Origin of the sequence: Cellulomonas sp. A375-1, from assembly GCF_001040865.1 — a bacterium.
Lineage (GTDB): Bacteria > Actinomycetota > Actinomycetes > Actinomycetales > Cellulomonadaceae > Cellulomonas > Cellulomonas gelida.
This window is the reverse complement of sequence record NZ_LFKW01000009.1, coordinates 22,042-78,779: the sequence shown is the minus strand read 5'-3', so window position 1 is coordinate 78,779 and position 56,738 is coordinate 22,042. Positions and strand designations below refer to the sequence as shown.

General features: G+C 72.7%; 51 protein-coding genes (1 of these 51 running past the window's edge). 25 read left to right on the top strand and 26 right to left on the bottom strand.

The features are described 5' to 3' along the window. Window positions 1-611, bottom strand: partial view of an ABC transporter permease gene (locus CWIS_RS01050; RefSeq protein WP_048341386.1) — the 5' portion only. Its footprint begins 199 nt before the window's first position; only the first 611 of its 810 coding nucleotides appear in the window; its start codon is at window positions 609-611; its stop codon lies off the left edge, out of view. Window positions 612-703: 92 nt separating this feature from the next. After that, complete coding sequence (locus CWIS_RS01045; RefSeq protein ID WP_048341356.1) at window positions 704-1,708, bottom strand: ABC transporter substrate-binding protein; 1,005 nt, start codon at window positions 1,706-1,708, stop codon at window positions 704-706. Window positions 1,709-1,896: 188 nt separating this feature from the next. Here CWIS_RS01045 and CWIS_RS01040 point away from each other — a divergent pair, with 188 nt between their 5' ends. From CWIS_RS01040 to CWIS_RS01020, 5 genes are all read left to right on the top strand, one after another. Then, entirely contained in the window at window positions 1,897-2,802 is a 906-nt protein-coding gene (locus tag CWIS_RS01040; protein WP_048341355.1) for a PaaX family transcriptional regulator C-terminal domain-containing protein, read from the top strand. A 157-nt stretch (window positions 2,803-2,959) separates the two neighbouring features. Beyond that, window positions 2,960-4,666 carry an AMP-binding protein gene (locus CWIS_RS01035; RefSeq protein WP_048341354.1) on the top strand — a complete coding sequence of 569 codons (1,707 nt, stop codon included), beginning with the start codon at window positions 2,960-2,962 and terminating at the stop codon, window positions 4,664-4,666. After that, complete coding sequence (locus CWIS_RS01030) at window positions 4,663-5,853, top strand: thiolase family protein (protein WP_048341353.1); 1,191 nt, start codon at window positions 4,663-4,665, stop codon at window positions 5,851-5,853. Before CWIS_RS01035 ends, CWIS_RS01030 begins: the two co-directional genes overlap by 4 nt. 167 nt (window positions 5,854-6,020) lie before the next feature. Further along, window positions 6,021-6,455 carry a MaoC family dehydratase gene (locus CWIS_RS01025; protein ID WP_048341385.1) on the top strand — a complete coding sequence of 145 codons (435 nt, stop codon included), beginning with the start codon at window positions 6,021-6,023 and terminating at the stop codon, window positions 6,453-6,455. A 2-nt stretch (window positions 6,456-6,457) separates the two neighbouring features. Continuing rightward, window positions 6,458-7,369: an SDR family NAD(P)-dependent oxidoreductase gene (locus CWIS_RS01020; RefSeq protein WP_197080739.1), complete on the top strand. Its 912-nt coding sequence runs from the start codon at window positions 6,458-6,460 to the stop codon at window positions 7,367-7,369. A gap of 28 nt (window positions 7,370-7,397) precedes the next feature. Here CWIS_RS01020 and CWIS_RS01015 read toward each other — a convergent pair whose 3' ends face one another. Continuing rightward, window positions 7,398-8,369, bottom strand: a complete 972-nt coding sequence (locus CWIS_RS01015) for a PaaX family transcriptional regulator C-terminal domain-containing protein (protein ID WP_048341351.1) — start codon at window positions 8,367-8,369, stop codon at window positions 7,398-7,400. Window positions 8,370-8,479: 110 nt separating this feature from the next. Here CWIS_RS01015 and CWIS_RS01010 point away from each other — a divergent pair, with 110 nt between their 5' ends. Genes CWIS_RS01010 through CWIS_RS01000 form a run of 3 tightly spaced genes read left to right on the top strand, consistent with a single transcriptional unit; the run spans window position 8,480 to window position 12,656 of the window. Beyond that, entirely contained in the window at window positions 8,480-9,337 is an 858-nt protein-coding gene (locus CWIS_RS01010) for a fumarylacetoacetate hydrolase family protein (RefSeq protein WP_048341350.1), read from the top strand. Further along, window positions 9,334-11,427: an acetate--CoA ligase family protein gene (locus CWIS_RS01005; protein ID WP_231583625.1), complete on the top strand. Its 2,094-nt coding sequence runs from the start codon at window positions 9,334-9,336 to the stop codon at window positions 11,425-11,427. Before CWIS_RS01010 ends, CWIS_RS01005 begins: the two co-directional genes overlap by 4 nt. Continuing rightward, the gene (locus CWIS_RS01000) at window positions 11,424-12,656 is read left to right on the top strand and encodes an FAD-dependent oxidoreductase (protein ID WP_048341349.1); all 1,233 of its coding nucleotides are present in this window, start codon (window positions 11,424-11,426) and stop codon (window positions 12,654-12,656) included. Before CWIS_RS01005 ends, CWIS_RS01000 begins: the two co-directional genes overlap by 4 nt. Before the next feature lie 133 nt (window positions 12,657-12,789). On the opposite strand, the gene CWIS_RS00995 is transcribed toward CWIS_RS01000, so the two are convergent. Together CWIS_RS00995 and CWIS_RS00990 are read right to left on the bottom strand one after the other, a co-directional pair. Next, window positions 12,790-14,712: an endo-1,4-beta-xylanase gene (locus CWIS_RS00995; protein ID WP_082156117.1), complete on the bottom strand. Its 1,923-nt coding sequence runs from the start codon at window positions 14,710-14,712 to the stop codon at window positions 12,790-12,792. 342 nt (window positions 14,713-15,054) lie between these two features. Continuing rightward, a complete protein-coding gene (locus CWIS_RS00990) occupies window positions 15,055-15,861 on the bottom strand; it encodes a Nif3-like dinuclear metal center hexameric protein (RefSeq protein WP_048341383.1) in 807 nt (268 codons plus the stop codon). A gap of 124 nt (window positions 15,862-15,985) precedes the next feature. Between CWIS_RS00990 and CWIS_RS19745 the strand changes: the two genes are divergently transcribed. Further along, window positions 15,986-16,915, top strand: a complete 930-nt coding sequence (locus CWIS_RS19745; protein WP_048341347.1) for a cold-shock protein — start codon at window positions 15,986-15,988, stop codon at window positions 16,913-16,915. A gap of 39 nt (window positions 16,916-16,954) precedes the next feature. Here CWIS_RS19745 and CWIS_RS00980 read toward each other — a convergent pair whose 3' ends face one another. From CWIS_RS00980 to CWIS_RS00955, 7 genes are all read right to left on the bottom strand, one after another. Further along, window positions 16,955-17,782, bottom strand: a complete 828-nt coding sequence (locus CWIS_RS00980) for an alpha/beta hydrolase (RefSeq protein ID WP_048341346.1) — start codon at window positions 17,780-17,782, stop codon at window positions 16,955-16,957. Between the two features lie 67 nt (window positions 17,783-17,849). Then, window positions 17,850-17,993, bottom strand: a complete 144-nt coding sequence (locus CWIS_RS18215; RefSeq protein WP_156186504.1) for a hypothetical protein — start codon at window positions 17,991-17,993, stop codon at window positions 17,850-17,852. 286 nt (window positions 17,994-18,279) lie between these two features. Beyond that, complete coding sequence (locus CWIS_RS00975) at window positions 18,280-19,506, bottom strand: cytochrome P450 (RefSeq protein ID WP_048341345.1); 1,227 nt, start codon at window positions 19,504-19,506, stop codon at window positions 18,280-18,282. 31 nt (window positions 19,507-19,537) lie between these two features. Next, a complete protein-coding gene (locus tag CWIS_RS00970; protein ID WP_048341344.1) occupies window positions 19,538-20,734 on the bottom strand; it encodes a VOC family protein in 1,197 nt (398 codons plus the stop codon). A 48-nt stretch (window positions 20,735-20,782) separates the two neighbouring features. Further along, a complete protein-coding gene (locus tag CWIS_RS00965; protein WP_048341343.1) occupies window positions 20,783-21,448 on the bottom strand; it encodes an SDR family oxidoreductase in 666 nt (221 codons plus the stop codon). 45 nt (window positions 21,449-21,493) lie between these two features. Beyond that, on the bottom strand, window positions 21,494-22,039 hold the full coding sequence (locus tag CWIS_RS00960; protein WP_048341342.1) for an AAA family ATPase: 546 nt from the start codon (window positions 22,037-22,039) through the stop codon (window positions 21,494-21,496). An 84-nt stretch (window positions 22,040-22,123) separates the two neighbouring features. Further along, window positions 22,124-23,161 (bottom strand): DUF5692 family protein, encoded by a 1,038-nt coding sequence (locus tag CWIS_RS00955; RefSeq protein ID WP_231583624.1) that lies wholly within the window; start codon window positions 23,159-23,161, stop codon window positions 22,124-22,126. Between the two features lie 190 nt (window positions 23,162-23,351). Between CWIS_RS00955 and CWIS_RS00950 the strand changes: the two genes are divergently transcribed. After that, window positions 23,352-23,930: a TetR-like C-terminal domain-containing protein gene (locus tag CWIS_RS00950; RefSeq protein WP_231583623.1), complete on the top strand. Its 579-nt coding sequence runs from the start codon at window positions 23,352-23,354 to the stop codon at window positions 23,928-23,930. A gap of 137 nt (window positions 23,931-24,067) precedes the next feature. Beyond that, window positions 24,068-24,646, top strand: coding sequence for a GNAT family N-acetyltransferase (locus CWIS_RS00945; RefSeq protein WP_048341381.1), 579 nt, complete (start codon window positions 24,068-24,070; stop codon window positions 24,644-24,646). A 51-nt stretch (window positions 24,647-24,697) separates the two neighbouring features. Here CWIS_RS00945 and CWIS_RS00940 read toward each other — a convergent pair whose 3' ends face one another. Then, a complete protein-coding gene (locus tag CWIS_RS00940; RefSeq protein ID WP_048341340.1) occupies window positions 24,698-25,438 on the bottom strand; it encodes a YqjF family protein in 741 nt (246 codons plus the stop codon). A 199-nt stretch (window positions 25,439-25,637) separates the two neighbouring features. On the opposite strand from CWIS_RS00940, the gene CWIS_RS00935 reads away from it, so the two are divergent. The 3 genes from CWIS_RS00935 (at window position 25,638) to CWIS_RS00925 (ending at window position 30,849) form a co-directional block, all read left to right on the top strand. Further along, entirely contained in the window at window positions 25,638-26,213 is a 576-nt protein-coding gene (locus tag CWIS_RS00935; RefSeq protein ID WP_048341339.1) for a hypothetical protein, read from the top strand. 283 nt (window positions 26,214-26,496) lie between these two features. After that, window positions 26,497-30,333, top strand: coding sequence for an alpha/beta fold hydrolase (locus tag CWIS_RS17355; protein WP_053071480.1), 3,837 nt, complete (start codon window positions 26,497-26,499; stop codon window positions 30,331-30,333). Beyond that, window positions 30,334-30,849, top strand: a complete 516-nt coding sequence (locus tag CWIS_RS00925) for a hypothetical protein (protein ID WP_048341338.1) — start codon at window positions 30,334-30,336, stop codon at window positions 30,847-30,849. Window positions 30,850-30,895: 46 nt separating this feature from the next. Here the strand turns inward: CWIS_RS00925 and CWIS_RS00920 are convergent, their stop codons facing one another. The 3 genes from CWIS_RS00920 to CWIS_RS00910 all read right to left on the bottom strand — a co-directional run bounded on the left by CWIS_RS00920 (window position 30,896) and on the right by CWIS_RS00910 (window position 33,592). Continuing rightward, the gene (locus CWIS_RS00920; RefSeq protein WP_053071479.1) at window positions 30,896-31,468 is read right to left on the bottom strand and encodes a GNAT family N-acetyltransferase; all 573 of its coding nucleotides are present in this window, start codon (window positions 31,466-31,468) and stop codon (window positions 30,896-30,898) included. A gap of 74 nt (window positions 31,469-31,542) precedes the next feature. Beyond that, window positions 31,543-32,121, bottom strand: a complete 579-nt coding sequence (locus CWIS_RS00915; protein WP_048341337.1) for a dihydrofolate reductase family protein — start codon at window positions 32,119-32,121, stop codon at window positions 31,543-31,545. Between the two features lie 106 nt (window positions 32,122-32,227). Next, complete coding sequence (locus CWIS_RS00910; RefSeq protein WP_048341336.1) at window positions 32,228-33,592, bottom strand: cellulose binding domain-containing protein; 1,365 nt, start codon at window positions 33,590-33,592, stop codon at window positions 32,228-32,230. Between the two features lie 192 nt (window positions 33,593-33,784). Here CWIS_RS00910 and CWIS_RS00905 point away from each other — a divergent pair, with 192 nt between their 5' ends. Beyond that, the gene (locus CWIS_RS00905; RefSeq protein WP_048341335.1) at window positions 33,785-34,126 is read left to right on the top strand and encodes a YciI family protein; all 342 of its coding nucleotides are present in this window, start codon (window positions 33,785-33,787) and stop codon (window positions 34,124-34,126) included. A gap of 27 nt (window positions 34,127-34,153) precedes the next feature. Here CWIS_RS00905 and CWIS_RS00900 read toward each other — a convergent pair whose 3' ends face one another. Then, window positions 34,154-34,633, bottom strand: a complete 480-nt coding sequence (locus CWIS_RS00900) for a MarR family winged helix-turn-helix transcriptional regulator (protein WP_048341334.1) — start codon at window positions 34,631-34,633, stop codon at window positions 34,154-34,156. 112 nt (window positions 34,634-34,745) lie between these two features. Here CWIS_RS00900 and CWIS_RS00895 point away from each other — a divergent pair, with 112 nt between their 5' ends. The 3 genes from CWIS_RS00895 to CWIS_RS00890 all read left to right on the top strand — a co-directional run bounded on the left by CWIS_RS00895 (window position 34,746) and on the right by CWIS_RS00890 (window position 36,348). After that, on the top strand, window positions 34,746-35,339 hold the full coding sequence (locus CWIS_RS00895) for an isochorismatase family protein (protein WP_048341333.1): 594 nt from the start codon (window positions 34,746-34,748) through the stop codon (window positions 35,337-35,339). A 423-nt stretch (window positions 35,340-35,762) separates the two neighbouring features. Continuing rightward, complete coding sequence (locus CWIS_RS18550) at window positions 35,763-35,927, top strand: hypothetical protein (protein ID WP_170210943.1); 165 nt, start codon at window positions 35,763-35,765, stop codon at window positions 35,925-35,927. A 49-nt stretch (window positions 35,928-35,976) separates the two neighbouring features. After that, window positions 35,977-36,348 (top strand): rhodanese-like domain-containing protein, encoded by a 372-nt coding sequence (locus CWIS_RS00890; RefSeq protein ID WP_048341378.1) that lies wholly within the window; start codon window positions 35,977-35,979, stop codon window positions 36,346-36,348. Between the two features lie 39 nt (window positions 36,349-36,387). Here CWIS_RS00890 and CWIS_RS00885 read toward each other — a convergent pair whose 3' ends face one another. Next, window positions 36,388-38,016 carry a ricin-type beta-trefoil lectin domain protein gene (locus CWIS_RS00885; RefSeq protein ID WP_231583622.1) on the bottom strand — a complete coding sequence of 543 codons (1,629 nt, stop codon included), beginning with the start codon at window positions 38,014-38,016 and terminating at the stop codon, window positions 36,388-36,390. 354 nt (window positions 38,017-38,370) lie between these two features. On the opposite strand from CWIS_RS00885, the gene CWIS_RS00880 reads away from it, so the two are divergent. Both CWIS_RS00880 and CWIS_RS00875 read left to right on the top strand, forming a co-directional pair. Continuing rightward, the gene (locus CWIS_RS00880) at window positions 38,371-39,240 is read left to right on the top strand and encodes an AraC family transcriptional regulator (RefSeq protein ID WP_048341332.1); all 870 of its coding nucleotides are present in this window, start codon (window positions 38,371-38,373) and stop codon (window positions 39,238-39,240) included. Window positions 39,241-39,310: 70 nt separating this feature from the next. Next, window positions 39,311-39,826, top strand: a complete 516-nt coding sequence (locus CWIS_RS00875) for a GNAT family N-acetyltransferase (RefSeq protein WP_048341331.1) — start codon at window positions 39,311-39,313, stop codon at window positions 39,824-39,826. A gap of 138 nt (window positions 39,827-39,964) precedes the next feature. Here the strand turns inward: CWIS_RS00875 and CWIS_RS00870 are convergent, their stop codons facing one another. Then, window positions 39,965-41,101: an epoxide hydrolase family protein gene (locus CWIS_RS00870; RefSeq protein ID WP_048341330.1), complete on the bottom strand. Its 1,137-nt coding sequence runs from the start codon at window positions 41,099-41,101 to the stop codon at window positions 39,965-39,967. A gap of 64 nt (window positions 41,102-41,165) precedes the next feature. Here CWIS_RS00870 and CWIS_RS00865 point away from each other — a divergent pair, with 64 nt between their 5' ends. After that, window positions 41,166-42,128, top strand: a complete 963-nt coding sequence (locus tag CWIS_RS00865) for a YafY family protein (protein ID WP_048341329.1) — start codon at window positions 41,166-41,168, stop codon at window positions 42,126-42,128. Between the two features lie 114 nt (window positions 42,129-42,242). Here the strand turns inward: CWIS_RS00865 and CWIS_RS00860 are convergent, their stop codons facing one another. Continuing rightward, on the bottom strand, window positions 42,243-44,015 hold the full coding sequence (locus CWIS_RS00860) for a hypothetical protein (protein WP_048341328.1): 1,773 nt from the start codon (window positions 44,013-44,015) through the stop codon (window positions 42,243-42,245). A gap of 324 nt (window positions 44,016-44,339) precedes the next feature. Then, a complete protein-coding gene (locus CWIS_RS00855; protein ID WP_231583621.1) occupies window positions 44,340-45,449 on the bottom strand; it encodes an RICIN domain-containing protein in 1,110 nt (369 codons plus the stop codon). 286 nt (window positions 45,450-45,735) lie between these two features. Between CWIS_RS00855 and CWIS_RS00850 the strand changes: the two genes are divergently transcribed. Beyond that, window positions 45,736-47,469, top strand: coding sequence for a cellulose binding domain-containing protein (locus CWIS_RS00850; protein WP_082156116.1), 1,734 nt, complete (start codon window positions 45,736-45,738; stop codon window positions 47,467-47,469). 171 nt (window positions 47,470-47,640) lie between these two features. Here CWIS_RS00850 and CWIS_RS00845 read toward each other — a convergent pair whose 3' ends face one another. Then, window positions 47,641-48,522 carry an alpha/beta fold hydrolase gene (locus CWIS_RS00845; RefSeq protein WP_048341326.1) on the bottom strand — a complete coding sequence of 294 codons (882 nt, stop codon included), beginning with the start codon at window positions 48,520-48,522 and terminating at the stop codon, window positions 47,641-47,643. 88 nt (window positions 48,523-48,610) lie between these two features. On the opposite strand from CWIS_RS00845, the gene CWIS_RS00840 reads away from it, so the two are divergent. Both CWIS_RS00840 and pdxH read left to right on the top strand, forming a co-directional pair. Beyond that, on the top strand, window positions 48,611-49,096 hold the full coding sequence (locus tag CWIS_RS00840; RefSeq protein WP_048341325.1) for a MarR family winged helix-turn-helix transcriptional regulator: 486 nt from the start codon (window positions 48,611-48,613) through the stop codon (window positions 49,094-49,096). Window positions 49,097-49,111: 15 nt separating this feature from the next. Then, complete coding sequence (gene pdxH / locus CWIS_RS00835) at window positions 49,112-49,780, top strand: pyridoxamine 5'-phosphate oxidase (protein WP_231583620.1); 669 nt, start codon at window positions 49,112-49,114, stop codon at window positions 49,778-49,780. 252 nt (window positions 49,781-50,032) lie between these two features. Here pdxH and CWIS_RS00825 read toward each other — a convergent pair whose 3' ends face one another. The 4 genes from CWIS_RS00825 to CWIS_RS00805 form a co-directional block, all read right to left on the bottom strand. Beyond that, complete coding sequence (locus tag CWIS_RS00825) at window positions 50,033-50,560, bottom strand: hypothetical protein (protein WP_048341322.1); 528 nt, start codon at window positions 50,558-50,560, stop codon at window positions 50,033-50,035. A gap of 700 nt (window positions 50,561-51,260) precedes the next feature. Next, window positions 51,261-52,472 carry an McrC family protein gene (locus CWIS_RS00820; protein WP_048341375.1) on the bottom strand — a complete coding sequence of 404 codons (1,212 nt, stop codon included), beginning with the start codon at window positions 52,470-52,472 and terminating at the stop codon, window positions 51,261-51,263. Beyond that, complete coding sequence (locus CWIS_RS17350) at window positions 52,444-55,707, bottom strand: McrB family protein (protein ID WP_082156114.1); 3,264 nt, start codon at window positions 55,705-55,707, stop codon at window positions 52,444-52,446. Before CWIS_RS17350 ends, CWIS_RS00820 begins: the two co-directional genes overlap by 29 nt. 18 nt (window positions 55,708-55,725) lie before the next feature. Beyond that, window positions 55,726-56,217, bottom strand: a complete 492-nt coding sequence (locus CWIS_RS00805) for a hypothetical protein (RefSeq protein ID WP_156186503.1) — start codon at window positions 56,215-56,217, stop codon at window positions 55,726-55,728. Between the two features lie 373 nt (window positions 56,218-56,590). Here CWIS_RS00805 and CWIS_RS19795 point away from each other — a divergent pair. Further along, on the top strand, window positions 56,591-56,738 hold a 148-nt coding region (locus tag CWIS_RS19795), incomplete at its 3' end, for a nuclease-related domain-containing protein (protein ID WP_369796443.1).

Below are 56,738 nucleotides of genomic sequence, written 5' to 3'. Positions count from 1 at the left end.
ATGGTCAGGACCAGCGCGATCGACGCCGCGAGCCGGAAGCCCGTGATGACGTACGGCAGCGCGGTGGGGAAGACGACGTGGCGCAGCCGCGCGAGGCGCCCGAGCCCGAAGCTGCGCGCGGTGTCGTCGGCGACGGTGTCGACGTCCCCCACGCCGTACAGCACCTGGATGAACACCTGCCAGAACGGCGCGTAGACGACGATCACGAGCGCGGCCTCGCGGGACAGGCCGGCCACGAGGACCGCGAGCGGGATGATCGCGACCGACGGGATGGGCCGCAGGAACTCGACCGTGCTGTGCGTCGCGCGGCGCAGGAACGGCACCAGGCCGATCACGGTCCCCGCGACCACCGCCGCGACGACCGCGATCGCGAGCCCGATCGCCCAGGTGACCACCGTGTCGCCGAGCGCCGACCAGAACGTCGGCTCGCCGAGCTCGGTGACCAGGCGCGCGGCGGTCGTGGAGAACCGCGGCAGGTACGCGGGGTTGACCAGCTCGGCGCGTGCCACGAGCTCCCAGGTGGCGGCGAAGCCGACGATCCCGAGGAACCCGAGCAGCGCGGCGCGGCCGGATCGGGGCGCCGCCGAGCGGCGACCCCCCGCGCCGGCCACGGCGCGCTCGTCGGGGCCGGCCCCGTGTCCGGCCCGGGCCGGGGAGGCTGCGCCCCCGAGGTCCGGGCCGGTCACCGTGTCGGCCGCCTGCTTCACTCGACGATGAGGGTGTCGAGGTCCGGGGCCTTCTCGAAGTACGTGTACTTGACCGCGAGGTCGGACAGGCCCTGCAGGACGCTGACGTCGAGCTCGGTCGAGAAGGTCGGGAAGCGGAGGTTCGCCGCGGCCGGCTCGGGCAGCTTCATCTCGTCGACCAGCGACTGACGCACGGCGGCGTCGTTGTCCTTGGCCCACGCGAACGCCTCGGTCATGGCGTCGCGCACGGCGTCGACGAGCTCCGGGTCGTCGGACACGGTCTTGCCCGTGGTCTGCACGACGAGCGTGGGCAGGCCCGGCAGGACCGCCTGGTACGGGTCGACGACCCGCGCGCCGCCCGCGCCGACGATGATCGAGACGAACGGCTCGGGCACCCATGCGGCGTCGATGTTGCCCGCGTCGAGCTGGGCCTGGGCGTCGGGGAATGCGACCTCGACGAACTGGATCGAGTCCGGGTCGCCGCCGTCGGCCTCGACCGCCGCCCGGATCGTGAGGTCACCGGCCGCGCCGATCGAGTTGACCGAGACCTTCTTGCCCGCGAGGTCGGCGGGCTTGGTGATGGCGCTGCCGGCACCGACGACCACCGAGTTGATGTCGTCGCCCTCGGTGAGGCTCTGCGCGTAGTTGGCGATGATCTTGACGTCCAGCCCCTGCAGGCTGGCCCGCATCGCGCCGAACGGCTGGCCGATCGAGAAGTCGATGTCGCCGTTGAGCAGCGCCGGCATCGCCTGCGCGCCGCCCTGGATCGGCTGGACGGTCACGTCGAGCCCGTGCTCGGTGAAGATGCCGGCCTTGACGGCCGCCCACAGCGGGGCGGTCTCGCTGATGGTCAGCGCGCCGATCGTGACGGGTGTCGGGGTCGCGTCGCCGTCGTCGGTCGCCGCCGCCCCGGGGGCGGCCGAGGTGTTCGCCGGGGAGGGCGTGTCGGACGACGAGCACGCGGCGAGCCCGAGGGACAGCGTCGCGACGAGCGCCGCCACGAGAGCGGGACGTCGGTTCATGGGGTCCTCAATTCTCCGTTGAATCGCGGGTGACTGGCGGGCAGCTCCGCACGCCGTCGGGACCGACCAGCGCTCGGACCATGCATGACACTCGTCCAGCAATCGTGCAGTCGAATGTCACGCATGTCAATGAGCGTGCGCGCCCCCGATGCCGACATGTGACCTGACGCCGTGCGAGAATCGCGCGCATGTCGACGCCGTCCCAGGGCGCGCTCGGACCGGGCGGTGCCACGGTCCGGCGGCGGCCGGAGCAGCTGCTGCTGGCGTTCATGGGCGAGCTCATGGTGGCCGGCGGCGCGGGCCCGCTGCCCGCCTCGGTGCTCATCGCCGTCCTCGGCGAGCTGGGCGTCGGCGAGGCCGCGACGCGCGCGGCGCTGACCCGCATGGCGACCCGACGCCTGCTCGCCTCCGAGCGCGTGGGGCGCACCGTCACCTACCGCCTGACGCCCGAGAGCGAGCGCGTGCTCGGGGAGGCCCGCGACCGCGTGTTCGACGCCGACCCGTTCGCGCCGCGGGGCACCGGCTGGACGCTCGTGACCTTCTCGGTCCCCGAGAGCCGCCGCGACGTGCGGCACCGCGTGCGGGCCCAGCTCGCCTGGGCGGGGTTCGGGCTGCTGCGTGACGGGCTGTGGATCGCGCCCGGCGAGGTCGACGTCGCCTCGGCGCTCGGCGGCGTGCGCGACGACGATCGGCACGACGAGCAGCGGCACGACGAAGGGCGACACGACAGCGGGGCGGGGGACCGCGGCGACGACGACGAGCTCGAGCTCCTCGCGTTCCGCGCCCATGAGGTCCCGGGGTTCTCGGCGGCGCGCAGCGTCCGGACCGCGTGGCGGCTCGACGCGATGCGTGCGCGGCACGAGGAGTTCCAGCACCGCTGGGCGGGCGCCGCGCCCGACGCCGACCGCGCGCTGTGCGACCTGACCGCGCTCGTCGCCGACTGGCTCGACCTGCTGCGCGCGGTGCCGCGCCTGCCGCCCGAGCACCTGGCCGACGACTGGCCCGCCGCGCGCTCGGTCGCCGCGTTCGGCCGCCTCCACACGGCCCTCGCCGAGCCGGCCCGCGCCGAGCTCGGCCGACGCCTCGCGCCCTGACCCGAGGGCGCCAGCAGCGGCGCGAGACCCGGGCAATCATTCGACATCTCGTTGACGATCGTCACGAGAATGGTTGACGTCCGCGGTCGCGGCGGGCACGATCGCTAGGTCAGCAGCCGTCGCGCCCGAGCGCGGCCCGCCCACGAGGATGTGAGCAGTGGCAGACGTCCCGTCGTCGTCCGGTGACCTCGATCGCGCCAACTACGCAACGATCTGGGACGCCGTGGCGCGTGCCGTGCCGGACCGCGTCGCCGTGCGGGCGCAGGGCACGACGCTCACGTACGCCGAGTTCGAGGAGCGCGCCGCACGACTGGCCTCGACGTTCGTCGCGCGCGGCCTCGGCGCGGAGTCGACCGTCGCGATCTTCATGTACAACCGGGTCGAGTACCTGATCACGCTGTACGCGGCGTACAAGATCGGCGCGATCCCGGTCAACATCAACTTCCGCTACCAGGGCACCGAGCTCGCCGAGCTGCTGGAGATGTCGCGGCCGTCGGCGCTCGTGCACCCGAGCAGCCTCGCCCCGGCCGTGCGCGACGCCGCGCAGCGGGTCGCACTGCCCGCGCTCGTCCTCGTCGTGCCCGACGGCCCGCCGCGGGACGCGCCCGACGAGGAGGTCGAGATCCCCGGCGCGGCCCCGTTCGACTCCGCGCTCGAGGCCGACCCCCTCCCCCCGCAGGAGCAGGGCCCGGAGCACAAGATCTTCATGTTCACCGGCGGCACCACGGGCCGGCCCAAGGCGGTCGAGTGGACGCACGGCAACCTGTTCGACAGCCAGCAGTTCTCGATCTACGGCTCGCTGCCCGTCGACCTGCCGACCTCGCTCGACGAGGTCACCCGCATCGCCGCACGCGACGACCTGCCGCGCACGGTCTGCCTGCCGCTGCCGCCGATGATGCACGCGACCGCGCTGTTCAACGTCATGAACGCGATCGTGCTGGGCGGCACCGTCGTGTTCCTGCCCGCCGCGCGCTTCGACCCGCGCGCGGCCGTGCGGGCCATCGCGGAGCACAGGGTCACGCGCCTCGTCGTGGCGGGCAATGCGATCGTCGGACCCCTCGTGGACGTCCTGGACTCGCCCGAGGGCGCCGACGTGGACATCTCCGGGCTGGGCACCGTGCTCAGCTCCGGGATGGTGTGGTCCGACGACCTCAAGCGACGGCTCCTCGCGCACGCGCCCCGCGCGACGCTCATCGACATCGTCGGGGCGAGCGAGGGCGGCCCGTTCGCGTACGGCGTGGTGCGCGGGCCCGACGACCTGCCGTGCCGACCGCGCCTCGCGCCCGGCGCCGTGGTCCTGTCGCCACAGCTCACCCCGGTCGAGGAGGTCGGCGAGACGGGCATGCTCGCCTACCGCGGCGCGATGCCGCTGGGCTACCACGACGACCCGTCGCGCACCGCCGAGACCTACCCCGTGATCGACGGCGTGCGGTACGTCATGCCGGGCGACTGGGTGCGCGTGCTCGGTGACGGCTACGTCGAGCTGCTCGGCCGCGGGTCGGGCGTCGTGAACACCGGCGGCGAGAAGGTGTTCCCCGGCGAGGTCGAGAAGGTGCTGCTCGCGCTGCCGGGAGTCGTCGACGCCGTGGTCCTGGGCCTGCCGGACCCGCGCTGGGGCGAGGTCGTCACGGCCGTCGTCGTCACCGCGCCTGGCGCCGGGGTCACGCCCGAGCAGGTGCAGGACGAGGTCGGCCGGCACCTGGCGGGATACAAGAAGCCGCGTCGCGTCCACGTCGTCGACGAGCTCCAGCGCAGCCCCAGCGGCAAGGTCGACATGCACCGGCTGCGCCGCCGCATCACCGAGCTCGAGGCCCCCGCCGCCGACGCGAGCGGCGCGCCCGACCCTGCCGAGAGGACCCGATGAAGTTCACCGACGCCTACATCCCGTTCGGGATGAGCTGGACCTCGCCGTTCGCCAAGTGGCAGGGGCCGCTCGCCGAGCTCAACAGCCTGGACGTCGCGGTCGACGTCACCGGCCGTGCGCTCGCAGACCGCGGGCTGCCGCCCGAGGAGATCACCGAGTGGACGCTGGGGTGCACGGTCCCGCAGCAGCACGGCTTCTACGGCGTCACCGGCCTCTCGCGCCGCCTGGGTGCCGGTGAGCACGGCGGGCCGTGGATCTCCCGCGCGTGCGCGACCTCGGCCGCGGTGATCGAGCACCTCGCGACGCAGGTGCAGCTCGGCGCGCACGCGACGACGATCGGCGTCATCACCGACCGCACCAGCAACGGCCCGCTCATGCTGTGGAGCAGCGCCCGGGGCCCCGGCGGCGCACCCGTGAGCGAGCACTGGGTGCTCGATCCGATGAAGCTCGACCCGACGACCGGCCAGAGCATGAACGACACGGCCGAGAACACCGCGCGGGCCGCGGGCTACACGCGTGAGCAGGTCGACGAGGTCGCGCTGCTGCGCTACGAGCAGTACCGCAGCACGCTGGCCGACGACCGCGCGATCCAGCGCGCCTACATGGTGCCTGTGCGCATCCCGGGCCGCCGCGAGGACGACTGGCTCGAGGCGGACCACGGCGTCTTCCCGACGACGGCCGAGGGCCTGGCCCGGCTGCGTCCCGTGGCGCCCGACGGCGTGGTGACGTTCGGCGCGCAGACGCACCCGGCGGACGGGTGTGCCGGCGTGGTCGTCGCGCACGGTGCCCGGGCGCGCGAGCTGGGGCGGGACGGGGTCACCGCGCAGATCCTGGCGACCGGCTTCGCGCGCGCCGAGCCCGCGTACATGCCGCGGGCGCCCGTCCCGGCCGCGCTGCGCGCGCTCGCCGACGCGGGCGTCGAGGTCGCCGACCTGGACGTGGTGACCACGCACAACCCGTTCGCGGTGAACGACCTGTGGTTCGCCGAGCAGACCGGCTACCCGCTCGAGCGGATGAACCCGTACGGGTCGTCGCTGGTCTACGGCCACCCGCAGGGTCCCACCGGCGCCCGCGCCGTCACCGAGCTCGTGCACGCGCTGCATGCGCGCGGGGGCGGGACCGGCCTGTTCACCGGCTGCGCCGCGGGTGACTCAGCCGGGGCCGTCGTCGTCCGCGTGGACGGCTGACCGCCTTCCCCCTGTTCTGACCTGTCCTGCACGGCCCTGTTCCTGTCCCGGCCCGACGACGAGAGCGAGCACACCTCATGTCCTCCGACAACGCCGCCGCACCCACGGCGACCCCGACCGACGAGGCGCCGCCCGACGAGGCGACGCCGGTCCTGACCACCGTCGCCATGAGCGACCTGCCGTCGCTCGTCGGGACGACGTTCGGACCGTCGTCCTGGCGCACTGTCACCCAGGAGCAGGTCGACCGGTTCGCGGACCTCACGGGTGACCACAACCCGATCCACGTCGACCCCGCGTACGCGGCGGGCACGCCGTTCGGCGGGACGATCGTGCACGGCTACTTCACGCTGGCCCTCGTCGTGCCGCTCATGGCCGAGGTGATCGAGGTGACCGGGGTGGGCACAGGGGTCAACTACGGGCTCGACCGGCTGCGCTTCCCGGCGCCCGTGCGGGTCGGGTCGCGCATCCGCGTGACCTCGACGCTGTCGGACGTGACCGAGGTGGCCGGCGGGTACCAGGCGGTCTTCGAGAACACGTTCGAGGCCGAGGGGCTGGCCAAGCCCGCCGCGGTCGCCGTCATGATCGTGAGGTACTACGCATGAGCATCGACCTGACCGGGAAGTCCGCGGTCGTCACCGGGAGCGGCCAGGGGCTGGGCCGCGCGTACGCCCGCGCGCTGGCCGCGGCCGGGGCCGGGGTCGTCGTCAACGACGTGAACCCCGACTCCGCGCAGGAGACCGTCGACGCGATCGTCGCCGACGGTGGGATGGCCGTCGCGGTCGTCGCGCCCGTGGGCCCCACCGAGACCGCCGACCAGCTCGTCGCCACGGCCGTCGAGGCGTTCGGGCGCCTCGACGTCCTGGTCACCAACGCGGGCGTGCTGCGCGACCGCGTGCTGTGGAAGACGTCCGACGAGGACTTCGACCTCGTCGTGCAGACGCACCTGCGCGGCACCTTCACCACGGCGCGGGCCGCCGCGGTCCACATGCGCGAACGGGGTGAGGGCGGCCGGATCGTGCTCGTCGGCTCGCCCGCGGGGCAGCACGGGAACTTCGGCCAGACGAGCTACGCCGCCGCGAAGGCCGGGATCGTCGCGATGGCCCGCACCTGGTCGCTCGAGCTCGCGCGCGCAGGCATCACCGTCAACGCCGTCGTGCCGACCGCGATCACCGCGATGACCGCGACCATCCCGGTGTACGCCGAGGTCGCGGCGGCGTACGACCGCGGCGAGCCGCTGCCGCGCGTGGTGCGCCAGGAGCACGCGCTCGGCGGGCCGCAGGACGTCGCGCCGCTCGTCGTGTGGCTCGCGTCCGACGCGTCCGCGGGCGTGACCGGGCAGGCGATCGGGATCGGCGGCGACAAGCTCTCGCTCTACTCCGTCCCGCAGGAGCTGGGCGTGACGTTCCGCGAGGGCGGGTGGGACGCCGACGCGATCGCCGAGGCGTGGCAGGACACGTTCTCCTCGCTCCAGCAGCCGAGCGGGATCACGCTGCCGCCGCTCGACGCCCCGGCCTGACGGCTCGGTACCTCACCGCCTGACGGGCTCAGCGGCCCGCCGGGGCCGCGGTCCGTGCGAGGCCGCTCGGGGCCGGCGGCGCGGGTCGCGGTCCGGGCGGGTCGGACAGCACGGAGAACTGGACGACACGGTCGGTCAGCTCGGGCGCGTACGCGCCGATCACCTGCCGCACGCGTACCGACGCGGGCGCGCCGAGCTGCTCGTACGTGTCCAGGAACAGGTCGCGGGCCTGGTCGCGCGGCCAGTCGGCCGGCAGGAGCGGACGCGGCAGGTCCGGGTCGATGCCCGGGAACGCGCGCCAGCCGTCCATGAGCGCGGTGCGCTTGACGAGCGCGTCGACCGGGGAGATCGCGCCCTTGCCGAGCGCGGCGTGCGTGGGCTCCCACGTCGTGACGAACGTGCGGTACAGCTCGGCGAGACCGCCGAGGTCCCACGCGCTCTGGGGCTCGACGGTCGCGTCGGGCAGGTCCGGGGAGGTCGCGACGAACGCCGTGGCACGCGTGACCCCGAGGTCCCCGAGCTCGGCGAGCGCCTGGTCGTGGCGCGGGTGCGGTGAGATCCACAGCGCGTCGTAGAGCGGCGCGAACCCGAGCCAGCGCAGCCGTGTGCGCAGCTGCTCGCGCGCCGAGCGGTTGGTCTCCGGGACCGAGAAGGCCACGAGGCTCCAGTGCCCGTCCCACGCGGCCTGGTTCCCCGCGCCGAACGCGACGATGCGCTCGGCGCCGCGGCGCATGACGGACTGCGCGCGGGGGGTCATCGCGTAGAACGTGTTCCGGCCGCTGCGGGTCGAGACGAGCAGGCCGTGCTTGACCATGCGGCTGAGCGCGGCGCGCGCGGCGACGTCGCTCACGCCGAAGTCCGCGAGGAGGTCGACGAGAGCGGCCGAGGGCAGCGGGTCGGTCTGTCCCCACCAGTAGTCGCCGAGCAGGGTCAGGAGCAGGCTCGGCGGTGAGCCCTGCCGGGTGCGCGGTGTGCGGCTGCCCTCGCTGGTCCGCGCCACGGGCTGCTCCCCTCTCGTCGGTCGCCGCCCCCGGCGGCAATGCTTGACACATTCTACGTCGGCCGCAGATAGTGATGTCACGTTCTAGCGAGCTCGGGGGAGCGATAGCGATGAGGCTAGCCAGCACCGTCGACGCACGCCTGCACGTCCTCCTGGCCGACGGCTCGGTCGACGTGACCGACGCGCTCGGCCTGACGCCCGGCCCGGGCGGGCCCCTGCTGGCGTTCCTCGACCGCGGCGGCTCGCTCGCCGAGCTCCGTGCCCTCGACCTCGACGCGCTGCCGACGCAGCCGTTCGACGAGCGCCGGCTCGCGGCGCCGATCGCGCGCCCCGGCAAGGTGGTCGGTGCGCCCGTCAACTACCTCGACCACAAGGCCGAGATGGGCGAGCAGCGCACCATCGCGGACTACGGGGTCTTCCTCAAGGCGAGCTCGTCGGTCATCGGACCCGGCGACCACATCCGGCTGCCGTACCTGGACGTGCGCACCGACCACGAGGGCGAGCTCGGCGTGGTGATCGGACGCACCGCCAGCCGCGTCCCGGCCGAACGCGCCCTGGAGCACGTCTTCGGCTACGCGCCGGTCCTCGACATCACGGTCCGGTCGGGCGAGGACCGGTCGACGCGCAAGTCCTTCGACACGTTCACGCCGCTGGGTCCGTGGGTGACGACGGCCGACGAGGTCGGCGACCCCGGCGCGCTCGAGCTGCGCTGCTGGGTGGACGGCGAGCTGCGCCAGTCCGCGAGCACGGCCGACCTCATCTACGACGTCGCCGAGCTGATCGCCTACACGAGCCATGTCATGACGCTGCACCCCGGGGACGTCATCGCGACCGGGACCCCCGCCGGCGTCGGGCCGATCGCCGCGGGGCAACGGGTCGGGGTCGAGATCGAGGGGCTGGGGCGGCTCGACGTCTGCGTCACCGACGAGGGCGCGATCGCGTACGCCGACCGGCCGGGTCCTCGGTGACGGCGGTCCCGCCGGCCGCCGGTGCCGTGGCGCACGCGCGCACGGCGCACCCGCTGGAGGTGATGTTCCGGCCGACGAGCATCGCCGTGGTCGGTGCCTCCGCGCAGCCCGGCAAGGCCGGGCACGCGATGGTCCAGGCGCTGCGTCACTTCCCCGGCACGCTCCACCCGGTCAACCCGCGCGGCGGGCACGTGCTCGGCCACCCGGTGCTGACGACCCTGCGCGAGTCGTCCGGCGTGGACCTCGCCGTGCTCGTGGTCCCGCCCGAGGCCGTGCCCGCGGCGCTCGAGGACGCGCGCGACGCCGGGGTGCGCGCGGCGGTCGTGTGCGCGGGCGGGTTCGCGGAGTCCGGACCCGACGGCGCGCGCATCCAGGAGCGCGTGGCGCGCGTGGCGCAGGAGGCCGGCATCCGGCTCCTGGGCCCCAACACGTCGGGCTTCATGAACCCGGTCGACCGGACGACCGCCAACTTCATGCCCGCCGTGGCGGACCTGCCGGCCGGCTCGGTGAGCGTCGTGGCGCAGTCCGGCGGGGTGAACCTCGCCCTGGCGTTCATGCTCGCGCGCGCCGGGGTCGGTCTGCGGCTCGGCGCCGGGCTCGGCAACGCGATCGACGTCGACTTCCCCGAGCTGCTGGACCTGCTCGCGGACGACGAGGCGACCACCGCGGTGGGCCTGCACGTCGAGGGCGTGACCGACGGACCCGCGCTCGTCGCCGCGCTGCGCCGGACCACGGCGCGCAAGCCCGTCGTGGCGTTCAAGGTCGGGCGGTCCGACGTCTCGGAGTTCGCGCGATCGCACACCGGCGCGATGACGGGCTCGTACGAGGTGACGCGCGCCGCGCTGCAGCAGGCCGGGGCGGTGGTGGTGGACAGCCTCGAGGAGCTGGTCGCCGCGCTCGCCGCGCTGCGCGCGGTGCGGCTGCCCGCGGCCGAGCGCATCGGGGTCGGCCTGCTCACCGGGCAGGCGGGTCCGGGCCTCGTCGTGACTGACGCGCTCGGCGCGCGCGGGATCGACCTCCCGCCCCTGGCCGACGCCACGCAGCAGCGCATCGCCGAGCTGCTGCCGCCGCTGACGTTCCAGCGCAACCCGGTGGACACCGGCCGGCCCTCGCCGACGTTCGGTGACGTGCTCGGCGCGGTCGCCTCCGACCCGGCGATCGACGTCGTCGGCGTGTACGCGCTCGACGAGCCGGGCGCGCTCGACCCGGTCGCCGCGCTCGGACCGGCCGCGGGCCGCGTGCTGTTCGCGACCGGGGGACCGCCGGACGCGCTCGCCGCACGGCGCCTGGGGCTCGACGCCGCGGGCATCCCGATGCTCGCCGGTCCGGGGGACCTCGCGACCGCCCTCGCGGCGGTCGTCACCGACGCCCGCCTGCGCGCGGTCGTCGACGTGCCGCCCGTCGCCGCGACGCGGACGCTCGGGCGCACGCTCGACGAGCACGAGGCCAAGACACTCGTCGAGGCGTACGGCCTGCGCACGCCCGCGCGTCGCGTCGCCGACGACCGGGCGCAGGCCCACGCGGCGCTCGCGGACCTCGGGCGCGGCGGGGGTCGCGTCGTCGTGAAGGTGCTCGACGCGGACGTGCTGCACAAGTCTGACGTCGGCGGGGTGCACGTCGGCGTGAGCGACGCCGCCGCGCTCGACCGCGCGCTCGACGCGATCGACGCCATCCCCCGCGCAGGTCACCCGCGGCGCTACCTGCTCGAGCAGCTCGCGGCGCCCGGCGCCGAGCTCATCGTCGGCGCGGTGCGCGACCCGGTCTTCGGCCCCGTGGTGCTGCTCGGGCTGGGCGGCGTGGCGGCCGAGCTCGGCGGGGCGGCGGCCTTGCGGCTCGCGCCGCTGTCGGAGGCCCGCGCGCGCGAGATGGTCGCCGCGCTCCCGCCCACGGTCCTGCACGGCTTCCGTGGCACGCCGCCGGTCGGCGTCGACGCCCTCGTCGACGTCCTGCGCGCGGTCGGCGACCTGATCAGCGACCACGGCGACGTCGCCGAGGTGGACCTGAACCCGGTCCGGATCACGGCCGAGGGGCCCGTCGTCCTCGACGCCCTCGTCGTCGTGACACCCCCGAGAGGAGACACGCGTCCGTGAGTGCACACCCCCTCGGCTCGGGCGGCACCCGAGACGTCCTGGTCGTCGGCGCCGGCCCGGTCGGGCTGACCGCCGCGTTGGCGCTGCGTGCGTACGGGCTGCCGGTCACGGTGCTCGAGGCCGGGCCGGACGGCCGGCAGCGTCCCGGGAGCCGGGCGATCTTCACGCACAGCCAGACCCTGCAGATCCTCGACCGGATCTCCCCCGGGCTGGGCGCCGAGCTCTACGAGCACGGCGTCTACTGGAACACCCAGCGCACGTTCTACGGCGGCAAGGAGGTCTACGCCAAGACCTACCCGGACCCGCCCGCGGGGGTGTACCCGCACTTCACGAGCCTGCCGCAGGTCCAGATCGAGGCGTACCTGTACGCGCGCGCGGTGGCCGCCGGGGTCCGGTTCGCGTGGGAGCAGGAGGTCGAGCAGATCACCACCGACGACGACGGGGTCACCGTGACCACGGCCGCAGGGGCCCGCTGGGACGCGGGTTACGTCGTCGGCGCGGACGGGTCGCGCTCGGCGGTGCGCAAGCAGATCGGTGCGCGCATGGAGGGCGGGAAGGACGACGGCTGGTACGTCGTCGTCGACGTGGCCGAGCTCGACGAGCCGACGCTGCCGCGCGAGCGGCACTTCCACTACGCGCACCCGGCGGTCGGCGGTCGCAACGTGCTGATCGTGCCGTTCGCCGGTGGGTACCGCGTGGACCTGCAGCTCGTGGACGGCGACGACCCCGACGAGCTCGCGTCGCCGCAGGGCGTGCGCACGTGGCTCGACGCCGTCCTGCCGCCGGGCTACGCGCAGCGCACGACGTGGGTCTCGACGTACCAGTTCCTGCAGCTCGTGGCGCACGACTTCGCCGACCCGCACCGCCGCGTGCTCCTGGCCGGGGAGGCCGCGCACCTGTTCGCGCCGTTCGGCGCGCGTGGCCTCAACTCGGGCGTCCCCGACGCGGAGGCGGCGGCGATCGCGATCGCGGCGGCGTCCCGGGCCTCGGGGCCGGCGGCCCGCACGCCGGTCGAGGCGTTCGCGCTCGCTCGTCGGTCCGCGGCGCTGTTCAACCGCGACGCGGCCGGTGAGGCGCTCGCGCACCTGCGCCCCGACGCCGCGACGGCCGCGAAGGTCCGCGACGCCGCCGAGCGCGCGCCGGCCGACGAGGCCGCGTCGGTCTGGCTCGAGAAGGCACCGTACGGCCCGCGCGGCGTCCACCGCGCGGAGACGCCCTACCGCTACTGACCCACCCGCTGCACGCACCCACCTGGTGCAGACCCCACCTGCGTCGCGGCCGACCGCAGCAAGCCCGACGCAGCGAGGCCCCGCGGGAGCACGGCGTGCGCTCCCGCGGGGCCTCGTGGGCGTCAGCCGACCGTCACGGCCTGGGGTGCGGCGGCTTCGGCGGGGTGGGCTTCGGGTGGTGCGGCTTGTGCAGCTGGAGCTGGCTGATCGCGCGCTCCAGGTCCGCGTTCGCCTTGTTCACCTTGGCCTGCGGGCCGCCCTTGGCGAGCACGGCCTTCGCCTGACCCAGTGCCTTCTTCACCGCGGCCGCGCTCTTCGGCGTGTACGCGCGCAGGTCGATCGCCTTCGCCTCGGCGACCGTGGCCGCAAGAGTCGAGGTGTCGGTGATCTGCCCGCGGATGCCCAGCCAGCGCTCCGGGTCGGCGACGGCAACGGCGGACAGCTTCTCCGAGAAGTCGCTGTTGAAGATCTGCGGGTTGTGCGTCGACCGCCAGCTCAGCTGGTCCGTCAGCCCCCAGAACGTCACCCGGTCGAGGTGCGTCGAGTACTTCTTGTAGACGGCGAAGTACTCGGCGAACCGCTGGGCCTGGATCTTCTCCAGCTCGGCGCGGTTGGTGATCTTGCCGACCCAGTACGTGAACCCGTCACGCGAGATCCGGTCCTTGACCGACGGGTCGGTCAGGTCGCGGTACTGGGAGCGGTCGTCGCCCTCGGGCTGGCCGTTCCACGCCTCCCAGACCTGGGTGTCCAGCTCGCTGATGTCGGCCGTCAGGCCCGCATCGATGATCAGCTGCAGCGAGCGCTCGACGGACGCGTGGTCCGAGCACGCCCCGGGCTGCCACTCCTCGGCCGCGTCGTTGACGACCTTGCGCAGCTGGGTGTGGTCGGAGCACGCGAACGCCGGCGTCTGGTTGATGTAGTTGTGCGACTGCAGTCCGATGCTCTCGATGAGCGGCCGCTTGTCCCGGGGGTGCTCGGCGGCGTAGCGGGCGTTGAGGTCCTTGGCCATCGTGACGATCGCCTCGCCCTTGCCCTCGGACTGGAAGACGTTGAAGTCGTTGTAGACGAGGCGCTGCTCGGGGCCGTACTTGCGGGCGAAGACGAACGCGTCGTAGAGGAAGTCCGCGGGGCTCTGGCCCGCCGCGGTGTCGGCGCCGTTGGCGTACGCCGCGTACCAGTTCGACCAGCCGCCGTTCGGGCCGCCGCGCAGGAAGTCGCGCCAGTCCTGCGTCGCGGGGTCGAACTCGTCGAGCCCGTCGACGAACGCCTCGTTGACGACGTCCCAGGAGACGGTGCGGCCCTTGAAGTGCGTCAGCACCTCCTTGATGTAGCGCTCCATGTTGGCGCGCGCCAGCTCACGGGTGCCGCCCGTGGGACCGCTGTTGAGGCGGGCCGGGGACTGCCCGTGCCAGACGAGCACGTGGCCGTGGACCTTCTTGTGCTTGGCGAGCGTCTGGTCGACGAACGCGTCAGCGGCCGCGAAGGTGAACGTGAACGCGCCCGTCACGGGGTCGATGTTGGCGTTCGGCAGCAGCTGGTCCGGCTTCATGGCGTTCTCGGCCGTCATCGCGCTGTAGTGCCGCTCGACGGTTGCCAGGTTGGGCGACCCGGCCGCGTAGGTCTGCGGGCCCGAGTAGATGTTGCCGACGTCGAAGTAGTCGCGGTAGACGTCCTTGAGCGGCTTGATCGCGTGCCGGAAGCTCGTCGTGAGGACGACGTCGCTCGCCGGCATCGTGAACGAGTCGACCCGGGCGCCGATCCAGTCGAGGTCGGTGGACGTCCACCCACCCCACACGTGCCCCTTCTTCGGCGTCGCGGTGAGCTGGACGGTCTCGCCCGGCTCGTAGCTGCCGGCGCCGGTGACGGTCCCGCCGTGCCCGGACACGGTGATCCGGACGTCGAACCCGTCGTCGGCGACCGCGCTCTGTGCGGGCAGGGCGACACCGGCCGCCACCAGGAAGCCCGCGACCGCGGCTCCCGCCCACCGTGCCGGACGCCACCGTCCCTGCGTCGTCGCTGGTCCGTCGCCATGTCGTCGTGTGACAAGCCCTGTCATCGACCCGTTCCTCTCGCTGGCACCGCCCGAGCCGGGGGTGGCGATCGCAGGCGACCGGTGACGCTCAGCCCACCTCGCCCGGCACTCGGCTGATATCCCTCGGTGTGCGGCCGAGACTTTCGACGACGAGAGCCTGTGTCACCAGCCGCACGAGCACGACCGGGCGCATCTCCATCGATGCAGGAGCGTCACCCTCGACGCAGCGGACCTAGGCCGTACGGGTGACACGCTAGGTATCGCCAGGGGGAGCGTCAAGGCGAGATGTCACCCGAACGCGTCGCGGAGCCGACCGCTCACGGCCCGCCGCGGCGACCTGTAGTTGCGCGTGACGGAGCGCAAGAACTAGCGCGTGACGGTCCGGAACGGGTCGGAGGTCGCGACGAGCTCGACCGGGACCTCGGGCAGGACCTCGCGAAGCGAGCGGGCGTACTCGGCCATCCCCTCCTGCTCGGAGGGCACGTGCCCCACGACGACGACGCCCGCGCACAGCCCCGCGGTGACCGCGTCGGCGGCGTACTCGCCGGTCTCCCACTCGTGCGCCTCGCCGATGACGATCGCGTCGACGTCGGCGCGGGCGATCAGGGCCCGGTTGTGCACGAACCCCTGGAACCCCGGCTGCAGCCCCACGGCCGAGACGGCCGCGTCCGGGTCGCCGACGTAGCGCAGCGCGCGCGCACCGAGCGCGTCGGCGACGTGTGCGGCGAGCGCGCCGAGCGTCGTCGGCGGCAGGTCGTAGACCTCGTGGTCACCGGCGCGCGCGTGCTCGAGCCAGCCGAGGGCGCGCGCGACGCCCGTCTGGATCCCGTCCGGCTCGCGGTCGTGCCACGCGTCGTGCTGGTGCAGCACCACGAGCCCGTGCTCGGCCACGAACGCGGCCTTCGCCGCGAACACCGGGTCGCCCGCGGACGCCAGCGCCTCGTCGGATGCGCCGTGGTGGTCGAAGTACAGCGGCTCGTGCGTGACGACGAGGTCCAGCCCCCGCGCGGCGGCGCGCCGCAGGACGTCGAGCGTCGCCATCATCGTCACGGCGATGCCGTGGATCGGGGCGTCCGGGTCGCCGGCGAGGAAGCCGTCGACCGTCGTCGGCCGTGGCGGCACCCCCACGTGCGCGCTGATCCGCTCCGCCACCTGCCGCGCCGTCACCGTCACGCCCGTCACCCTAGTGACCCGGGTCGAGGCCCGACGACCAACGACGAGCGCACCCCACGTCTCGCGACGCGGTCCAGCCGGGGGACACTGGTGGCAGCAACAACTGCTTCGACAAGGAGTCACCGTGCCCCAGGGAACTGTCCGATGGTTCGACGCCGAGCGGGGGTTCGGCTTCCTCGCACCCGAGGACGGCGCCGACGACCTGTTCGTGCACGCGTCCGAGATCCTCGGCGACGACCGCGTGCTCCGCGAGGGGCAGGAGGTCGAGTTCGAGATCGGCGAGGGTGACCGCGGCCCGCAGGCCCGCCGGGTCCGCGTCACGAGCGACCACGCGGCCGACGCGACCCTGGGCCTGCTCGGCACCGTGTCCTGGTACGAGCCGGCCAAGGGGTACGGCTTCGTCATGCCGGACACCGGCGGCGCGGAGATCTTCCTGCACAGCTCCGCGATCGTCGGGGGCGGTGTCGTCACCGAGGGCCAGCGCGTCGCGTTCCTCGTCGTCGACGGCGAGAAGGGTCCGCAGGCCGACCACCTGCTCCCGCTCGGCGCGGACACGAGCCGTCCGGCCGACGACGGTGCGGACGGCACCGTGAGCTGGTACGACGACGAGAAGGGCTTCGGGTTCATCGCACCCGAGCGCGGCGGCGACGACGTGTTCGTCCACGTGAAGGCGCTCGGCGGTGGGCTCTCCGAGCTCGTCGAAGGTGATCGCGTGACCTTCGACGTCGTCGAGAGCGACCGCGGGCCGCAGGCGCGCAACGTCCAGCTCGTGGGCGCTCCGGCCCGCCGAGGCGCTCCCGCACCGTTCGCGCGCGGTCGCTCGGAGCGGCCGCGGTCGTCCGGCGCCCCCGCGCGCGGCGGCCAGGGCGTGGTCGCGCGCTACGACGCGGACCGCGGCTTCGGCTTCATCACCCCCGACGCGGGCGGCGACGACCTCTTCGTGCACGTGTCGGTCGTGCGCGGCGACGACGTCCTGCAGGAGGGCGACCGCGTCCGCTACCAGGTGCGCCAGAGCGACCGCGGCCCGCAGGCCGACGGCGTCGAGCTGATCTGACGCGGGCGGACGTCACTGAGACACCAGTGAGGCGTCCGCTCAGGGGTGTGCGAGGAAGAAGTCGGCGATCTGCTGGCGGACGTCGCTCGTCACCGTGTGCGCGCCGAACAGCTCGTCGACCTGGCGTCGTGCCTCCGTGAGGAACGGGCCGGTGAAGGACGGACCGGGCGTCACCACGGTCCAGTCGATCGCGTTCCCGCGGCCGAGCGGCACCGAGCAGGCGTCCAGCTGGCCGCCCGCGGCGAGCTGCGCCACGGCGTCGGCCGAGTCGGTGGGGCTCACGCCCGAGGTCGGGTCGGCGATGCGCTCGAAGGCCTGGGGGAGCATGCCGGCGGGTTCGTTGACGTAGTACGCCCAGTCGACCCCGCTCGCCGCGATCGCGGCCCAGTTGGTGATCAGCCCCGGGTCGGTGGGCGGGACGCGCCGGTCGTTGCGGCCGAGCACCCACATCGTCGGCGGGGGGAGCGGCGCGGTGCTCGAGAAGGTGGCCTCGAGGCCCCGCGCGCTGAGGAGGGCGAGCGCCTTGGCGGGGATGACCGTGGCGGCGAGGCTCGCGAACACTCCCCCTGAGGAGAAGCCGAGGTAGTAGACGTCGCCGCCCGCGAAACCGAGGTCGGCAATCGTCGTGCTCACGTTCTGGAGATCGAGGTTGTCCTCGAGGACCTCGGTCATGTCGTAGCTGCCGCTCGGGCCCTCGCTCTGCACGGCCGCCACCGCGAACCCGGCGTCGACGAGCGCCTCGACGAGCAGCCGGTCCTCCATGAACGTGAACCACACGCTCCCGCCCCCGCCGCCGTCGAACAGGACGACGAGCCCGCGGGCGCCGGCCGGGTGGTGGAACCGCACCGTCGTCGTCCCGACGGGCATGGTGCTCAACGTCCACGCGAAGGTCGGCGCGGCGTTGTCCTCTCGATGCCAGCACACGACTCGGGCCTCAGGGGATGAAGTTCTGCTGGACGCTCACGGCACCGGGCGTGAACTCCAGGACCGTCTCCGGCGAGTGGAGCCTGACCTGGGCCTTCAGCTCGTTCACGCCGTCGGCGTCCACGACGAGCAACGAGCGGTTGAGGACCGTCATCTGCCCGGTCTTCCCGCCCCGATGTCCGTGAGGCTCAGGGTGGGGGTGCTGATGGTGGGCATGTCCGTGCTCCCTGCGTCGACCGTCGGGAGCGCTCTGCCCCCTGCCGTCGGAGATCGGTGCCACAACCGTGGGGCCGCAGACCGGCGTCAGGGTCAAAGAGGGCGCGCGCCTACGGCGTGATACCCCGCGGAGCTCGCTTCGCCCGGTCCCGGCGCTCGAAGCGGCGGCTCACGACGGCACCACCTCCTGCGCCGGGCCCTCGGCAGCAGGTGGTGCAGCGTCTTCACAGGAGAGCGAGTGGGGCCGATGCCCAGCCGCCCGCCGGTGGGCGTTCGCGCTCGCGGGGACGGTCCGGGTCCGGGTGGACCGCGCTCGTCGCGGCGAGGACCGCGCGGGTGAGCGCGCGCAGCTCGAGGGTCGCGAGCGGGCGTCCCGGGCAGACGTGCTTGCCGATGCCCCACACGAGGTTGTACGGCGCGTGGGCCTCGGGGTCGAACGCGTCGGCGGGGCCGAAGACGCGCGGGTCCCGGTTGGCCGCGGTCCAGTTCACGAGCACCTGGTCGCCCGCGGCGACGGACCGGCCGGCGATCGTGACGGGCTGCGTGGCGATGCGGCGGTTGCTCACGAACGGGTCGTCCAGGCGCAGGATCTCGTCGAGCACGTGGTCCAGCTCGCGGTCGGGCACCCCGGCACGCAGCCGCGCCTGCAGGTCCGGGTGGTCGGCGAGGTAGGTGAGGACGACGCCCGCGCACAGGGCCATCGACCCGAGGTCGCCACCGGTCCAGTTCCGCAGGATCGAGACGATCTCGTCGTCGGTCAGCGGTCGCCCGTCGACGCGGTCGCGCACGAGCTCGGTCGTGACGTCGGGCGGGGCGTCCTCGCCTCGTCGTGCGGCGGTCAGCGTCGTGATGATCGTCGTGAAGTGCTGCGCGACGGCGGCGGTGCGCCCACGGTCGCGCGACCGGGTGGCGAGCCGGTTCTCTTCGACCCAGCCCAGCAGCTCCTCCTCGAGCTCGTCCGGCCAGCCCAGCCAGGCGCTCTGCGCACGCACCGCGAACCGCGCCCCGAGCGCCACCGCGTCGACCGGGCCAGGCACGTCGATCGTCGCGACGAGCTCGGTCGCGACGTCCCGCACCACCGGTTCGAGGTCACGCATGCGCTCGGGCGTGAAGTACCGGTCGACGACCGCGCGGAAGGCGCTGTGCTCGGCGCCGTCCATGCCGTTGGGCACCTGGAGGTGGCGCGACACGGCGTTCGAGAACGTGGTGTGGTCCAGCACGGTCGCCATGACATCGGCGTGCGAGAACACCGTCCACGCTCCGTCCGGCCCGCGTGCGACCGGGCAGTGGGTCCGCAACGCGTCGTAGGCGGCGAGCGGGTCGCGGCGCACGCGCGGGCCGCGCGGGTTCCAGTCGGCGCGCGGCGTGCGTCCGTCGTCGGGCTGCGGCGCCCGGCCGCCCCCGAGGTGGTCGTCGGCAGACAGCTCGTCACTCGGGGTGTGCTCGGTCACGAGCCCATCGTGCTCCTGTCCAGGGGTCGGCTCAGCCTGCGACGACGACCAGCTCGTTGCCCTCGGGGTCCGCGAGGCGCCACCGCGTGCCGGTCTCGTCCAGCAGCCGTCCGCCTGCGGCGACGATCGCGGCCACCCGTGCGGCGGCGAGGTCCGCCGGGACCGCGAGCTCGAGGAGGATGCGGTTGCGCTGGCGTCGGCGCTCGGTGTCCTCGACGTCGATGTCCTGGAACATCACGACCGCGTTCAGCCGGCGCGGGTCGACGAGGTCCGTGAGGTTCGTGCGTCGGTCGTGCACGTACCCGAGCGCGGCGGCCCAGAACGCACGCACCGCGGCGACGTCCGCGGCGTCGAGGGCGAGCTGGACGAACCGCGGCACGGCGAGGTCCGCCGTGGCGCCGATCTCGCGCGCCGCGGTCTGCAGCCGGGCGGCGAGGTCGGCGAAGTCCAGGTCGAGCCCGTGCGCCTCGGCGTCCCCCTGGTCCTTGCCGGTGTCCAGGACGACGAACCCGGGGCGCAGGTCGATGAGCAGCGGGAACCCCGCCGCGTCCGCGAGCGCGGCCGCCGCCCCGGCCAGGTCGCGCTGCTGAGCGGACGAGGGCACGCGGTACGCAGCCACTGCGCTGAACACCGTCTGCCAGTCGGACGTCGCCTCCGACGGCTCGTCGGACTCGTCGAGCGGCCCGCCCGGCACGAGGTCGACCTCGTTGCCGTCGGCGTCGGCGTGGCACACCCCGTACGGGCCCGAGGCCTCGCCCAGACCGGCGTGCTCGACGGCGTCGGACGGCCGCACCACGTCGACGTGGATGCGGTTGCGCAGCGGTCGCTCCTCGCTCGACTCCCGGATGGCGAACGCCGGGTCGCGGCGCAACGGGTCGACCAGCCGGTCGCCCACCTCCGTGACGTCGCCCAGCGCGCCGCGCCAGAACGGCCGCAGCGCGGACGGGTCCGGGGACTCGAGCACCACGTTCAGCGCCTGCAGAACAGCGGGGTCGGCGACCAGCCCCAGTGCGCGCGCTTCGTCGCAGATGGCCCCCGCGAGGCCGGCTGCCTCCTCGTCGGACTCGAGCCGCACCCGCACGCCCGACGCGCGCACGTCGACCGCGGCGCCGGGCGCGACCTGCGTGACGCGTGCGGCCAGCGCCGCGCCCTCGGTGAGCGAACGCGCCTCGAACCACGCTGTCGTCAGGCCGTCGACGACCCGCCAGTCCCCGCCCAGATCGGTCATATCGGCACAGTAGGACGGCCCACCGACACCCGCCCGGCCGAGCCGCGCTCAGAAGCGCGCGGAGAACGCCCCGTCGGTCTGCAGGAGCTGCCCGGACACCCACCGTCCCTGGGGCGAGACCAGGAACGAGACGACCGCCGCGATGTCCGCGGGCGTGCCGAGCCGCCCCAGCGGGTGCGCGGCCGTCAGCGCGGTGCGCGTCTCGTCGTCCATCCACCCGGTGTCGATCGGGCCGGGGTTGACGACGTTCGCCGAGATCCCCCGCGGCCCCAGCTCGCGTGCCGCGGAGATGACGATGCGGTCCAGCGCGCCCTTCGACGCGCCGTACGGCAGGTTGCCGGTGGTGTGGTCGCTGGTCATCGCGACGACCACGCCGCCGTCGGCCGGTGCCTGACGCGCGAACGCGGCGATGAGCAGCAGGCTCGCCCGCGCGTTGACCGCGACGTGGGTGTCGAAGCTCTCCGCGGTCGTGTCGAGGATCCCGGTGCTCACGTCGTACGCGTGGCTCAGCACGAGCGCGGTGACGGGCCCCCGGTCGCGCGTGACCGCGGCCATCAGCTCGTCGGGACCGTCCGGCGTCGACAAGTCGCACGGGTAGTCCGTGCCGACGAGGTCGCTCGTCGCGACGTCCCACCCGTCGGCCCGCAGGCGCGGCACGATCCCGGCCGCGATGCTGTCGGCGCGAGCGGCGCCGGTGACGAGAGCGAGCGGCATGAGTCCTCCGAGGGTCGGCGTGCCGGGGCAGGCAGAGAGCCAGTCCTACCGACGCACGTCGGCGGGGGCAACGGCATTCACGGTCGCGACGACCTGCTCAGCGACCTGCTGGGGTGTCCGGTCGGTGGTGTCCACCACGTGCGCGGCGTCGTGCAGCCACGTGCGCGCGGCCTCCGCGTACGCGTCGACGTACGCGAGCCGGAACGGCGACGGCCCCATCGCGTGGTCCTCGAGGATCCGCGTGCGCAGCGTCGCGGGGTCCGCGTGCAGGACGACGTGCCGCACCTCGACGCCGTGCCCGGCGAGCCCCTCGCTGATCTCGCGCCAGTACTCCTCGACCAGCACCGTCATCGGCATGACCAACGTGCCGCCCGTGTACTCCAGGACACGCCTCGCGGTGTCGACGACGAGCGGGCGCCACGGCGCCCAGTGCTGGAAGTTGTCGGTCGCCGGCAGCCCCGGCGTGATGTCCATGAGCGTCTCGCCGACCTTCTCCGCGTCGAGGACCCGCGAGCCGGGGATGAGGCGCTGCACGAGCGCGCTCGTCGTGGTCTTGCCCACGCCGTGGGTGCCGTTGAGCCAGACGATCACGGCGACACGCTAGCGGCCGCTCGGCCGCGCCGTCGCCGTCCCGCCGCGCCAGAGGTCGACGCAGCGGGACGGCGGGATGCGCGGTCAGGCCGTGACGAGCGGCTCGTCCTGGGATCCCGTGGGCCTCGTCGTCGGGACCGCGCCGGCCGGCGCACCCGTGGTCGTCGGCAGGGGCGCGTTCGCCTCGAGGACCTCACGGTACGGGCGCAGGTGCGTGAACAGCTCGTCGCGCAGGGGGTTGCGGCGCCGGGTGACGATGACGCGCACCTGGTAGACGGCGACCGCGACGTTCGCCGCGAGCGACAGCGCCGAGACGACGAACAGGGCCGTCTCGTCGTGCGAGGAGTCGACCGCGAACCGCGACGACGAGACGAACGTCGGGAACGCCATCGTGAACATCATCCACAGCGCGAGCGTGTGCGCGCGGTGCTGCAGCCAGGCGCCCTTCTTGAGGAAGAACGCGGGGATCGTGCAGGAGATCAGCAGCGCGCCACCGGCGTAGAAGGAGTGGTCACCGACGCAGTTGTAGACGTAGGCGAAGTTCCACAGGTCGTACGCGATGATCCAGAACCAGAGCATGTCCGGCCAGATCATGTCCTTGGACTTGTCGCGCGAGACGATGATCCCCACCCAGCCGCAGATGGTCAGCGCGTTGAGGATGCCCGCGACGCCGTTCATGTAGTTCCACGCACCGCCGACCATGAACACGCCGTCGTGCATGCCCTGCAGGCCCGCGACCTGGAAGTCGCGGATGACGGCCTCACCGATGTTCACCGCGAGGATCAGCGCCGGGAACAGCAGCATCCAGCGGTTCTTCGACAGCTTGTCGACGTACCGCAGCAGCATGAAACCGAGGCACCCGGCGAGCGCCGAGTACACCTTCACCCAGTGGAACCAGGTGCCGGTCGACGAGCCCTCGCCCGCCGTCGTCGGCCACACGAACACCGTGAGGACCAGCGGCAGCGCGACGAAGAACGCCAGCCCCGCCCACTTCCAGCGGCGGGTCACCTCGTTGAGGGCGATGAGCGCCCCGAGGACGACGAACCACATCACCCAGGACTGCCAGGGGATGGAGTCGAACAGGAACACCGTGACCTCCTCGCGGACGACCCGTGCCCACACGGCTCGGGGTTGCTCGACGGTAGGAAGTCGCCACCCGACCAGGCACTGGACACCGGGCGCGAAGTGTCCAGCGGGGCGGTGCCCGGGCCTCGGCAGGGCGGCAGGCCGGGGCCGCTCGGGGACCTTGGGCCCACGGCGACGGGCGCCGTCGGGCCGTTGCAAGGGTATGAGCGACGACGGGTGCACGGGGGTGCGACGTCCGGACGCGCGCGACGCGCTCGCAGCCGCGCTCAAGGCGCGCCTGCGCTCCGAGCCGCTGGCCAGGGTCACCGTCACGCAGCTCGCTCGGGACTGCGGGCTGACCCGGCAGGCGTTCTACTACCACTTCCACGACGTGCCGGAGCTCGCCACGTGGGTGTTCGAGACCGAGGTCGCCGCGCAGGTGCGCGTCCAGGCTCGGCACGACGCGTGGGCCGACGGACTGGTGCGGCTCCTCGGGTACCTGCGGGCCAACCGGTCGTCGACGACCGCTGTCCTCGACGGTCTGGGGCGTGCAGGGCTCGAGCGCTTCCTGTTCCGGCAGATGCGGCCCGTGACCGAGGCGGTGGTCCGGGAGGTCGGCGGCGGGGGCCCGGTGGACCCGGCCGACCACCGGCTCGTCGTCGACTTCTACACCTCGGCCGTGCTCGCGGTGGTGCTGCGCTGGGTGTCCGAGGGCATGGTGCAGGACCCGTACCGGTTGGTGGGTGACGTCGAGCTCATGCTGCACGGCTCGGTGCAGGAGTCGATCGCGCGGCTGGACGCCCGCGCTCGTCCACCCGCCCGCTGAGCCCGGGCGGACGGCGTCAGCTCCGGCGCAGGAACGTCCCGAGGCCGGTCGGGGGGACGCCGGTGAGCCCCTACGACCGCGCTCGACGACGCGATTTCGCCTCGCCTTCGTGCGTCGTTCCTCGCATGCTGTCGCGCGTGGACACCTACCTGCGGACCGAGCGCGTCACGCTTCGACCGTTCCGCGCCGACGAGGCCGACCTGCTGATCGAGCTCGACAGCGACCCCGCGGTCATGCGGTACCTGTCCGGCGGCGAGCCGACCGCGCCGGAGCTGATCCGCGAGCGCGACCTGCCGAGCATCCTCGCCGGCCACGACCGGTGGGCCGGAGCGTTCGGGTTGTTCGCGGCGCACGAGAACACGAACGGTGCGTTTCTCGGGTGGTTCTGCCTGCGCCCCGAGCGCGAGGGGCCGCTGGACGTCGTCGAGCTCGGGTACCGGCTGCGCCGACCCGCATGGGGCCACGGCTACGCCACCGAGGTCTCGTCGGCCCTGCTCACGAAGGCGTTCACCGAGCTCGACGTCCGCGTCGTCTGGGGCGCGACGATGTCCCTGAACCGCGCGTCGCAGCACGTGATGGAGAAGGTCGGCATGACCGTCACGCAGACGCTGCCGACGCCCGAGGACATGCTGGCGGTCGAGGGCGCCGAGCTCGGGGGCTACCAGTACGAGATCACGAAGGACCAGTGGGAGCAGCGGCTCGCGCGCCAGCGCTGAGGCGATCACCCGACGGCCTGCTCGTCGCTGGGCGAGTCGCCTGGGTGTCGGCTACGCGCGGGCGTCGACGGGAGCGCCGAACTGCGTGCGGACGCCGCGGGAGAACAGGACCGAGTCGGGGGGCCGGACGGCGACTCCCGGGAGCCCGCACGCGGCGAGGAGATGGTCGTCGAGCGTGAGCAGCTCGGCGGCGCGCAGCGGCCAGGGCTCGTGCCGGTTGGGCAGGTAGAGCGTGCGGCCGAACGCCCGCGTGTGCAGCCCCCAGCGCGCGGTGAGGAACTCGGCCTCCGGGTCGCCGGCCGGGAGCGGCTCGCCGGGCCGTACGACGACGTGCGTCGTGGCGTCGCGTGGCCCCGGCCAGCGGCGCCGCGACGTGTAGGTGACGAGTCCGTCGGCTTCCCGCACGCTCATCCGCGACCAGGTGTAGGGCAGGGCGAGCGCCGCACGGGAGCCGAGGACGAACGCCAGCCGGGCCGCCTCGAGCGTCAGGAAGACCACGCCCCGGCGGCCGTGCTCGTCGACGGAGTAGAGGCGCACGTTCGTCTCGGGGAACGTCCCGAGCCACGGGACGCCGGGTCCACGCCCGGCGCCCGCGCCGACCATGCGGAACGGCACGAGACCGACCCAGCTCGTCCCGTCGTGCACGTCCGGCCTCGTGCCGGGCGGCAGGAGCGGCGCGACGACGTCGGCCGCGACGCGCCAGTGCAGGAACGTGAGGTCGCACCACGACTGCCGCAGCACCGGCCGCCCGCGCAGCGGAGGTGGCGTCGCGGTGATCGGCTCGGGCTGCACCCCGCCACTATCCCCCGCCCCCCGACCGACGCGCGCCTCCGCGCCTGCCTGCCCCGGGCCGCTGTGGGTGGACTTCCGCTCGCTGAGCGAGCGGTTCTCCACCCGATGAGCTGCGGTCACGGTGTGCACGGCCGGGGCTGGCGTCGGCTGGGCCGTGAGGTGCGGTCGGGTGCGCGGGCGTTTCGGTACATTTCCGGGCGTGATCCGTTCCCGCCGTGCCCTCGCCCTCGTCGTCGTCCCCGTGCTGCTGCTGGGCGCGTGCGCGAGCGGAGGGGGCGCCGGGTCGACGGAACCGGCGACGGTCGACGACATCGGGTCCCGGGCGACGCCCGCGGGGATCGCACCCGACCTCGTGTACGTCACCGACGTCGAGGGGTTCGACCTCGCGGTGCAGTCCGTCGGGGTCTCCGGCGATGACGGGTTCTCCGCGACCTACACGCGTGAGGTCGACGACCGGCTGGCGATGGTCGCACTCAGGACCGCACGGACCTCGGTCATCGACCCGTCCGTCGTCGTGCCGTGCGACGAGCTGACGGACACGCAGACGACGCTGCTGTGCGGGGTGGTGCGCGGCGAGGCGTTCGTGTCGCTCGAGGGGACCGACGTCGACGCCGCGACCCTGCGCGCTGCCGGTGAGGCCGTCCGCGTCCCGACCGTCGGCGAGCTGCCGCACCTCTTCTCCGAGGTGCGCGTGCCGGACGGGCCGGTCGAGCGCGGCGACCTGCCCGAGGAAGGCGACGGCGCCCCGATCGACCCGGACCACGCCGGCGGCTAGCAGCGCGCCCGCGCGGCGCGCAGGCTCGCGCTCCGCCCAGCCGCGAGCCACGCGGTCCTGACCCGCGCACGGCCCCGATCGTCGAGAAGTCGGCGCGAGCGACCCGTGCCCGAGCCGGTCTCTTCGGTGGGAGATCGTCCCAGTCGCCCTGATCGGCGTGTTTGGGCCACTGGGGTGAACGCGAGCGAAATCGCCTGTCCGTCCCTCTGGCCTGCCCTAACGTCCACAGCGGCTGGGGGGCACCTGCTCGTCGGCGACCACCGGATCCTGCAGGAGGCATTCGATGCGGCGTTCCCGTCACCTGGCTGTCGCGCTCGTCGCGGTCGGCGCGATTCTCGGCAGCGCGCTGCCGGCGACCGCGTCTGGCGGCCCCGCACCCGACGTCTCCGCGACGGGCGAGGCGCCGCCGCCGACCGCGCCCGCCGCGCGTGGCGCGGTGGCGTCGCGCGCCGCCGTCGGGCAGACGACGACGTACACCGACGACGCGGGCCGCACGGTGTTCCGCGTCGACGACGGGTTCGACCTCGACCAGTACCTGTACCGGGGCCCGCTGACGTTCTCGTTCGACATCGACCGCAGCTACGGGCCGGTCGACGAGCACGGCCACCCCGCGCCGGGGAACCTGCTCTACGGCAAGTCGATGCTCCTGACGATGCGCGCATGGGACGTCGACGAGGCCCAGGGTGAGGTCGACGACGTCCGGTTCAACGGCAACCTGCTGGTGCCGGGCCAGCTCAGCGGCGCGAACAACCAGTGGGCGACCGACACGTTCGACGTGTTCGCCAGCTGGCTGCATCTGCCGACGCCCGACAACCCTCGCGGGACCAACACCGTCCAGATCGACGTGGACCGCAACAACGGCGGGTGGGCGGTCGAGATCGACTGGGCCGAGCTGCGGCCGTACGTCCCGCACAGCTCCGTGCGACCGGTCGTCCTGGCGCACGGCATCACCGACAACGGGGCCGGTGCTGCCCGCAGCGGGATGTGGCGGTTCGACGACTACCTGCAGGAGACGGTCCCCGGCCTGCGCAACCGCACGTCGTCGCCGCCGATGACGCTGAACGGCTCGATCGCGGACAACGTGGCGATCCTGGCGGACGCTGTCGACGACCTCGTCGACGATGAGCCCACGAACCAGGTCGACGTCGTCGCGCACTCCATGGGTGGGCTCGACGCGCGGCAGTACGCCTTCGACAACCCGGGCCGGGTCCGCAACCTCGTGATGGTCGGCACCCCGAACGGTGGGGCGGAGCTCGCCGTCGCGCTCTGCGCGCTGCGCATGAACAAGAAGTTCCCGACGAGCGTCGTCGGATGGCTGGCGCGCGACGCCGCGCCGGAGTTCGGCGACTGCGACGGCCCGGACAACGGTCTGTACCAGCTGTTGCCGGCGTACGTCCGCGATGTCTTCAACCGGCAGGTCCCGGACCGGCCGGGTGTGAACTACCAGACCATCGCGGGCCGCAAGGGTGGACCCGGGAGCGTCATCACCGACGGCTTCGGCCCCGGGATCCTGGGTGAGGATGACGGCACGGTGTCCGTCGCGAGCGTCCGGTGGTTGAGCGTCGCGGACGACGAGCACCCGGGGCTCCACTTCTCGGTGCACCCGACGGTCGACCGCGACCACATGGGGCTCATCCACCAGAGGGACGGCAAGGCCCCCCTCTCGTTCGCGCAGACGGCGTGCGAGATCGCCTACTACGAGGTGGACTTCTGCCCGCTCCCGTACACCCTCGACGGGACGGAGACCGCGGACGAGGTCTCCTCGCGTCGGGCCGTGGCTCCCGAGGCCGCTGCGCGCGCGCAGGTTGGTGTCGGTCCAGCCGCCGTGGTCGAGGCCGGGCAGAGCGTCCAGCTCCCGGTGGACGTCGCTGCTGGTGAGCACGCGGGTCTCACTGTCTTCGCCGACGAGGGACTGGACCTGCGGCTCGACGTCGCTGAGCTCGTCGAGGCGGACGTACTCGGCGTCGCCGCCGTCGGCGCGACCTTCGACGGCCCCGCCGTCCTCACGGTGCACAATCCCACCGACGAGCCGCTCCAGGCCGCGTCGCTGCTGACGCTCGCGTCGACGCGCACGCTCGCCCTCTCCGTGCCGACGCTCGTGCGTGCCGGGGAGGCGTTCGACATCGACGCGACGGTCGCGGGCGCGTTCGACGACGAGGTCGTGGAGTACGTCGTCGCGGACGACGAGGGTGAGGTCGTCGTCCGTGGTGAGCTCACGCGGTCCGGCGACGGCGCCTGGGCGACGACGGTGACCCCGCCCGGCGCAGGCAGCTACACGGTTGCGGTCGCGACCGTCGGTCCGCAGGCGCGCACCGCGGTGTCTCCTGTCGTCGTCGCGGACGGTGGCGAGCTCGTCGGTGGCTTCGAGGAGTTCACCACCGACGACGACGGTGACGGGCTCGTCGACACGCTCGTGCTGGACGTCCCGGTCGACGTCGCACGCGCGGGCGACTACCGGCTCGCGGCGCGACTCGTCGACGCTGCCGGCCGGACCGTGAGCACGGCAGGGACGCGCGCGACGCTGGCCGCTGGACGGGGGACCCTGGTCCTCGAGCTCGACGGTCGGCAGATCCACGACCGCGGCCTCCAGGGGCCATGGACGCTGGTGGACGCGACCCTGTCCGACGGGGCGATGAACCTGCTCGACATCGCCGACCTCGGCCCGCTGGCGCACGACGACGTGGCCGAGCTGGAGCATGACGCTCTGCGGGTCGCGGAGCTGCGCGACGAGCCGGTGGACCCCGACGGCGACGGCCTGATCGACATCCTCTCCATCCAGGGGACCGCACACACCGACGCGTCCGGCTGGTACGCGCTGAACGGCAAGCTCGTCGCGGCCGACGGCACCGAGGTGGGGCGCGCGAGCACCACGGTCTGGCTCGGGGCCGGGGCGACGCCGATCGAGCTCGGGTTCGACGGTGCGACGATCGGCGCGACGGGCAAGGACGGCCCGTTCGTCCTGCGCGACCTCACGCTGTACCCGACGGCCGCCTCGGCGGGCGGGTTGGCGCTCGTCGACAGCCTGCGGACGCAGGCGTACCGCAGCGCGCTGTTCCCGGGCGGCAGCAGCGGTGACGCGCCGCCGATCGCGTCGGCTCGGGTCGCCGCGGTCGACGGTCTGCGGGTGGACCTCGACGCCTCCGCGTCGAGCGACGACCACGGCATCGCCTCGATCGCGTGGGACCTTGGTGACGGGAACGCCGCGTCGGGCGAGACCGTGCACCACGAGTACCCGACCCCGGGGACGTACACCGTCACGGTGCGCGTCACCGACACGGCCGGTCAGGTCGCGACGACCACGCTCACCGTGGTCACCACGGCACCGACCTGCCAGGGACTGGTCGCGACGGTCGTCGGCGACGGGCGAGCGGTGCTGCACGGCACCTCCGGTGACGACGTGATCGTCGGGACCGGCGCCGGCGAGCGGATCGAGGGTGGTGAGGGCGACGACGTGATCTGCGGTGGCGGTGGCGATGACGTCCTCGTCGGAGGGAACGGTGCCGACCGCCTCGAGGGCGGCGACGGCCACGACCGTCTCGACGGGGGTGATGGCGACGACGTGCTGATCGGTGGGGACGAGCACGACGTGCTGGTCGGAGCGAACGGTCGGGACCGCCTGATCGGCGGGGCAGGCGACGACCGTCTCGACGGCGGTGACGGGTCCGACCACCTCGACGGCGGCGACGGCGCGGACGAGCTCGTCGGCGCTAACGGCGACGACACGCTGCTGGGTGGAGACGGCGACGACCGCCTGCTCGGCGGCGACGGTCACGACGTCATCGACGCCGGTGCGGGTGACGACACGGCCGACGGTGCCAACGGCGACGACGTCGTGACAGGCGGCGACGGCGATGACACGATCACGGTCGGTGAGGGCGCCGACACCGTCCACGCGGGAGCGGGCGACGACCGCGTCCTGGCCGGCGGCGGGAACGACGTCGTGCGGGCCGGCGACGGCAAGGACCACGTCGAAGGGGGCGAGGGCGACGACATCCTGTACGGGGAGGCCGGCGACGACACGCTCCTGGGCCAGGGCGGTGACGACATGCTCGACGGCGGGCCCGGGCAGGACGTGCTCGACGGCGGCAACGGTCGCAACGTCATCAGGGACGAGCCTTAGGTGAACGCCCGGCGGGCGGCGCTCAGCGTCCTCTTCGCGGTCCTGCTCGCGGCTGTGGGTGCGGCCGCTGCGTACGCGTTCCACTGGTACGTGGTGCAGCCGTCCGACGCCGAGCTCCTGGCACAGGCACGTCAGATCGAGCTGCCGGGACTCGTCGCCGACGGCGACCCCGCGGTCAGCGGGAAGTGGGCGCCGTCGTTCGACCGGGGCTCCGTGGTGTTCGACGCGACGGCGGACGCGACCGTCGACGGCGCGGTCGTCCGGACGGCCCTCGAGGCCCAAGGGTGGGAGGGCGTCGAGGTGCAGACGGGTGCCATGTCGCAGACCGTGACGGCCGCGCGCGGCGCGATCGACGTCGCCGCACGCGTGTGGCCACCGGACGCGGGCGTCGTGGACGTGACGGTGGAGCTGATGCGGGGCGACAGCGTTCCGTCGCTGTCCGTCACGGTCCTGCTGGGGGCAGGCCTCGGCGTCGTCGCCGGTGCGTGGATCGGCGCGAGAGCCACGAGGAGGTAGCGACGCCGGCCGGACACCGAGGCGGGTGCTGGCCCGACGCGGGGCCTCAGCCGTTCGCGGCAGCCCACTCGGTGTCGAGCACCGCGTACACGTAGGCGTCGTGCCACACCGGACGCCCCGCGTCGTCGGCGCTGAACGACGCGGACTGCCGGAAGTGGCCCTCGCGCCGCAGGCCGAGGCGTTCGAGCAGGCGCCAGGACGCCTCGTTGCGCGGGTCGCAGTGCGCGATCACTCGGTGCGCACCCCACTGGTCGAAGCACACGTCGAGCAGAGCGCGGCACGCCTCGGTCGCGTAGCCCTGGTGCCAGTGGTCGGGGTGGAAGACGTAGCCGAGGCCGTAGCTGCGCCACTCGCGAGGGTCGTCGTGGTGCAGGTAGAGGTTCCCGACGAGCGTGCCGTCGTCCCGGAGGCAGACCGCCCAGAACGACGGGTCGTGCGCACGCGCGCCTGCGAGCTCGTCGCACTGCGCGCGCGTCTGGACGCCGTACGGCTCGAAGCGCACGGCCTCGGGTCGCGACAGGTAGCCGTGCAAGCCCTCGCCGTCGTCGGGTGCGAACCGCCGCACGACCAGCCGGTCGACGCGGATGCGGGGCGGGTCGGGCGGGTCTGCGGACGTCATGCCCGCAGCCTCGCGCGCAGCCGGTCGCTGACGCGTCGGACCTTCGTCCGACGCGCGTCGTCGTCGCCCTCGCTTCAGTGGTGGCGACCGCCGACGCCGCGGACCGCGTGGCGGAGGTAGACCGTGCCGTTGGCGAAGCGGCGGTGGTCCAGCAGCTCCAGGTCGAGCCGGACGTCGGTCGGCAGCGCGGGCTTGCCGCCGCCGACTGTGACCGGGTGCAGGACCAGCACGCACTCGTCGACGAGCCCGTGCCGGAAGGCCTCCGCCCCGAGAGTCGCGCCGCCGACGCTCAGGTCCTTCGGGGACGCCGCCTTGAGCCGCCGGACCGCCTCCGGGTCGAACTGCCGCTCGAGGCGGGTGCGCGCCGTCGAGACATCCGTGAGCGTCGTCGAGTAGACGACCTTGTCGGTGTCACGCCAGACCTGCGCGTACTCCTGGACGACCGCCGGTTCGTCGGCGAGCCACTCGTCGTCCTCCCAGACGCGCATCGTCTCGTACATGCGCCGGCCGTACAGGGACGTGCCGATGCGGCGCTCGTGGTCGTTCCAGAACTGGTGCACCTCGTCGTCGGGCACCGACCAGTCGAACGCACCTGAGGCGTCCTCGACGTAGCCGTCGAGCGAGGTGTTCGCCGCGTAGATCAGCTTGCCCATGCGTGCCTCCGGTCGACGGGCCTCCAGGTTCTCGCGACGCCGCCCCGCGAGCAACGGTGCTCACGGGGCGGCGTCGTCGGTCTGGCCGGGCCGGTCGGTCTCGGCGTCAGGCCGCGCAGGTCAGGGCCGGCGTGCCGGGCGCACCGGAGCCGATGAAGCCGAAGCTCGTCGTCCCGCGTGCGGGAAGGCTCCCGTTGTACGGCGCGTTGGCGACGGTCGCCGTCGAGCCGGACGTCCTCACGGTCCCGTTCCAGAGGCTGCTCACCGACGCGCCGGACAGCGTGACGGTCCACGACGAGAGCGCCGAGGAGCCGGCCGTCACCGTGACCTCGCCCTGGTAGCCGCCGGGCCACGTGCTCACGGCGCGGAACGTCGCGGTGCAGGCGGCCGCGCCGCTGGTCGGGGTGGGTGTCGGGGTCGGCGTCGCCGTGGGAGTGGGGGTGGGAGTGGGGGTCGGCGTCGGCGTCGGGGTCGGCGTGACCGTCGGGTCGGGGGTCGGCGTCGGGGTGGGCGTCGAGTCGTCCCCGCCCTTCGTCGTGTACGGGACGACCGTCCGCGGTGCGGAGCACTTGCCGCCGCAGCTCGACGGCAGCGAGAAGGAGTACTCGCGCCCGCCGAACAGGTACGCGTCGTCGACGTCCTTGACCCGGATCTTGTAGTCGGTGCCGCCCGGCGTCGTCGGCTTCAGCAGGAACGACTGGCCCATGTCGACGTTCATCGGGGTCTGCACCCACGCGCCGTCGGCGAAGTGCTCGATGCCGTGGATGCCGTTGGGCAGGTGGTTGATCGAGACCCCCGCCCACCACTTCTCCGAGCCCTGGATGAACCCGATCTCGATGTCGCCGGTGTAGTTCGGCGCCTCGATGAACTGCCAGCTGACCTTGCGGTTGCCCCAGTGGTTCGGCTCGAGGTCGCCCACCGCGGTGCCGTTCTTCACGAACCTGTTGATGGCCTGGTGGGCCAGGTCGAGGTGGTACGGGTCGTCCCGGCACCACGCGTTGGGGTCGCCGCAGCTGTCGGCGACGAGCATGTCGAGCGTCGCGCCGTTGTACTTGTCCTCGACCCACGCGCCGTTGCGGCAGAACGCCTGCCCGGCCGCGCCGTCGTTGAGGCCGGTGCAGTAGTCGTCGATCGACACCCGGACCCATCGACCGCAGTTGCGGCCGTTGTCCCACATGCCGATCTTCGGGTCGCCCGCGGCCATCGGGCGCGGGTACATCGCGTAGTCGCCCGGGGTGTCGAAGACGTTCAGCGCGATCCAGTTCTGCGTCTCGAGCTGGTCCTGCGGGAGCCCGCAGCCGCCGTAGGGTGCGCCGAGGTTGTCGAACCACGTCGCGTTGCCGGTCACCGGGCCGGTCTCACCGCCGGGCGGCACGGCGTCCGCCTGGGACTGCACGCCGACGAGCGCACCACCCGCCAGCACCACGGCGAGCAGACGGCTCCATGAACGGATCTTCCCCGGCGACGACATCACGAGCTCCTCTGGTGGTCAGCGATCGGCCCGAGTCTTCACCTCTGCGCGGGCCCCGGGCGGCGGGGTCGCCCGACCGTCCCCGGGGGCGAATCGATTACGCCGCGCGGCCGCTGGTCGGCCGGCGGGCTCTGTCGATTCCGGCGAGGCTCGTCCGTCACGGGAGTGAACGCCACGAACCGGAGGAGCGACATGACGCGGTATGCCATCTACTTCCACCAGCAGTGGGTCGGAGACCACCCGGCCGAGTGGTTCCAGACGCGCGTGGAGCCGAGCAAGGCGGTCGTGCGCGAGATGGAGGAGGCCGGGGTGCTGGTCTTCGCGGGCGGGCTCGAGGAGAACCTGGCCGACGCGTTCAGCGCCGACGCGACGAGCGGGACGCTGTCCATCACCGACGGCCCCTACACGGAGACCGCCGAGTACCTCGGCGGCATCACCGTCATCGACGTGCCCGACCGGGAGTCGGCCGAGATGTGGGCCGGCAAGGTCGCGCAGGGGTGCGGGTGGCCCCAGGAGGTCCGAGTCATCAGGTAGGCGCTCACGCGTCCATCACCCCGTGGTTCAGGGTCGGTCAGGGGCGGGTGCCTCGTCGTGCTCGTCCGAGTGGTGTTCGTCCGTGCGGCGCTCGTCCCAGGCGACGATGCGGGCGAGCAGCGGGACGGCGGCCGCGATCGTCTGCCTCTCCTCGGGGTCGAGGGCCTCGGCCAGCGCGAGCGTGAGCCAATCCGTGCGGCGACGCCGTTCCCGTTCGAGCGCGGCACGACCCTGGGCGGTGAGCACCAGCGGCGACTTGCGGCCGTCCGTCGGGTCGGGGGAGCGCTCGACGAGGCCCTCGTCCTCGAGCGCCCGGACCGTGCGCGCCATGGACTGGGGGCGGACCCGCTGGGCGCCGGCGAGCTCGCTGGTGGTCAGCGCACCCTCGCGTGCGAGCAGCCCGAGGACCGCGGTCAGGGCCTGGGGGCGGGGGTCCTCGGCGCGCCCTCGTCGGACGAGCCGGCCCAGCTGCAGTCGGAGCTCGGCGGCCAGCAGTGCGTCGTCCATGCCTGCAGCCTACGCCCCGACGGACAGCAGAACTGTGCAGTCTTGCTTGACATCTCCCGACCCTGCGATAGACAGTCTTGCTGTCTTTCTCTCCCAGAGTCAGGAGTCCCCCATGCCCGTCGACGTGCTCGATCCCGCCACCGCCCTCGTCCTCGTGGACCTTCAGAAGGGCATCACCGCCCTCCCGACGGTCCACGACCCGGCGGTCGTCGTCGCCCGCGCCGCCCTGCTCGCCGCCGCCGCGCACCGGGCGGGGCGCCCGGTCGTGCGCGTCCGCATCGAGTTCTCGCCCGACGGCGGCGACCTGCTGCGCGGCCGCACCGACTCGCCCGGTCCCGCCGTCGCGCAGCCTGCCGACTTCTCCGAGCTCGACCCCCGCGTCCCCATCTCGTCGTCCGACCTGCACGTCGCCAAGCGCGGGTGGGACGCCTTCACCGGCACCGAGCTCGACTCGCGCCTGCGCCGCCGGGGCGTGCGTTCGGTGGTCGTCGCCGGGATCGCGACGAGCATCGGCGTGGAGTCCACCGCGCGGACTGCGCGCGAGCTCGGCTACGAGGTGGTCGTCGCGCACGACGCCGTCACCGATCTTGTCGCGTCGGCGCACACGAACGCCCTCGAGGTGATCCTGCCGAGGATCGCCCGCCTGGAGACCGCGGCGGCGCTCGCCGACCTGCTCGCGGAGCCGACGAGCAGCGCGGCCGCCTAGCGACGCCGCGCGACCGAGACGCCTGCCGTCGGGGCGTGAGGACAGGGTCGCAGAGCGCCGAGCGCTCGAGCGCGTGGCGGGTGGTGCCTCCTACCGCCTCGTCGACCAGGGGCTCCTCGACGCGGCCCTGGTGCCGGTGGTCTACGCCGGCGCCATGCTCGCGCCGGCGATCGGCGCGCTCATCGTCGGCGCGCTGCACGACCGGTTCGGCCCGGCGTCGTCCTCACGGTCCCGGTGCTGGTCGCGGCTGTGCCGCCGCTCGCGTTCGCCGCGACGCTGCCCGCCGTCTGCAGGTCGTCGCGGTCGCGCTGATGCGCGCCTCGTCACGGTCACACAGGTAGCCATCTATACCCCCGGGGGTATACAGTCTCGTATCAGATGGCCGCCGGCTGACCCCCACGCCCCTCACCCAAGGAGACCCCCATGTGCTACCCGACCACCTGCAAGACCTGCGGCAAGACCACCTGGGCCGGCTGCGGCCAGCACGTCGACGGCGTCAAGCGCTCCGTCCCCGCGGCCCAGTGGTGCCCGGGACACCCGGACGCCCCCTCGTCGGGTGGCTTCCTCGCCCGGCTCTTCGGCCGCTGAGCCGCGACCCCGCGGCATGCGCTCGCTCGGCTTCACGAAGGAACTTCGCATGATCAGGAACGCACGGGCCGCGCGGGTCTCCGGCCTGGTGGCGCTCGTCGGCGCCCTCGCGCTGGCCGGGTGCACGTCGTCGGCGGACGTCGAGATGGACGCCGACACGGTGGTGATCGACGTGCGCACCGCCGCCGAGTACGGCGCGGGCCACCTCGAGGACGCCGTCAACTACGACGTCCAGAGCCCGGGCTTCGCGGGCCAGGTCGCCGCGCTCGACCCCGAGGGCAGCTACGTCGTGTACTGCCGCTCGGGGAGCCGCGCGGGCGTCGCGGTCGACTACCTGGAGGAGCTCGGCTTCAACGACGTCCAGAACGCCGGGGGTCTCGACGACGCCGCACGGGCCACCGGGCTCGAGGTCGTGTCCTGACCCCCTCGCCCCGACGACCGACGCCTGGCTGAGCCCGCCTCACCGGCGTGACCAGACCTGGTTCGTCGACCCCGTGCACGTCCACAGCAGCACCGCGGTGCTGTTCGCGGTGAGGTTGCGGTCCACGTCCAGGCACAGGCCCGACCGCGCGCCGCGGATGGTGCCGTTGCTCTGGAACGTCCACTGCTGGTTGGTGCCGCCGTTGCAGTCCCACAGCTGCACGCGCGTGCCGGCGGTGGCGCTCGGGGGCGCGTCGAGGCATCTGCCCAGCGAGCGCAGCGTGCCGTCGGAGCCGGCGGTCCACGTCTGGTTGGCCGCCGAGTGGCAGTCCCAGATGACCAGGCCCGTGCCGTTCGTCGTCGCGCTGCCCGGCACGTCGAGGCACCGTCCCGACGACGCGCTGACCAGTGCGGAGCCGGTCGGCGGCGGCGGGGTGGTGCCACCGGCGCTCACCCGGAACAGGGCGACGCCGTGCGGGGCGACCTGCGCGGAGAGCTGGCTCGTCGTCGCACCCGTCGCGCCCGTCCAGACCTCGCGGTACTGGTAGGTCCCGGAGCCGAGCCCGACCTGGCTGAGAGTCGTCGAGATCTGCCTGGTGCCGTTGCCGCGGTTGAGCAGCGCGACGGCCACCGAGCCGTCCGCGAGCGGCTTCGCCCAGACCTCGGCGTCACCGTCGTCGCGCACCCGATCGGCCTGTCGCACCAGCGGGTCCTGGTCGATCGCGAGGACGTCCGGGTGGGTGAGGATGCCGCGGACGTCCGCGCTCATGTTCCGCAGGTCGTTGCCCGCGATGAGCGGTGCGCTGAGCATCGCCCACATGCTCATGTGCGCGCGGTTCTCGGTGAGGCTGAGGGCGTTGCGCACGCCGACCATCAGCATGTCGGGGTCGTTGTACTGGCCCGCCTTGGTCCACTCACGCATGGGCTCGACGATGTCGAGGGCCTCGGTGATGCCGACGAAGCAGTCGGCCGACGGGGAGCAGCCCGTCGACCAGGAGGCCGACAGGTCCTCCGACGTACGCCACAGGTCCGAGAACGCGCCCCAGCCCGAGTACGTCGGGGCGGTGTTGGAGTGCGCGCTGTTCGGGTTGATCGAGTACACGATCGGGCGCCCGGTGGCCTTGAGCGCGTCGCCGAACCGCTTGAACACGGCGGCCTGCTCGCTCACGTTGCCACGCGGGTCGCACCAGTCGTGCTTGACGTAGTCGACGCCCCAGGACGCGAACAGGTTCGCGTCCTGCACCTCACGCCCGTACGACGACGTGCCCGGCAGGTTCGCGAAGTACTGGTTGCAGGTCTTCTCGCGTGGCGCGTGGTAGATCCCGAACTTCAGCCCCTTGCCGTGGATGTAGTCGCCGAGCGCCTTCATGCCCGACGGGAACCGGTCGGTGCGCGCCCGCAGGTTGCCGTTCGCGTCGCGCGTGTCCTGCATCCAGCAGTCGTCGACGACGACGTACTGGTACCCGGCCGCCGCCATCCCCGAGCTCACCATCGCGTCCGCGGTCTGCCGGACCATCTGCTCGTCGATGGTGCAGTAGAACGTGTTCCAGCTGTTCCAGCCCAGCGGCGGCAACGGCGCCGGCTCCTCGACGGTCGGCGCGCCCGCGGCGGCGAGCGCGGCCGTCGGCTGAGCCGCCTGCGCGCCCGAGCCGAGGGTGAGGGCGGACACCGTCAGTGCGGACGTGACCAGCGCGGTGCACCAGCGAAGACGACGAGAAGTTCTCACGAGCGGCACTCCCTTGTGCGGTGGAGGTGGACGAGCCGTCCGGGCGGCTCATATGAGCGCTCACATCGCTCGCCATCGTGGGCAGCACTCCGTCGGCGGGCAACCGCCGGGACAGCGTCCGAAACAGTTAGCCGGCCCCGGTCCGTCGGGCCGCGTCGTCGGGCTGCCGACGCAGCGTTCGTCGCAGAGGGCCGCGCGTCACTCGTCGGCCGCGGCGCGCGACTGATCGGGACGAACCGCGATGATCGGGTCCCAGGCGTGCGCACGCGGCGACAGTGGTCGTCGGAAGGGAGCACCGTGATCACCTGGCTCAACCAGCTCGTGGACCTCGTCGAGGACGACCTCACCGAGGACCTGCGCGTCGACCGGCTCGCCGCCCGGCTCGGGACCACCGAGTACCACCTGCGGCGGATGTTCTCGGCGCTCGCCGGGATGCCGTTGTCGGAGTACGTGCGGCGTCGGCGGATGACGGCGGCCGCGGCGGACCTTGTCGCCGGGTCCGACGACCTGCTGACCCTCGCCGTGCGCTACGGCTACGGGTCCGCCGAGGCGTTCGGCCGGGCGTTCCAGGCGGTGCACGGCGTGAGCCCCGGTCAGGCCCGTCGCGACGGTGGCCCCTTCCGCACCCAGCCCTGTCTCAGGTTCCGCCTGACCGTCGAAGGAGCAGCTCCCATGGACGTCCGCCTCGTCACCCGACCCGCCTTCCACCTGGCCGGCCACGCCACCCGCGTCCCGCTCGTGCACCAGGGCGTCAACCCGGCCATCGCGCTGCACGTGTCGTCGCTCGCGCCGCAGGAGCACCAGCGGCTCAAGGCGCTGGGCGACACCGAGCCGCACGGTCTGCTCGCCGTGAGCGCCGACCTGGACCCGGACCGCCGCGAGGGCTCCGAGCTCACCTACCTGCACGGCGTCGCGGTCGCCGACGCCGGCACGGCCCCCGACGACCTGGACGTCCTGCCGGTCGAGGCCGGCGCGTGGGCGGTCTTCCGAGCGTCCGGTCCCTACCCGGACGCGCTGCAGACCCTGTGGGCCGCGACGGCGACCGAGTGGTTCCCGTCGAACCCCTGGCGCCTGCGGCCCGGGCCGGAGATCGTCGCGGTTGTCGACCGCGCCGACGACTTCAGCACCGCCACGGTCGAGCTCTGGCTACCGGTCGAGCCGAGCTGAGCCGCCGCCTGACCGTGGCGGGGTCGAGTCACCTCTCGGCGTCGCGGCCTCGTGGTGACACCATCGCCGTATGGCGGCGATCCGCAGGCTGGGCACCCTCGAGACCGAGCGCCTCGTGCTGCGGCCCCGACAGGTCGACGAGGCCGCGACCTACCGCCGGCTGTGGACGGAGAGGGACCTGCGGGTGCCGCAGCACCGGAGGATCGACGCCGAGGGTCGGCCAACGGTGGCGGAGATCGCCGGGCGGCTCAAGGAGGAGCCGGGGCTCCTCGCTGTCCACCGCAGGGACACGGCCGAGGTGATCGGGTACTGCGGCCTGACCGGCTCCGGGAGTGCGTCTCCCGACGAGCGGGAGCTGGCCTTCGAGCTGCTGCGGTCTGCGCACGGCCGTGGCTACGCCACCGAGGCGGGCGGAGCGGTGGTCGCCTGGGCGCGCGAGGCGGGCTACCCCCGGCTGTGGGCGACCGTGTGGGACTGGAACGTGGCGTCGCGCCGGGTGCTCGAGAAGCTCGGGTTTCACGAGACGGGCGCGGTGGTGGCCGAGTCCGTCCACGGCCACAGCCCGGCCACGGTCCGGCAGTTCTGAAAGGCGGTCCTGCGCGCCCGCCCTGTCCAGCCGGTCGCTCGGTCGCGACCCGCTCGACTCGACCTGCAGCCAGGGTGGCACCGCGGCCCGGACCGGCCGCAGCGAAGAGGTCTCCGCGCGGCCGGCCCGGGCGCCGGGTCACGAGAGGCTGCGGACGAAGGTGCGCAGGTCGTCGGCGAGCAGCTCCGTCGCGTCCATCGCGGGGAAGTGGCCGCCCTCGTCGAACTCGCTCCAGTGCGCCGCCGCACCCCACGGGTCCAGCGCGCGGCGCATGAGCGGATGGGTGTCGAACACGGCCCACCCGGACGGCACCGTGGGGGCGAAGGCGAAGTAGTCGATCGTCGAGTGCTCCGCCTCGTAGTAGAGCTGGGCGCTCGACGCCCCGCTGCGGGTGAACCAGTACAGGCTGACGTTCGTCAGGAGCTGGTCGCGGTCGACCGCCTCGTCGGGCAGCCGGGCGCCGCCGCGAGGGCTGAACTTCTCGGCGATCCAGGCGAGCTGGCCCACGGGGGAGTCGGTGAGCGCCGGCCCGATCGTGTCGGGACGGTGGTTCTGCAGCTCGAGGTAGCCGCGCTCGCCGACGAGCCCGGCGCGTACGGCCTCGAGCGCGGCGACCTCGTCGTCGGACAACCCGTCGGGCACGGGGAACTGGTGCCCGACCATCGCGAGCAACCGCCGGTCGCAGCCGACGTGCGTGCCGATGACCCGCTCGGGGTGGCGTGCCGCGAGCAGGCTGGTGGTGCCCGAGCCGATGTCGGTGCCGTGGACCGCGAACCTGTCGTAGCCCAGCCGCGTCATGACCTGGGCGTAGGCCTCCGCGGTGCGCGCCAGCTCCCAGCCGGTGCCCGACAGCGGCGTCGAGAAGCCGAAGCCGGGCAGCGACGGCACCACCACGTGGAAGTCGCCGGTGAGCAAGGGGATCAGGCGCTGGTACTCCACGAACGAGCCGGGCCAGCCGTGGTTGAGCACGAGCGGCGTCGCGTCGGGGTTCGTCGAACGCGCGTGCAGGACGTGGAAGGTCTGGCCGTCGACGACCGTCGTCAGGTGCTCGTGCTCGTTGAGCCGTGCCTCCTGCGCGCGCCAGTCGAACTCGTGCTGCCAGTACTCGGCGAGCTCCCGGAGGTAGGTGAGCGGGATGCCGCGGCTGAAGTCGGAGCGGTCGTCGCGGCCCGGCACGGGGTCGGGCCAGCGGGTGCGCGCCAGGCGCTGGCGAAGGTCGTCGACCTCGGCCTGCGGGATGTCGATGCGGAACGGGATCAGTGCGTTCTTGGTCATGGAACGAGACGCTCCCAGGCGATGCGGCGGACTTCCTTCCGCGATCGGTGCCAGGATCGCGGCCATGGTGGAGACCTCGGCGCGACTGCTCCGCATGCTCTCGTTGCTGCAGGCCAAGCGCGACTGGACGAGCGCCGAGCTCGCCGCACGCCTGGACGTCAGCACGAGGACCGTGCGGGCCGACGTCACCAAGCTGCGCTCGCTGGGCTACCCGGTGGACGCGCGTCCCGGCGTGGCCGGCGGGTACCGGTTGGTCGCGGGGACGGCGATGCCGCCGCTCCTGCTGGACGACGACGAGACGGTCGCCGTCGCGGTCGCGCTCGGTGCCGCAGCCGGCCGCGGGCTCGCCATGGCGGAGACGTCGCTCACGGCCCTCGCGAAGCTCGAGCAGGTCCTGCCTTCACGGCTGCGCCGCCGCGTCGAGGCGGTCCGCGACTCCACGAGCGCCGTCCCGGCGGCGGGCCCCCCGCTCGACCTGTCGGTGCTCGGCACGGTGGCCGCCGCCATCCGTGGCCGTGAGCGTCTCCGGTTCGGCTACACCACGCGTCACGGCCGGGCCGCCGCCCGCCACACCGAGCCGCAACGGCTCGTCGCCTGGGGCCCGCTCTGGTACCTGCTCGCCTGGGACCTCGACCGGGACGACTGGCGCGTCTTCCGCGTCGACCGCATGACGCCCCGCCCACCCACGGGCGCCCGGTTCCGGCCGCGGTCGATCGGCGAGGACGAGGCCGTCGCGCTCGTCGTCGCGCGCGTCAGCAAGGCGGCGTGGGCGTACCGCGCGCAGGTCCTGGTCCACGCCCCCGCGGCCACGGTCAGGGCCACGCTCCCGATCTCCCTCGACATCGAGGAGATCGACGGGTCCGCATGCCGGTTCGAGCTCGGCGCAGACGACCCGGACCGGCTCGCGCTGTGGCTGACCCAGCTCGGCGCGGACATCGAGGTTCTCGACGGCGACGAGCTGGCGCAGGCGTTCGACCGCCTCGCGACGAGAATGCACCGCGCAGCTCGAGTCACCCCGGCGCGGTGACCTGCATCGACGCCGACGCGCGACTCGTTCCTGTGCTCCGCGGTCCGACTCCAGCTCGCGGCTCCGACCGGCGTGGGCATGAGGGGGCGCCGGGCGGAGCGGATCGGCAGGGGGTCAGCGTGGCTTCGGCGGCATCCGCCACGTGAGGGCATAGGGGGTGTCGGCACCCGCGACCGACCGGTAGGCCAGCGCGAGGACGTGCCCGCGCTCGCTCAGGTCGACGACCTTCGCGACACCCTCGCCGCCCTGGCCGAGCATCAGCAGGTCGCCCGGCTGCCACACGAACGCCTGGCGCGTCCCCTCAGCGGGGTCCAGCAGGGCGACCCCCGCCACCTGCCCGGCGTCGTTGACCTGGTTGGCGAAGGTCTGCAGCCCCTTCGGGCCGACGAGCGTGAGCTTCCCGCGCTGCCACAGGTACGTGCGGCCGAGCGGCCACTCCGAGAGGTGCGACCCGGTGACGACCACGGCCTCGCCGCGCTCGTTGATCGCCGTCGCCCAGGACGACTCGTCGGCGCGCAGCCCTGGGACGTGCACCTGAGTGATCCGCCCGTTCGTCCAGATCGCCGCCCGGGGTGCCGTGCCGTGGCGCTGGACCGCGCCTGCGACCTGCCCGGCGTCGTTGAGGTCGAGGCCCCACATGGCACCGGTCGCGTCGCGCAGCACGCGTGCGCGTCCCCGTTCGACGACGAAGCCCACCTCGACACCCTCGCGAGTGACACCGAGTCCCAGGAACGTGCCCTGGTCGTTGACGTCCTGGAACCGCAGCGTGCTGTGGCTCTCGATGCCGCAGCCCCGTCCGCCGATGCTTGCGAGCCGGGTGATCACCGGGCTGACGACGAGGTCCGTCCTGACGCCGGCCCGCCACACGTAGGCCGTCTCGGGCCCGATGCGGTCGCCGTCCGTGTCGTAGCGGGTCCCGCCCGTCCAGCCGTTCTCGGTGATGCGGTGCACGGACGAGTTCGTCGCGAGGACGGTCAGCGTGCCGTCCTGCCAGTGGTACGCGGGGTCCCCGACGATCTCGCCCGCGTTGTTGAGGGCGCATGGCTGCCAGTCGCCCTCGAGGTCCGTCGTCACTCCCTCCTGCCAGATGAACGGCGTCCGGTCCTCGTTCGCCACGTCGCCGTAGTGGTAGCCGACGACCTGGCCACGGTCGTTCACGGCGGTCGGGACGACGACCCCGTCGTCACCGATGCGCACGGAGCTCTCCGGGTAGAGGCGCTCGAGATCCAGGTACGGGCCGAAGGGCTCGTCCCAGCTCTGCGTCAACGTCCGGCCGGGGAGCAGCGTGAAGACGTTCGCCTGCTCGAGGGTGTCCCGGTCGTTCGCGAAGTCGGGCGCGTACGGGCCGGGCGCGACCGCGCCGACCTTGACCTTTCCCGCCGGCAGTCCCGTGATCCGGTAGTGGTTGTCGTCGACGTTCGCCGGTCCGGACTTCAGGGCTCTTCCCGTGACCGCGTCGTACACCGTGACGGTGGCGCCGAGCACGGGGTCGAAGTTCGCGAGCACCTGCCCCTCGATCGCAGCCCCGGCGTTCGCGACCGTGATGCGGTCCGCGTCCTGCAGCCGGTGGCTGCGGGTGTCGCGGACCGTGAGCCGGTGGTGGCCCGTCCCGACGAGCGTCACGCCGGTGAACGTGTGCACCCCGCCGTCCGCCCGCGTGAACGTGTAGTCCGGCGGCAGCGCGCGCACCTGCCGGTCGTCGGTCGAGAAGCTCACCGTGCCGACGTACGGCCCGGTGTCCCGGCCGGTGGGGCGGAGCCGGACGGTGACGTCGAACGGGACACCCGCGACGACGCGCGTGGGCGCGGACAGGCTGACGACGTGGCCTCGTCCCGTCGCGGCGGCGGGCGATGCGGCGACCAGCCCGAGCGCGGCGAGACCGAGCACCGAGACCGACCACCATCCAGCTCCCCTCCGAGCCGCTCTGGTGTGCCGTCCTCCTCGCGAGGTCGCCATGTCGCGCTCCTCCTGGGCAGAGCGAGGCGGCGCCTCGACTCTCGCTGCCCCTTGACCCCGGGGTAGACCGCGGTCGCCGAGCGGCACAACTCAGAGCGGTGACTTCACCCTGCTCGGGACGCGCGCGTGGGTGCTCACCCACGGCGACGGTCCGGACGAAAGGGACCAATGCCCCAACATCCGGCGTCGTCGGCGCGGGTCCTCGTCGGGCCTACCGGCATGGTGCGGGTGCCCCCGGGTCCCAGCCCGCCTGTCTCAGCCCGTCTTGACGAGCTGCCACTGCTGGTTGGCGCCGTTCCAGTCGGAGTACTGGACGATGTTCGCGCCGTCTGCCGTGGACGCGCCCTGCACCTCGACGGCCTTGCCGCTGTTGCGGGCGATCAGCTGGACGTACCCGTCGATCGTCTGGAGGCTGAACTGCTGGTTGGCGGCGTTGTTGTCGCTCCACTGGATGATCGCCGCGCCGTCGGCGGTGGACCTCGCGGACACGTCGAGGACCTTGCCCGACAGCCGCGACTTCACCTTGTAGTAGCCGTTGCCGGCGTTGACGAACTGCCACTGCTGCTGGTTGCCGTTGTTGCGCGACCACTGGGTGATGCGCGCGCCGTCCGCGGTGGACAGGTTGTAGACGTCGAGGGCTTTGCCGCTGTTGCGGTTGACGAGCGCGTACCAGGCGGAGGTGTCCACGGGACCGGAGCCCTGGCCCGGGTCGGAGCCGCCGCTGGGGTTCCCGATGCTTCCCGGCACGGCGCGCAGCGCGGTGAACCAGGCGGCGGCCATCTTGTCGTAGCCCGTCGCGTTGGGGTGAACGCCGTCGCCCAAGTCGGCGGTGGTCAGCGCCCGGTACATGTCGACGAGGTGGACCTTCTTCCCGGCGGCTGCCCTGCTCGACACGATGCCGGGGATGGCGGAGTTGTAGGCCCGGACCTGCGAGTCGGCGAACGACACCGGGATCAGGGTCGCGACGAAGACGTCGGTCTGCGGGGAGGTGCTCGTGATCTTGTCGACGACGGACGCGAGCCGGGCGGGTGCGTTCGCCAGGTCGCGGTTCTGGGTGATGTCGTTGGTGCCGATGTGCAGCAGCACGGTGCGCGGCTGGTAGGTGCGCACCCAGTTCACGACGTTGGCGTCGATCTGGTCGATCCGCCAGCCTCCGTGCCCCTCGTGGTCGTGGTCCCACAGGCTGGCCGGGCCGTTGAAGGCCGACCCGACGAAGTCGGTGGTGTAGCCGTTCTGCGCCAGGCGCTGCCACAGCCCGACGCGGTAGCCGCCCCCACCGGGGTAGCCCTCCGTGATGGAGTCGCCCAGGGGCATCACGCGCGTGCCCCCGTTGCTCTCGGCGGTGGCGGGCGCGGACTGCGCCACGACGCCTCCGGCCAGTGCGACGCAGAGGGTGACGGCGAGCAGCAGCCGTCGGCCGAGTCGGTGCATGTCTTGCCTCCGATGTGAGCGCTCACAGGGCGGGAAATCCCCACTGTTGCACGGGGCTCGGGGGGCCTGCGATCGGCCCAAACGGTTAGGGGCAGGGCCGCTGGACAAGGTCGATCCCGCCCGCCAGAGTCACGCCGACCGGTGACTTCCGGCCCAGTCCGCCGACTGCCCACGGGGACCGTCGGCGCGCGTCGAACGACCAACGGCGATCGGACGAATCATGCGAGGAACTCAATGGCGGCGCCGGATCTGGCCCGCGGCTCTGGCGGTGGCGACGCTGATCACCGGGGGGACGGTCGCGGTGGCGCCCGCGGCGACCGCTGCGACCGGCTGCCGGGTGGACTACGTCGTCCCCTCGCAGTGGAACGGCGGGTTCACGGCCAACGTCAAGGTCACGAACCTCGGTGACCCGCTCAGCAGCTGGCTGCTCTCCTGGACCTTCCCCGCGGGTCAGACCGTGACCCAGGCGTGGAACACCACGCTCACCCAGAGCGGCGCCGTGGTGTCCGCGAGGAACGCGTCGTACAACGGCTCACTGGGCACCGGCGCAGCGGCGGAGATCGGCTTCAACGGCAGCTACGGCGGCTCCAACCCGGCCCCCACCGCGTTCACGCTCAACGGGACCACGTGCACGGGGTCGACCACCGGCACTCCGACGCCGACACCGACGCCCACCCCGACGCCGACCCCCACGCCCTCCGCCACGCAGACGCCGCCGCCGACCTCCCCGGCTGACCTGACCGTCAACACCGGCACCAAGTACCAGACGATCGACGGCTTCGGTGCCGCCGTGTCGATCTGGGGAGGCGCGTGGTCGACGGCCGACACCCAGACGCTCGTCGGGATGGGGGACAACCAGCTGGGCCTGTCCATCGTGCGCACGGGCATCTCGCCGGTGTCGAGCGAGTGGGGCACGCAGGTCAGCGCGCTCAAGACGGCGAAGTCGTACGGCTCGAACGTGAAGATCCTGGCCTCGCCGTGGACCGCGCCCGCGGCGTGGAAGACGAACAACAGCCGCACCGGCGGCGGGTCGCTCAAGTCCGACTACTACGACGACTACGCCAACCACCTGAACAGCTACGTGCAGTACATGCGTAACCAGGGCGTCACGATCGACGTGACGTCGGTGCAGAACGAGCCCGACTGGCACCCCGACTACGACTCGATGGCCTGGACCGGGGAGCAGATGCGTACCTTCGTGCGCGACCAGGGCGCCAAGGTGCAGAACACGAAGCTGATGGTGGCCGAGTCGCTCGGGTTCAACCGGTCCTACAGCGACCCGACGCTCAACGACGCCGCGGCCCGCAACAACATCGGGTACGTCGGCGGCCACATCTACGGCCAGGAGAACGGGCCGAACCTCGCGCCGTACCCGCTCGCCGCGCAGTACGGCAAGAACCAGTGGATGACGGAGTGGAACTACCACCAGGCCGACGGCAACGGCTCGAACATCTGGGGCGACCCGTCGAACGCCGCCGCCTGGAACGAGACCCTCGACAAGGTCATGTACACCGTGGACCGGTCGATGCAGTCCAGCTGGAGCGCGTACGTCTGGTGGTACGGGCGGCGCTACTACTCGTTCATCGGCGACGGTGAGTCGGCGTTCGGCACCACCGGCGGCGCCGTCCTCAAGCGCGGCTGGGCCTTCTCGCAGTACGCCAAGTACGTCCGCCCGGGCTACCAGCGGGTCGGCCTGACGAAGAGCTCGAAGGCGTCCCCGCTCGAGGTCACGGCCTACGAGGGCGACGGCAAGATCACGCTCGTCATGCTCAACCGCTCGACGAGCGCGGTGAACGGCGCCGTCATCCAGGCGCCGCAGGGCGTCAGGTCCGCGCTCCAGACGATGACGTCGCAGTACTCGAGCCGCGCGGCGCGGACCACGAGCGTCAACGGCAGCCAGGTGACGGTCGACGTCCCCGCCCGGAGCATCTCGACCGTCGTCATCACGCTCTGAGCCCTTGAGCGTCCGGCGGACGCGACCGTCCGACGGCGGTGCCCCACACCGAGCTGGCGTGGGGCACCGTCGTCGTCGTCGTCGTCGTCGTCGTCGTTGTCGTTGTCGTCGTCGTCGCGGGAGTCCGCCCGACGAGCGCCTGTGGCGAGCCGGGCAGCCGCGCCCCCGGGGTCAGGGCGCGTCGACGGAGCTGGTGAAGTCGAGGATCGCCGCCGCGAGCGCATCGGGAGCCTCCAGCGCGGCGTAGTGACCGACGCCGTCGAGCTGGACCGCGGTGACCTCATCCGCCGTGACCTGACCGAGCGTCGCGGAGGTGAACGGCCCGCCGCCGGCGCCGACGGCGAGCACGGGCACGGTCAGCGGCCTCGACTCCGCCAGGGTCCTGAGGTCGTCGCCCTCGGAGAGCATCGAGCGGTAGAGGCCGACGGCTCCGCGCCAGCCGCCGGGCCGGGCGTACGTGCGGGCGAACTCGTCGACGTCGGCGTCGGTGACGGACCCGGCGACGGCGGTCAGGCTCGGGAAGGCCCACTGGCCGAGCAGCTCGCGCTCGCGGCCGGCGAACAGCAGCTCTGGGATGCCGGCCGTCGTCAGGGCGCCGATGTGCCAGGAGCCGCCGTGCGTGACGTCGGCCAGCCCTTCCAGGCCGAACCCGGCCAGGCCCATCTCGATCGCCGTGAGGCTCAGGACGTCCTGCGGGTGCGCGGCCACGAGCCGGAACACGGCCCCTCCGCCGATGTCCTGCGCGCTCACGTGTACTGGCCCCCAGCCGAGGTGCTCGATGAGCCCGTGCAGGTCCTCCGCGGCGGTCGTGCTGTCGTGGTCGTCCTCGGCGGTGCTGGAGTCGCCGAAGCCGCGCAGGTCGACGGCGACGACCCGGTGGGTCCGTGCGAGCAGCGGGATGACCTTGTGGAACGTCCACCAGGTCTCCGGGAAGCCGTGCACGAGCAGGAGGGGCGACCCGGTGGCCCCCGCGGTGACGTAGTGGAGCTGCACACCGTTGATCCGCGCGGTGTGGTGCGCGACGGCGGGGATGGTCGCCTGCGTGGTGCTCATCGTCGACTCCTCAAATAGACAACTAGGTTGTCCATCACAGTAGACAACTTAGTTGTCCATGTCCATCGGGGTGTCTAGGCTCGTCGTCATGTCCCGGTCCGGCGCTGACCTCGCCCTGCTGCTGCTCGGCGGCTTCCGCACGCTCGTGGACGGCGCGATGGCCGAGCTCGCCGCCCGCGGCTACGACGACTTCCGCCCGACCCACGAGTTCGCGATGCGCGCGATCATCGCCGGCGCCGACAGCGCGTCCGACGTCGCACGACGTCTGTCCGTCTCCAAGCAGGCGGCAGCGAAGACCGTCGCGGTGCTCGTCGCGCGCGGCTACGTGTCGAGCGAACCGGACCCGTCCGACGCGCGACGCAACCGGCTCCAGGTCACCGCGCGCGGGCTCGACGTCCTGCGCGAGGGCGAAGCGGTCTTCGAGGACCTGCGCGCCCGGTGGGAGGAGAAGCTGGGCGCCGCGGAGCTCGCGCGCCTCGAGGCGAGCCTGGCGACGCTCGTCGGGAACTCCGCGGTGGACCCGGACGCGCCCGGCTGGGTCGGCCAGGACGCGGTCGCGATCGAGCACGAGTGAGTGAAGGAGGGCGGCGTGCGCAGCGAGTACGCGGGTGAGGGGCTGAGCGAGGACGGCGTGGCGCCGACACCGTTGCGGCAGGTCCGGGCGTGGGTGGCCGACGCGCAGGCGCGTCAGGCCGAGCGCGGGGACGTCGTCGAGCCCACCGCGCTGTCCGTCGCGACGGTCGACTCCGACGGGCACGCGAACGTCCGCACCGTGCTCATGCGGTTCCTCGACGAGCGCGGGCCCGGCTTCGTCACCGACCTGGGGTCCGCCAAGAGCCGGGAGATCGTCGCCACAGGGTCGGTCGCCGCATCACTCACGTGGCCGGCGATGTACCGCGCGGTCCGGTTCCGTGGGCGGGCGGTCCCTGTGGGCCGCGACGAGATCGCCGCCTACTTCGCGACGCGACCCTGGGGGTCGCGGATCAGCGCGTGGGCCTCGGACCAGTCGCAGCCGGTCGCGGACCGGGCGACGCTGGTCGCCGCCTACGAGCGGTACGCCGCGCTCTACCCGGACACCGGGTCTCCCGACGACGTCCCGGTCCCCGACGGGTGGGGCGGCTGGCGGATCGCGTGCGACGAGGTCGAGCTGTGGGCGGGCCGACGCGACCGGCTGCACGACCGGCTCGTCTTCACCCGCGTGGCCGACGGGGATCTCGACACGGCCGACGCGTGGACGCTCCACCGCCGCCAGCCCTGAGCGCGGCCCGCCGCGATCGTCGTCTATCCCTCCGCTACCGACCACGACGCTGCTCGGGCTCCGAGAGGACCGGAGTCGGGGACGGCCGTGCAGGTCAACGTCCGCTTCGGGTCCGCGCCGCGCGTCGCAGCGACGACCGCCCACCAGCCCTGACCGTCGACGTCGACACTGATGTCGAGCCCGTCGCCGTCGTCGGCCGGGAGCTCGAGCTGTCTCTGCTCCTGCACGGCCGCGAGGCTCGCTCCCTCGTGATCACTCGGCTGTGCCCGCGGATGCGCGGTGCTTCGGCCAGTGGTTCACATGACGCTCCCCGGAGACCGTCGAGAACGTCACCTCCGCGCGCGTCTTCTCCAGAGTGTCGTCCGCATCGAAACGGAGGAGCAGGCGTCGCGTCCACACTCGATGTCCGTGGGCGGCGATGACAGGGGTGGTGAGCTGCAGGCTCGTCGTCTCGCCCTCGACGTGGCCGCTGTAGCGGATGCGGCGCACGGGCACGGGGAAATGCACTGTCGCCCTGACGTCGTCGATCGGAAGACCGGCGGGATTGTCGATTCGAAACTCGTAGAGCCACGAGGCCAGGCCGTCGCCGTCCGGGTGATCAGGAGCCTCGAGAGGAAGCCAGGCGACGCTCACACCGTCGACCTCACGAGCGCGCTGTTCGCGGCGGTCGCGGGTCGCGGCGCCGACCTGTTTCGCTGCGTAGAACACCGCGCCCGCGGCTGCAACGCCAGCCACGAGCGAACTCACGGCGGAGATCATCTCGATTGTCGAGCTTGTCATGGGCTGCACTGTGTCGTCCGGGCTACCCGTGCGGCAAGTGCGGACGGGCTTTCTCGACGGTCGCACTTCGCGGAGCGACCGGAACCTGCACCGCGCGCGGTGGCCGTGGCCGTCGTGACTCGCTGAGGGTGGTCGCCCAAGAGGAGTGCCTCGGCCCTCATCGAACTGTGCCTTGGGGCAATAGCCGTGGCTTGCAGCCTGCGCCTCTCGCCGACCGCCGTTGCCGCCAGAAGTTCCAGCCGGCTCGCAGGAAACAGTTGTGTCGCGGTGGCCTTCGCATCGGGGCCGGTCTTCGGGGCAGCCGATGCGCCGGCGTCGATGTAGACCCTGACGGAGAGCTCCGGCCGGGAGGCTGTGTCGCTCAAGGCGCGCCACAGCCCGGAGGTGGCCTGGAAGTTGAACGTGGAGCACACGACGGACAGGCGTGCGTTGGCCACGAGATCTGCAGTGGACGTTGTCAGCGCGCTGGCTGACACGAGGTGACCCGGCATGGTCCAGATGGCTCGTGCTGTCGCGGTGACCGATCGCGCGCCCTGGATGGCACGCAGCACCGGCACGAGCCGCTCATCCGGCAGGTTGGCCGGCGACCGCGGCGCGGGAGGTCGGCGACGATCAGCACGGGCGTGAACCGCGCGTGCGGTGCGGGGCGGTTCGTCAGCACGCCGCCCCCGTAGGCGCGCGCGGCGCGGAGTGCAGAACGTCAGCCCACGCTGCGGGTCCGGCGCGTGGTGCTCGTCAGTGCAGCGAGTCGGGCGCCGATGTGATCGACCTGCACCAGGAGGTCGCGTGGGGCTGCGTTCAGGTCGAGGGTGTGGCAGTGGATGCGGATCGGGGAGTTGCGGATCTCATGCACGCATGCCTGCTCCTCACCGCGGGCGTAGACCAGGTGGCCGTCGGTCAGGTCGAGCGCGGTGCAGTAGGCGAGGAGCTGGTACAGGTCGGCTTGCGGGTAGCCGGAGGGCTTCTCGGCCTTGTACTTCGCATCGACGACGATGCGGGGGACCCCGCCGCGCTCCCAGATCAGGTCGGGGCGGATGGGAACGGCACCCGCGGTGTCGAGGTGGGTGCGCCACTGCGCGTGGGACCGGCCACCGGAACGCTCGAGGACGGCACCGAGCGTGGTGCAGACGAAGTCCTCGAAGATGCCGGGCATCGACACCAGGAACCCGCTGACCCGCAGGTCCCCGCGTTGCTGGTCGAACGACGTCGAGCGCAGGACGAGCTCGGCGACGGCCAAGGCAGGCGCGTACCGCTGGTTGAGGCGCGTGATCGTCCACGTCGGTAGCGGCGCACCGCCGCTGAGCGGGGACACCTCGGAAAGCAGGACGCGTAGCTGCTGGAGCCCGCGGCGGGTCGCCCGGGCCAGGCCGGGCGCGCGCAGGAGCCGGAGCGTCGCGCTGAGGATCACCTGGTTCTCGGCGATGTCCACTGTGTAGTCGTCGTACGTGACCTCGAGAGGGACGAGGCGGCCGAACCAGCGGCGGATCTGGTCGGCGTCGCGGATGCGGCCGCGTAGCACCGTCGTCGTCTCGTCGACCTGGCGGTAGCCCTGCAGGATCCCGCGCCACATCGCAGAACGCGCGTGGCGGAGGAGCGCGTGGGCGAGTGCCTCAGGAAGATCGGAACGCGAGTCGAGCTCGACGTCGGTGTCCCGCCAGTACGCGGGGTCACGGGCGTAACCGAGCATGAAGACGATGCGGTCGATCAGGACCTTCGGGGCCACACTCACCTGCACGTCGCCGGCGGTGACGACTCCGACGCGGTTCGCCGGGAACACATCCCAACGTCCGGGCACCGACGTGCGCCTGGCTGTGATCACCTCGGTCGCGACGAGCGCCTCGACCACCGCGTCGTCGAGGTCCCTGGTCTCGCTCGGGCCGCCCTCAGTCAGCGACAGGTGCACCGAGGGCATCGTCGTCCTCGTCGTCGAGCGGGCCGGCGGACGCTCGACGAACCTCCGCACGGATCTCGGCCAGGGCGTACCGCTGGTGGACGTCCGTGCCGTCGCCGTAGTGGCGTTCCTCGAGGAGCGGGAGGATCGCGGTCCGCCAGACCCGTGCGATGCCCTCGCTCGTCTGGCCGCCCGGTTTCATGAAGTAGGCCGGTCCGACGGCCGCTTCGGGGTCACCGATCCGCGCGTTGAGCACGTCGAGCAGCGCGGCCGCCTCGTCGTGGTGGTGGTTGGCCCGCAGCCAGCGGCGCAGCAACCCGGAGACTGGTTCGGACGAGGGGTGCAGCTCGATGAACGCGAACCGACGCCGCATCGCAGTGTCGACCAGGGCGATGGAACGGTCGGCGGTGTTCATCGTGCCGATGAGGAACACATTGCCGGGCAGCGTGAAGCCAGGTCCGTCTTCACTGCCGTACAGCAGGTCGATCTGCTCGTCTCGGTACTCCAGCAGGAAGTACAGCTCGCCGAACACCTTCGCGAGGTTGCCGCGGTTGATCTCGTCGATGACGAGGAAGTACGCGGTGCCCGGGTCCTGACGAGCCTGGTCGACGATCTTGCGGAACGGGCCCGCCTGCAGCGAGAACCCGCCGTCCGGCGTGGGCCGGTACCCCTCGAAGAAGTCCTCGTAGGAGTAGGCGGGGTGGAACTGGACCAGCCGCACCCGGGAGCGGTCGCCGGCCAGGTGCGTCGCGAGCCGCTTGGCGAGGAAGGTCTTGCCCGTTCCGGGCGGACCGTAGAAGACCAGCTGCTTCTTCTCCGCGAGCACCTCGGTGCACTCCCGCAGCCATGACAGGTCGATGTGCAGCTCACGTGCCAGCGCCTCGTCCGGCGGGACGAGCCGGAGCGTCGGAGTCGCCGGGATCTCGGTCTGTGCGGTGAGGAGGGCGTCGAGCTCCGCCAGGTGCGCCGTCAGGTCGACCACGTCGTCGGGGCTCTGCAGGGTCGCCGCGAGCGCCGACGAGACTCGACTCGCGTCGCGCTGGACCGCCCATTGCGCGGGTCGCTCGACGAGGGTGCCGAAACCCTGTCGGCGCGACGTCGCCTCACCGGTGATCGTCCCGACCAGGACTGCGCGGTCGACGAGCGTGACCACCAGATCGCCGGGGTGCATGCGGTCCAGCAGCGTGTGCAGGACGTCGACACGACGAGCACGCGCCGTGTAGGGCAATGACGCCAGGTCCTCGTCGACGATGGTGCGCAGCTCGTCGACGGTCGAGCCCGGCTCGAGCTCGCGCACCGCGCCCGCGTCGAACGCGACGACTCCGTCGCGCCGCCACGACTCGACCCCGTCCCGGTTGCGGACCAGCCACGCGCCACGCACGGCCGGTGTCTCGGGCTGCGGCTTGCCGCCACGCCACGCGTCGAGCGCCGCCCGTTCCTCGTCGGACCACTCCGCCAGGGCGTCGTGGCTCACGGTCGTCCAGATCAGGCCCTGCGCGTCCAGTCGGTCGCGCAACTCGATGCCGACGCCGCCCGCCCTCTCCAGCACCTCGTCGCACAGGTTCAGCAACGCCTCGAACCGCGCGCTCGGCGCAGCCGCCGGCGGCTGCTGTCCGGTGAGCTCGAGAGCCTTCGTCACCGGGGTCGGACGGTAGGGCGGGTACTCGGCGACGTCCGTCGCCATCAGCAGCAGCGAGCCGAGCGACGTCGCGTTCCCGGTCGTGTAGGTGTTGCGGCCGGAGATCGCCTTGAGGTCCTGGTGGAACGCGTCGAGCGCGTCTCCGCGCGGCCCGGGGCCCATGAGGCTCAGGATCGCCGCACCCACCTCGTCTGCGTGGTCGCGCAGGTCGTTGAACAGCGCCATGCGGAAGAACGTGTCGACGAGGTTGACGTTCAGCGCCGCGCGAAGCGACGTCACCCACGCGTCGTCACCAGCCCCGAGCTGTCGCAACGCTGTTGCGAGACGTTCCGCCGTCTCCAGCTTGTAGGTGCGCTCCTCGCGGTCGAGGTCCACGTCGCGAGCGAACCGGGCCGCCCACGCCATGAACTCGTCCCACGCGGAGGACCTGCGAGCCCTGGGGTCCCACATGCTGTGCCACGGCTCGTCGTACAGGTCGACCGGGCCGCCCTGTTCGAGCGACAGCGCGTCGTAGATCTGCCTCAGGTCGGCGTCGATGTCGGCGCTCGCTCCACCGATCCGGTCGGCGAACGCGGTTCGGATCGCCCGGCGGTGCTCGCCGTTGACGATCGGCAGGTAGTAGCTCGGCCACGCGAGGTACTTCAGCGCGTACCGCTGCGCCGGCTCCCGATGCTCCGTGACAGCCGTGAGCTCCGACGCGAACCGCTCAGGCTCGGTGAACGCCGACTGCTGCCGTGCCGGGTCCAGCGACCGGAAGTGCGCAGCGAACGCGATGAGGAGCGACAGCTGCTGGAACCGGCGAGTCTTGAACGCGACGCCCCCGTTGAACACGCCGCCGTCGAGAGCGTCCGCGAGGTCGGCCGGCACCGTCACCGGGGTGCTCGACATCGACAGCACCCTCTCGAGCAGGCGGCGCTTGGTAGCCCCTCTGTAGTCGGCAAGCGGGAGAACGTTGAGGTAGAAGATCTCCGCGAACAGCTGCACCGCGCCGTCCGACACCGGATCGAGCTGCTTGACGAGCTTCGCCTCGAACGAGCTGCCGGACACGTCCGGCTGGTCGACGAACGCGCGCTGCAGCTCCGCAAGATGCTCGGACGTCCACACCTGTCGGCCAGGGGCGAAGGCCGAGTCGCCTTGGACGAGGCCGGCGTGGAGCACCTGAGCCGCGGCATCCTCGACGGCCACGATGTCTGGCTGCGTCAGGGGCGTGAGCGGGCCGGGCCGAGAGTCATCCGGCGACGGTGTCTCGCCCGAAGGGCGATGGATGGTGGAGGCCTTGCGCCGGAGCCGCTCTTCGAGCTCTGCCAGGTAGTCGTTGGCATCCGGAGACATCTGGCCGCGCTTGAGGATGGAGCGGCACCGGCCGGCGGCCTGCGCCGCGATGTGAGGGCTGCTCGGCACCGTTCCGGTGAGGAAGCTGTCGGCGACAGCCCGGTAGTTGAAGACGAAGTTCGACGTCGTCACCCGGAGCTCTGCGGCGATCTCGTCAGCCGTGAGACCGCGCTGGAGCCCGCGGTACACCTCACCTAGGCGAGTCTGGTCGGCGGCGATCACCTGCTCGAGCTCGGCCCGCACGCCCGCAGCCGGGGCAGTGTGCGACGGTTCCTCTCTGTCCATGGCCACCTTCCGACGTCCCTAGAGGCCGAGCGCTTCGATGACCGCTGCGGCCTTCGCGCCCTCGTACGACGCCATCGCCTGGAAGTGGTTGCTCGGCTTGAGGTCGAGCGCGGCGTTGACGACCGCATAGTCGATGCTCACGAGCTCCAAGGCGGTCACCGAGTACACGTACTCGAACACGCCCTTTTCGGGGTGGCTCGTCCAGATCTGCTGCGCGAAGCCGCGGTTCTGGAACTGGAACCCGATTCTTCCGGTCGCCCAGATCCGGCCCCCGCCGGTGAAGAGAACCGGGTCTCCCTCACTCACCCTCGAGTACTTCGTGAGGTTGTGGCGGTACGTCCCCCAGAAGTGGGCCTCGTCGCCGTACCGACGCTCCAGGTGCCTGCGCTCGTCGTCCGTGAGGTGGCGGGCAGCCGGGGAGCTCAGCGCGACGGCGCGCAGGAGGGACCTGGCAGCGTTGATCTGTCCGTCGTGCTTGCCGAGTGACGGATGGACGAGCAGCGCAGGCATCAGGCCTCCGGTACTGGAAGAAGCGGTAGCGCACATCGTGGCGCCGACCATGCAGACCATCGGCAGCGACCCGCCGAGATCGTGGCGATTTCAGCCACGTGAAGAGGCGTTGAGCCGGCCGCGCTCCCTACCGATAGAACCGAGGAGGCGACCGGAGGGCGCCACCGTGCCTGCGTCTCACGGGCTGCTGTCCGATTTGGTCCGCGGTGGGGCGTCGGCCGCTGACTAGGCTCCCGGTGATGCGCGAGTGGCGCGCGGCTCGAGTCGATGGCAAGGCGGGCTGCGGACAGGGATGAAGGCCGACTCGCCCCACTGAATGGCGACGGAGCCCCGCGACGCCTGAGGAGGCGGCCCTCTCGAGGCGCTTCGAGAGATCCTTCCCCACGACGGCCGGACGACCGTGTGGGGGAACCGCACGTTCGTCGACTCGAACAACCAGACAGCGGAAGTCGACGCGCTTCTCCCGACGCCTGTGGGTCTGTTCTGCGTCGAGCTCAAGGGGTGGCACGGGACCATCACGG

Coding starts and splice junctions, on each gene's coding strand:
- CWIS_RS01045 (WP_048341356.1), bottom strand. CDS start 1,708: ATGAACCGACGTCCCGCTCTCGTGGCGGCGCTCGTCGCGACGCTGTCC.
- CWIS_RS01025 (WP_048341385.1), top strand. CDS start 6,021: ATGAGCGACCTGCCGTCGCTCGTCGGGACGACGTTCGGACCGTCGTCC.
- CWIS_RS00825 (WP_048341322.1), bottom strand. CDS start 50,560: ATGACAAGCTCGACAATCGAGATGATCTCCGCCGTGAGTTCGCTCGTG.
- CWIS_RS01040 (WP_048341355.1), top strand. CDS start 1,897: ATGTCGACGCCGTCCCAGGGCGCGCTCGGACCGGGCGGTGCCACGGTC.
- CWIS_RS18550 (WP_170210943.1), top strand. CDS start 35,763: ATGTGCTACCCGACCACCTGCAAGACCTGCGGCAAGACCACCTGGGCC.
- CWIS_RS00915 (WP_048341337.1), bottom strand. CDS start 32,121: ATGGGCAAGCTGATCTACGCGGCGAACACCTCGCTCGACGGCTACGTC.
- CWIS_RS00920 (WP_053071479.1), bottom strand. CDS start 31,468: ATGACGTCCGCAGACCCGCCCGACCCGCCCCGCATCCGCGTCGACCGG.
- CWIS_RS17350 (WP_082156114.1), bottom strand. CDS start 55,707: ATGGACAGAGAGGAACCGTCGCACACTGCCCCGGCTGCGGGCGTGCGG.
- CWIS_RS17355 (WP_053071480.1), top strand. CDS start 26,497: ATGCGGCGTTCCCGTCACCTGGCTGTCGCGCTCGTCGCGGTCGGCGCG.
- CWIS_RS00840 (WP_048341325.1), top strand. CDS start 48,611: ATGTCCCGGTCCGGCGCTGACCTCGCCCTGCTGCTGCTCGGCGGCTTC.
- CWIS_RS00865 (WP_048341329.1), top strand. CDS start 41,166: ATGGTGGAGACCTCGGCGCGACTGCTCCGCATGCTCTCGTTGCTGCAG.
- CWIS_RS00910 (WP_048341336.1), bottom strand. CDS start 33,592: ATGTCGTCGCCGGGGAAGATCCGTTCATGGAGCCGTCTGCTCGCCGTG.
- CWIS_RS00805 (WP_156186503.1), bottom strand. CDS start 56,217: ATGCCTGCGCTGCTCGTCCATCCGTCACTCGGCAAGCACGACGGACAG.
- CWIS_RS00875 (WP_048341331.1), top strand. CDS start 39,311: ATGGCGGCGATCCGCAGGCTGGGCACCCTCGAGACCGAGCGCCTCGTG.
- CWIS_RS00850 (WP_082156116.1), top strand. CDS start 45,736: ATGCGAGGAACTCAATGGCGGCGCCGGATCTGGCCCGCGGCTCTGGCG.
- CWIS_RS00895 (WP_048341333.1), top strand. CDS start 34,746: ATGCCCGTCGACGTGCTCGATCCCGCCACCGCCCTCGTCCTCGTGGAC.
- CWIS_RS00980 (WP_048341346.1), bottom strand. CDS start 17,782: ATGCCCGTCGGGACGACGACGGTGCGGTTCCACCACCCGGCCGGCGCC.
- CWIS_RS01030 (WP_048341353.1), top strand. CDS start 4,663: ATGAAGTTCACCGACGCCTACATCCCGTTCGGGATGAGCTGGACCTCG.
- CWIS_RS00845 (WP_048341326.1), bottom strand. CDS start 48,522: ATGAGCACCACGCAGGCGACCATCCCCGCCGTCGCGCACCACACCGCG.
- CWIS_RS00905 (WP_048341335.1), top strand. CDS start 33,785: ATGACGCGGTATGCCATCTACTTCCACCAGCAGTGGGTCGGAGACCAC.
- CWIS_RS00820 (WP_048341375.1), bottom strand. CDS start 52,472: ATGCCCTCGGTGCACCTGTCGCTGACTGAGGGCGGCCCGAGCGAGACC.
- CWIS_RS00995 (WP_082156117.1), bottom strand. CDS start 14,712: ATGACAGGGCTTGTCACACGACGACATGGCGACGGACCAGCGACGACG.
- CWIS_RS01010 (WP_048341350.1), top strand. CDS start 8,480: ATGAGGCTAGCCAGCACCGTCGACGCACGCCTGCACGTCCTCCTGGCC.
- CWIS_RS00870 (WP_048341330.1), bottom strand. CDS start 41,101: ATGACCAAGAACGCACTGATCCCGTTCCGCATCGACATCCCGCAGGCC.
- CWIS_RS00970 (WP_048341344.1), bottom strand. CDS start 20,734: ATGACCGATCTGGGCGGGGACTGGCGGGTCGTCGACGGCCTGACGACA.
- CWIS_RS00965 (WP_048341343.1), bottom strand. CDS start 21,448: ATGCCGCTCGCTCTCGTCACCGGCGCCGCTCGCGCCGACAGCATCGCG.
- CWIS_RS00890 (WP_048341378.1), top strand. CDS start 35,977: ATGATCAGGAACGCACGGGCCGCGCGGGTCTCCGGCCTGGTGGCGCTC.
- CWIS_RS00900 (WP_048341334.1), bottom strand. CDS start 34,633: ATGGACGACGCACTGCTGGCCGCCGAGCTCCGACTGCAGCTGGGCCGG.
- CWIS_RS18215 (WP_156186504.1), bottom strand. CDS start 17,993: ATGACGGTCCTCAACCGCTCGTTGCTCGTCGTGGACGCCGACGGCGTG.